The 57516-nt window shown below is 59.7% G+C and carries 52 protein-coding genes and 1 pseudogene (2 of these 53 running past the window's edge); 12 read left to right on the top strand and 41 right to left on the bottom strand.

Going from position 1 to position 57516, the window contains the following annotated elements:
- From ACQKP1_RS23435 to ACQKP1_RS23420, 4 genes are all read right to left on the bottom strand, one after another.
- Window positions 1-451, bottom strand: the 5' portion of a protein-coding gene (locus ACQKP1_RS23435) for a hypothetical protein (protein ID WP_427277248.1). Its footprint begins 542 nt before the window's first position; 451 of the gene's 993 nt are visible here — the first part of the coding sequence; it begins with the start codon at window positions 449-451; its stop codon lies beyond the left edge, outside the window.
- 252 nt (window positions 452-703) lie between these two features.
- Window positions 704-1201 (bottom strand): lysozyme inhibitor LprI family protein, encoded by a 498-nt coding sequence (locus tag ACQKP1_RS23430; protein WP_427277247.1) that lies wholly within the window; start codon window positions 1199-1201, stop codon window positions 704-706.
- A gap of 58 nt (window positions 1202-1259) precedes the next feature.
- Window positions 1260-2015, bottom strand: coding sequence for a hypothetical protein (locus tag ACQKP1_RS23425; protein WP_427277246.1), 756 nt, complete (start codon window positions 2013-2015; stop codon window positions 1260-1262).
- Window positions 2012-2563, bottom strand: coding sequence for an RNA polymerase sigma factor (locus tag ACQKP1_RS23420; protein ID WP_427277260.1), 552 nt, complete (start codon window positions 2561-2563; stop codon window positions 2012-2014). Before ACQKP1_RS23420 ends, ACQKP1_RS23425 begins: the two co-directional genes overlap by 4 nt.
- Before the next feature lie 928 nt (window positions 2564-3491).
- Here ACQKP1_RS23420 and ACQKP1_RS23415 point away from each other — a divergent pair.
- The 3 genes from ACQKP1_RS23415 (at window position 3492) to ACQKP1_RS23405 (ending at window position 6202) form a co-directional block, all read left to right on the top strand.
- The gene (locus ACQKP1_RS23415) at window positions 3492-4187 is read left to right on the top strand and encodes a hypothetical protein (RefSeq protein ID WP_427277245.1); all 696 of its coding nucleotides are present in this window, start codon (window positions 3492-3494) and stop codon (window positions 4185-4187) included.
- Between the two features lie 236 nt (window positions 4188-4423).
- Complete coding sequence (locus ACQKP1_RS23410) at window positions 4424-5569, top strand: hypothetical protein (RefSeq protein ID WP_427277244.1); 1146 nt, start codon at window positions 4424-4426, stop codon at window positions 5567-5569.
- Window positions 5570-5617: 48 nt separating this feature from the next.
- On the top strand, window positions 5618-6202 hold the full coding sequence (locus ACQKP1_RS23405; protein ID WP_427277243.1) for a hypothetical protein: 585 nt from the start codon (window positions 5618-5620) through the stop codon (window positions 6200-6202).
- 359 nt (window positions 6203-6561) lie between these two features.
- Here the strand turns inward: ACQKP1_RS23405 and ACQKP1_RS23400 are convergent, their stop codons facing one another.
- The gene (locus tag ACQKP1_RS23400; protein ID WP_427277242.1) at window positions 6562-7080 is read right to left on the bottom strand and encodes a hypothetical protein; all 519 of its coding nucleotides are present in this window, start codon (window positions 7078-7080) and stop codon (window positions 6562-6564) included.
- Window positions 7081-7208: 128 nt separating this feature from the next.
- Here ACQKP1_RS23400 and ACQKP1_RS23395 point away from each other — a divergent pair, with 128 nt between their 5' ends.
- From ACQKP1_RS23395 to ACQKP1_RS23385, 3 genes are all read left to right on the top strand, one after another.
- A complete protein-coding gene (locus ACQKP1_RS23395) occupies window positions 7209-7577 on the top strand; it encodes a hypothetical protein (RefSeq protein ID WP_427277241.1) in 369 nt (122 codons plus the stop codon).
- A 32-nt stretch (window positions 7578-7609) separates the two neighbouring features.
- Window positions 7610-9190, top strand: coding sequence for a hypothetical protein (locus tag ACQKP1_RS23390; protein ID WP_427277240.1), 1581 nt, complete (start codon window positions 7610-7612; stop codon window positions 9188-9190).
- Between the two features lie 189 nt (window positions 9191-9379).
- Window positions 9380-10138: an ankyrin repeat domain-containing protein gene (locus ACQKP1_RS23385; protein ID WP_427277239.1), complete on the top strand. Its 759-nt coding sequence runs from the start codon at window positions 9380-9382 to the stop codon at window positions 10136-10138.
- Window positions 10139-10611: 473 nt separating this feature from the next.
- On the opposite strand, the gene ACQKP1_RS23380 is transcribed toward ACQKP1_RS23385, so the two are convergent.
- Window positions 10612-11535: a hypothetical protein gene (locus ACQKP1_RS23380; protein WP_427277238.1), complete on the bottom strand. Its 924-nt coding sequence runs from the start codon at window positions 11533-11535 to the stop codon at window positions 10612-10614.
- Window positions 11536-12366: 831 nt separating this feature from the next.
- On the opposite strand from ACQKP1_RS23380, the gene ACQKP1_RS23375 reads away from it, so the two are divergent.
- On the top strand, window positions 12367-13995 hold the full coding sequence (locus ACQKP1_RS23375; protein ID WP_427277237.1) for a c-type cytochrome: 1629 nt from the start codon (window positions 12367-12369) through the stop codon (window positions 13993-13995).
- Here ACQKP1_RS23375 and ACQKP1_RS23370 read toward each other — a convergent pair.
- The 5 genes from ACQKP1_RS23370 to ACQKP1_RS23350 form a co-directional block, all read right to left on the bottom strand.
- Window positions 13992-14969, bottom strand: coding sequence for a hypothetical protein (locus tag ACQKP1_RS23370; protein ID WP_427277236.1), 978 nt, complete (start codon window positions 14967-14969; stop codon window positions 13992-13994). The genes ACQKP1_RS23375 and ACQKP1_RS23370 overlap by 4 nt on opposite strands.
- Window positions 14966-16057, bottom strand: a complete 1092-nt coding sequence (locus tag ACQKP1_RS23365; RefSeq protein WP_427277235.1) for an N-acetyltransferase family protein — start codon at window positions 16055-16057, stop codon at window positions 14966-14968. The genes ACQKP1_RS23370 and ACQKP1_RS23365 overlap by 4 nt, the downstream gene beginning before the upstream one ends.
- Window positions 16054-17100 (bottom strand): hypothetical protein, encoded by a 1047-nt coding sequence (locus tag ACQKP1_RS23360; RefSeq protein ID WP_427277234.1) that lies wholly within the window; start codon window positions 17098-17100, stop codon window positions 16054-16056. The genes ACQKP1_RS23365 and ACQKP1_RS23360 overlap by 4 nt, the downstream gene beginning before the upstream one ends.
- A gap of 89 nt (window positions 17101-17189) precedes the next feature.
- Window positions 17190-18074, bottom strand: a complete 885-nt coding sequence (locus ACQKP1_RS23355) for a HesA/MoeB/ThiF family protein (RefSeq protein WP_427277233.1) — start codon at window positions 18072-18074, stop codon at window positions 17190-17192.
- A 7-nt stretch (window positions 18075-18081) separates the two neighbouring features.
- A complete protein-coding gene (locus tag ACQKP1_RS23350) occupies window positions 18082-19038 on the bottom strand; it encodes a hypothetical protein (protein ID WP_427277232.1) in 957 nt (318 codons plus the stop codon).
- A gap of 516 nt (window positions 19039-19554) precedes the next feature.
- On the opposite strand from ACQKP1_RS23350, the pseudogene otnI reads away from it, so the two are divergent.
- Window positions 19555-20321 (top strand): annotated as a pseudogene (gene otnI, locus ACQKP1_RS23345) (2-oxo-tetronate isomerase).
- A gap of 461 nt (window positions 20322-20782) precedes the next feature.
- On the opposite strand, the gene ACQKP1_RS23340 reads toward otnI, so the two are convergent.
- Both ACQKP1_RS23340 and ACQKP1_RS23335 read right to left on the bottom strand, forming a co-directional pair.
- Window positions 20783-21058, bottom strand: coding sequence for a hypothetical protein (locus ACQKP1_RS23340; RefSeq protein ID WP_427277231.1), 276 nt, complete (start codon window positions 21056-21058; stop codon window positions 20783-20785).
- Window positions 21059-21586: 528 nt separating this feature from the next.
- A complete protein-coding gene (locus ACQKP1_RS23335) occupies window positions 21587-22990 on the bottom strand; it encodes an ATP-binding protein (protein WP_427277259.1) in 1404 nt (467 codons plus the stop codon).
- 343 nt (window positions 22991-23333) lie between these two features.
- On the opposite strand from ACQKP1_RS23335, the gene ACQKP1_RS23330 reads away from it, so the two are divergent.
- Window positions 23334-23516 carry a hypothetical protein gene (locus ACQKP1_RS23330; RefSeq protein WP_427277230.1) on the top strand — a complete coding sequence of 61 codons (183 nt, stop codon included), beginning with the start codon at window positions 23334-23336 and terminating at the stop codon, window positions 23514-23516.
- Between the two features lie 193 nt (window positions 23517-23709).
- Here ACQKP1_RS23330 and ACQKP1_RS23325 read toward each other — a convergent pair whose 3' ends face one another.
- From ACQKP1_RS23325 to ACQKP1_RS23300, 6 genes are all read right to left on the bottom strand, one after another.
- Window positions 23710-25404: an ABC transporter ATP-binding protein gene (locus ACQKP1_RS23325; protein ID WP_427277229.1), complete on the bottom strand. Its 1695-nt coding sequence runs from the start codon at window positions 25402-25404 to the stop codon at window positions 23710-23712.
- Window positions 25401-26315 carry an ABC transporter permease gene (locus tag ACQKP1_RS23320; protein ID WP_427277228.1) on the bottom strand — a complete coding sequence of 305 codons (915 nt, stop codon included), beginning with the start codon at window positions 26313-26315 and terminating at the stop codon, window positions 25401-25403. Before ACQKP1_RS23320 ends, ACQKP1_RS23325 begins: the two co-directional genes overlap by 4 nt.
- Window positions 26315-27322 (bottom strand): ABC transporter permease, encoded by a 1008-nt coding sequence (locus ACQKP1_RS23315; RefSeq protein ID WP_427277227.1) that lies wholly within the window; start codon window positions 27320-27322, stop codon window positions 26315-26317. Before ACQKP1_RS23315 ends, ACQKP1_RS23320 begins: the two co-directional genes overlap by 1 nt.
- Window positions 27323-27400: 78 nt before the next feature.
- Window positions 27401-28990 carry an ABC transporter substrate-binding protein gene (locus ACQKP1_RS23310; protein ID WP_427277226.1) on the bottom strand — a complete coding sequence of 530 codons (1590 nt, stop codon included), beginning with the start codon at window positions 28988-28990 and terminating at the stop codon, window positions 27401-27403.
- Window positions 28991-29025: 35 nt separating this feature from the next.
- A complete protein-coding gene (locus ACQKP1_RS23305; protein WP_427277225.1) occupies window positions 29026-29679 on the bottom strand; it encodes an AroM family protein in 654 nt (217 codons plus the stop codon).
- A 212-nt stretch (window positions 29680-29891) separates the two neighbouring features.
- A complete protein-coding gene (locus tag ACQKP1_RS23300; protein WP_427277224.1) occupies window positions 29892-30782 on the bottom strand; it encodes an AroM family protein in 891 nt (296 codons plus the stop codon).
- A gap of 212 nt (window positions 30783-30994) precedes the next feature.
- On the opposite strand from ACQKP1_RS23300, the gene ACQKP1_RS23295 reads away from it, so the two are divergent.
- Both ACQKP1_RS23295 and ACQKP1_RS23290 read left to right on the top strand, forming a co-directional pair.
- Window positions 30995-32074, top strand: a complete 1080-nt coding sequence (locus tag ACQKP1_RS23295) for a DUF917 domain-containing protein (RefSeq protein WP_427277223.1) — start codon at window positions 30995-30997, stop codon at window positions 32072-32074.
- A complete protein-coding gene (locus tag ACQKP1_RS23290; protein WP_427277222.1) occupies window positions 32071-33633 on the top strand; it encodes a hydantoinase/oxoprolinase N-terminal domain-containing protein in 1563 nt (520 codons plus the stop codon). Before ACQKP1_RS23295 ends, ACQKP1_RS23290 begins: the two co-directional genes overlap by 4 nt.
- 47 nt (window positions 33634-33680) lie before the next feature.
- Here the strand turns inward: ACQKP1_RS23290 and ACQKP1_RS23285 are convergent, their stop codons facing one another.
- The 6 genes from ACQKP1_RS23285 to ACQKP1_RS23260 form a co-directional block, all read right to left on the bottom strand.
- Window positions 33681-34037, bottom strand: coding sequence for a hypothetical protein (locus tag ACQKP1_RS23285; RefSeq protein WP_427277221.1), 357 nt, complete (start codon window positions 34035-34037; stop codon window positions 33681-33683).
- A gap of 23 nt (window positions 34038-34060) precedes the next feature.
- Window positions 34061-35269, bottom strand: coding sequence for a mandelate racemase/muconate lactonizing enzyme family protein (locus ACQKP1_RS23280; RefSeq protein WP_427277220.1), 1209 nt, complete (start codon window positions 35267-35269; stop codon window positions 34061-34063).
- A gap of 11 nt (window positions 35270-35280) precedes the next feature.
- On the bottom strand, window positions 35281-35988 hold the full coding sequence (locus ACQKP1_RS23275; RefSeq protein WP_427277219.1) for a FadR/GntR family transcriptional regulator: 708 nt from the start codon (window positions 35986-35988) through the stop codon (window positions 35281-35283).
- Window positions 35989-36475: 487 nt separating this feature from the next.
- Entirely contained in the window at window positions 36476-36889 is a 414-nt protein-coding gene (locus ACQKP1_RS23270; protein ID WP_427277218.1) for a curlin, read from the bottom strand.
- A gap of 152 nt (window positions 36890-37041) precedes the next feature.
- On the bottom strand, window positions 37042-37359 hold the full coding sequence (csgH, locus tag ACQKP1_RS23265) for a curli-like amyloid fiber formation chaperone CsgH (protein WP_427277217.1): 318 nt from the start codon (window positions 37357-37359) through the stop codon (window positions 37042-37044).
- Between the two features lie 145 nt (window positions 37360-37504).
- Window positions 37505-37945, bottom strand: a complete 441-nt coding sequence (locus ACQKP1_RS23260) for a curlin (protein ID WP_427277216.1) — start codon at window positions 37943-37945, stop codon at window positions 37505-37507.
- A 317-nt stretch (window positions 37946-38262) separates the two neighbouring features.
- On the opposite strand from ACQKP1_RS23260, the gene ACQKP1_RS23255 reads away from it, so the two are divergent.
- A complete protein-coding gene (locus ACQKP1_RS23255; protein WP_427277215.1) occupies window positions 38263-38523 on the top strand; it encodes a hypothetical protein in 261 nt (86 codons plus the stop codon).
- Window positions 38524-38760: 237 nt separating this feature from the next.
- Here the strand turns inward: ACQKP1_RS23255 and ACQKP1_RS23250 are convergent, their stop codons facing one another.
- From ACQKP1_RS23250 to ACQKP1_RS23175, 16 genes are all read right to left on the bottom strand, one after another.
- Window positions 38761-40053: a glycerate kinase type-2 family protein gene (locus ACQKP1_RS23250; RefSeq protein ID WP_427277214.1), complete on the bottom strand. Its 1293-nt coding sequence runs from the start codon at window positions 40051-40053 to the stop codon at window positions 38761-38763.
- The gene (locus tag ACQKP1_RS23245; RefSeq protein ID WP_427277213.1) at window positions 40050-41066 is read right to left on the bottom strand and encodes a LacI family DNA-binding transcriptional regulator; all 1017 of its coding nucleotides are present in this window, start codon (window positions 41064-41066) and stop codon (window positions 40050-40052) included. Before ACQKP1_RS23245 ends, ACQKP1_RS23250 begins: the two co-directional genes overlap by 4 nt.
- A 5-nt stretch (window positions 41067-41071) precedes the next feature.
- A complete protein-coding gene (locus ACQKP1_RS23240) occupies window positions 41072-42235 on the bottom strand; it encodes a dihydrodipicolinate synthase family protein (RefSeq protein ID WP_427277212.1) in 1164 nt (387 codons plus the stop codon).
- Window positions 42232-42561, bottom strand: a complete 330-nt coding sequence (locus ACQKP1_RS23235) for a Dabb family protein (protein ID WP_427277211.1) — start codon at window positions 42559-42561, stop codon at window positions 42232-42234. The genes ACQKP1_RS23240 and ACQKP1_RS23235 overlap by 4 nt, the downstream gene beginning before the upstream one ends.
- Window positions 42558-44150, bottom strand: a complete 1593-nt coding sequence (locus ACQKP1_RS23230) for a GMC family oxidoreductase (protein ID WP_427277210.1) — start codon at window positions 44148-44150, stop codon at window positions 42558-42560. The genes ACQKP1_RS23235 and ACQKP1_RS23230 overlap by 4 nt, the downstream gene beginning before the upstream one ends.
- Window positions 44151-44159: 9 nt before the next feature.
- Window positions 44160-44918, bottom strand: a complete 759-nt coding sequence (locus ACQKP1_RS23225) for a 3-ketoacyl-ACP reductase (protein WP_427277209.1) — start codon at window positions 44916-44918, stop codon at window positions 44160-44162.
- Window positions 44915-46414: an FAD-dependent oxidoreductase gene (locus tag ACQKP1_RS23220; RefSeq protein WP_427277208.1), complete on the bottom strand. Its 1500-nt coding sequence runs from the start codon at window positions 46412-46414 to the stop codon at window positions 44915-44917. The genes ACQKP1_RS23225 and ACQKP1_RS23220 overlap by 4 nt, the downstream gene beginning before the upstream one ends.
- Window positions 46411-47523, bottom strand: coding sequence for an ABC transporter ATP-binding protein (locus tag ACQKP1_RS23215; RefSeq protein ID WP_427277207.1), 1113 nt, complete (start codon window positions 47521-47523; stop codon window positions 46411-46413). The genes ACQKP1_RS23220 and ACQKP1_RS23215 overlap by 4 nt, the downstream gene beginning before the upstream one ends.
- Before the next feature lie 4 nt (window positions 47524-47527).
- Window positions 47528-48406 (bottom strand): carbohydrate ABC transporter permease, encoded by an 879-nt coding sequence (locus ACQKP1_RS23210; protein WP_427277206.1) that lies wholly within the window; start codon window positions 48404-48406, stop codon window positions 47528-47530.
- A complete protein-coding gene (locus tag ACQKP1_RS23205) occupies window positions 48406-49299 on the bottom strand; it encodes a carbohydrate ABC transporter permease (protein WP_427277205.1) in 894 nt (297 codons plus the stop codon). The genes ACQKP1_RS23210 and ACQKP1_RS23205 overlap by 1 nt, the downstream gene beginning before the upstream one ends.
- A gap of 103 nt (window positions 49300-49402) precedes the next feature.
- Window positions 49403-50656: an ABC transporter substrate-binding protein gene (locus tag ACQKP1_RS23200; RefSeq protein ID WP_427277204.1), complete on the bottom strand. Its 1254-nt coding sequence runs from the start codon at window positions 50654-50656 to the stop codon at window positions 49403-49405.
- A gap of 38 nt (window positions 50657-50694) precedes the next feature.
- Window positions 50695-52215, bottom strand: a complete 1521-nt coding sequence (locus tag ACQKP1_RS23195) for an aldehyde dehydrogenase family protein (RefSeq protein WP_427277258.1) — start codon at window positions 52213-52215, stop codon at window positions 50695-50697.
- 10 nt (window positions 52216-52225) lie between these two features.
- Window positions 52226-52993 (bottom strand): enoyl-CoA hydratase/isomerase family protein, encoded by a 768-nt coding sequence (locus ACQKP1_RS23190; RefSeq protein WP_427277203.1) that lies wholly within the window; start codon window positions 52991-52993, stop codon window positions 52226-52228.
- Window positions 52990-54561 (bottom strand): acyl CoA:acetate/3-ketoacid CoA transferase, encoded by a 1572-nt coding sequence (locus ACQKP1_RS23185; RefSeq protein WP_427277202.1) that lies wholly within the window; start codon window positions 54559-54561, stop codon window positions 52990-52992. Before ACQKP1_RS23185 ends, ACQKP1_RS23190 begins: the two co-directional genes overlap by 4 nt.
- Entirely contained in the window at window positions 54558-55565 is a 1008-nt protein-coding gene (locus ACQKP1_RS23180) for a Gfo/Idh/MocA family protein (RefSeq protein WP_427277201.1), read from the bottom strand. Before ACQKP1_RS23180 ends, ACQKP1_RS23185 begins: the two co-directional genes overlap by 4 nt.
- 340 nt (window positions 55566-55905) lie before the next feature.
- On the bottom strand, window positions 55906-57516 hold the 3' portion of the coding sequence (locus ACQKP1_RS23175) for an FGGY-family carbohydrate kinase (RefSeq protein WP_427277200.1). 12 nt of this gene lie beyond the right edge of the window; the window shows 1611 of its 1623 coding nt (coding positions 13-1623); its start codon lies beyond the right edge, outside the window; the stop codon is at window positions 55906-55908.

The raw sequence follows: 57516 nt of genomic DNA, 5'->3' as shown, positions 1-57516 counted from the left end.
GCAAGGCGAGCTGTGAGGGTTCTTCGGCGCCGCGTCGCTCAGAGGACGAGAGAAGATCGCAGACATAAATGGTGTTGCAGGTCACTGCGATCGTGTTGCCGTCGGGAGAAAGCTGCATCTGATCGATCCGGCCGAACGCGTTAAAGGACACCCGCTCCACCTCGCGGCCTTTAGCCCAGTCAATCCGCACGACTTGCGTCGTGATCTGATAATTCCTGGATCCCTGCATATCCTCATATCTGTTGCCGAGCACGACGAGATGACCGTCGCGATCACGCGCCAACGTGCTGCCGAGCGTCGAAACACCGGAGACTTTAAGACTGGCCGTACAGCCGCTCGACCCGAAGACCGTGTCCAGGAATCTGCATTCCCGGCTACCCAAATAGGTCAAGGCTGCAAGTCCTGCCAAGGCTACCAGACTGGTCAAGAGGACCATCATTCGCCGTTTCATTGTCTGCTCCGTGCTCGTCGCCGGGATGTGTTTCCACCATGGGACGGCTGTCAAGGCTCGGACCTTGGGACAGATTGGGGCAGCGATGATTGAAGCTTGAGAAACGCGCAGTCGAAACTGTCCCGCTGATAAGCGCTCGGGACCCTGATATTCGGGAAGAGGAACATCAGTCGCAGCCTTTGAGCCATCGCTGCCACTGGCGTCTAGAGTTGCCGAGCGCACGTATGTAGGGTCCGCATTACCACACCTGCCCTATTGGTCTTTCGCATCGTTTGCGCGCAGCCACGTCAACCGTTCTTGCGAGAGACGAAGCCAGCAGTCGGCGAGGGCAACCGAGGTAAAGCTGCCGTCACCGGCCAGAGCTGCCTCATACTCACAGGTGGATTTGCGAAACCGTGTCCAATCCGCTTGTGCCGCGTCCAGTGCCGTCTGCTTCTCCTCATCAAGGTCAGAAATGACCTGCTTTACGGCAAGCTCAATCTCCGCTTCCACTTCATCGTTGGCGGTCAGGGTGCAGGCCAGCATGTCAGCCGTCACACCCCCGCTGCTTTCCATACAAGCCTCATATTCGGAGCCGTCTGCGCTTCTGGCGTCTGGTGCATAGGCCATCAGCGACAAAGAAACCAGGAAGAGCATCGGGCCATGACGGGACGTCATGTGGGCAATGAAACCATGATCGTGCATGTGGTCCTCGCATTTTTCCAGACTCATTGGAAAGACGACTGCAATCACGTCGTTCTTGGTCACCATTTGAAGCATTCGGCGACGATCGCAGATCACAAGAAGGATTGCTCACCAGGGGATCGCTTCAACGGCCGAATTCGCCCAGCCGTCGCTCCACATCCGTCCTGTCCTGCGCATCAGAGACAAGTTTGGAGCGATCAGGATCCCGTGCATACTTTCCATCCACCGGATGATAAATGCGCCAGAACCGAGCTTCACCTACGCCGAAATGGATGGCGACCAAGTCTGTCTCAAACATGGCGAAAGCCTGAAGTATCTCGAACTGCTCGCCTGGCATCAAACCCTGAACGTCGATCGCTTGTTCGCCTGAGAGGTCCGGCAGGAAGATTTCGAGACCAGTGGCGTCGAGACGGGTACCAACAACTACCCCGTCTCCCTCAAAGCGGGTGACAGTCTGAGGCCCGGCGTCGATTGGCGTCTGCCCACCACTCGGCAAGGATTGCGCTCCCAGTCGTCTGCTTGTTCCGGCAGGCGCTTGATCGGCTGGAATGTCAGGGCCTCGCGACAATTCGGTGGATCGAGGCTCTGGACGAGGAGGAGCGTCGGCTACATCAGGACTTGTCTCCGTCCCAAGTCTGGGCATCATCGTATAGGTGGAGATCATCAACAGGCCGGCAACCATGGCAAAGCTTGCGGGCAGCAACCAAATCGCCGATCGCCTGATCCAGACCGAAGGTGAACTCGTTTTGCGCCGCTGATAAGGGCGACGGTTGGCAAACTTTTCCCGGCTTTGGGATATTGTGGCTTGCATCACGACGGGATCCGGTTCCGGATCGACGAAATACTGCAGGAGTTCGAAGGGATCGCGATCCTGGCTCATAGCCGGCCCTTCAGCGACTTGCGCGCATTGTGAATATGCCAGGAAACGGTCACTTCCTTGCACCCCATGATCTCAGCGGCTTCTGCTTGCGAAAGTTGCTCCCCAAAGACCAGGAGGACGGCATCGCGCTGCTTTTCAGGCAATTGGCGCACAACGCGCCAGATATCGTTGACACGCAACTGGTCTTCCTGATCCGGGGCGAGGTCTTCGCTGACCATGGACGATACGGCCTCAATCTGCTCGATCTGCCTCCTGTTCTTGCGCTGGAGGTCGCGCACGGCGTTGAGCGTTACACGATAGAGCCAGCTGGTGAATTTTGAGCGTCCATCGAAGCTTGCAATCGCGTCGGCCAATCGCATGCAGACGGACTGCGTTACGTCTTCAGCATCGCTCTTGTGACCCAACCAACGAAATGCCGTCTTGTAGATGAAGCGATAATGCTCCGAAATCAGCCGTTCAAAAGCTCTGGTGTCACCCGCCTTGACCTGCGCAATCAAATTGTCGGTGGCATCGGCCGGTTCGGAAACGTCTAGGTCAACAAATCGCACTTTGTTAAATACTCCCGACTTACCCCCAACAATAACGCCAAAGTTGCAAAACAGTTCCAGCTGCAATAAATTTCTCATGCGAGCAGTCGGCAAGCGCCATGCTTTACGAAGCGGAAAACAGGGCGTGACAGCATCATCATGTTGCGCGCGTTCATGAGTTTCCCCGCGGCCCCGCCCAGCCGTGTGGGATGAAGTTCTGACCGACCTGATCTGTGATCTGCGAGGAATTACATGCCCGCCATGCGAGAAGGCGTGCGGAAGTGCCGAGGGGGTGCCAGGAGGTAGGAGCCGACTGGAAACGCCTCGTTTCATCGGCGCGAAAAGGTCGTACAAGCCGCAAACATCCTTGTATAGGAGTGGCTGATCCCCGGTTGCGAACCAGCCGGGATCGCAATTGTTGTTCAATGCAGATTGGACGCGTTTGGGTAAGCACATCTTGGTGCCTTCACGGAAATATCCCGCGGATATTCGATCTGGGACCATGACGGCAATGGACAATGCCTTGAGACCAACACCCATGCCCAGATCGCAGGGCCTGATAGTACAGACACCAAGTCCGCGGATCGGTGGCGCCGCGAGGCAACACCAAAATCGATCATCTTCCTGCAAGGCCTGACTGTCCGCTCGCGCGCGCGTCCGGAAGGACCGTGCTTAAGGATCTTCTCATCTCGATCCATCGCTTCGCCGGCCAACTCGGTCGGGGCGGCCGCACATTAAGATTGACGAAAGGTCTCTTTCGCTTGCTTGGGGCGGCCTCTACCTGCTCCAATGAATGAAAACTCTCCGGTTTGACGCATTTTTTTCCGACTGCACCCAATCTCGGGCGCCAATTGGTCGTCTCATCACCGAACAACCTCTCGGAAACCTGCGGGCGTAAAGCGCGCTGCCCCCTGACCAAGTCTCATTTCAAGCCAAATGAAAGTGTTCGATGTCTCGTTTTTCCAAACCCCTCATTGCCCTTGTCCTCGCGATCCTTCCCTTCTTCGTCCTGGTGGGGACAACAAGTACGGTTACCGTTAACGGTGAAGTCGTTTCGGATAACAGATTCAACTTCGGAGGGCTGATCATGGCCTTGATCGGGCTTTCCATCGTCTTCGGGGTCTTGCGCCCCTCAGCCCCGAAAGATGCCGCGGCCAAGGGAATGGCCGCCGTGGCAGGTCTGCTGTGCCTCGTGCAGGTTGCCAATTCCATCGATCTCATCCGAATAGAGCCGTTGGATTGGCTCATGCCGGATCGTCATCTGCCCGAACTTCAATATTCGGAACTCGCAGAAAACGACTACATCTACCTTTCGAACAAAAGTCCGGACTTTTATCGCCGAACCTTGACATGGGAGAAGGGCAAAATAGTCAGTCGGGCAAAGCAACATCGCCTCTATGCCGATCTTTGCCATGGCGGACGCTATCGAGCCGACCTCGCGCGCGCCGAGCGCTTGCCGGAGTACCTCAATCCAACTGAACGGGCAGAAATCGAACGTGCGACGTCGATAGCGACTGAGAATGCACCGCCTGAGTGTTCAATCGCCACGTCAAACCGGCTGATGGGAAAGACCGTGGATGAACTCAACCGTCAGATGGATCTCTTCGATAGGCTGGAGGCCGAATATCTTGATCAGGTCGGATAAGGATACTTCAAGCCTGTACCGTCACGCAGAGACCCGCCATTTGGCCCGGCGTTCATCAGCCCGGCCGATGGCGGTTGGCCCCCGAGAAATAGCAAACGGGAGCAAGGCCGGGGGACTTTTGTCAAACCTTGCTGCAGCCGCACACTCGGATCAAATCGAGAAAGAGTGCGCGCGGACCAAACTTGACCGCCTCGCGACCGTCATACCTCTGACTGATTTGTTTAAAAGGATGTCCAATGCGCTCCATTTATCTCGCTACGGCACTTCTGCTTACTGCCAGCCCAGCTGCCCTCGCCGCAGGCACTGGCACTGGCACTGGCACGCTGGGTGATGCCTTGAGCAAGTTTCCGCAATCCGTGCTCACGAGCACAGAGCCAATGCAGGCTTACTTCGTTGATATGACACTTGTTCAGAAACTGGGTGGCGAAGCTGTGGAGGAGCAAGGCTTTGCGCGGACGCGTGTGGACTTTGCTATGATTGAGGCGCTCAAACCACTGATGATGGGCGGGGTGGAAACCTGGAAGCAGAATTCCGGCATCGATCTTGCTCAGGTCCGCTATTTCGCAGGCATGGGCGTGCCGCCCCAGATGGTCAGCGTTTGGGGACTGGACAGCGAGGCGACCGCAACAAGTCTGCTCAGCAGTTTGTCAGAGGGCGAATTCGAGCCTGCCGGCGCCGATGGCGTGATCGGAAACGGCGAACCGATGAAGGTCAATATCCAGGCACGCGAGATCGGCAATCCCTGGCGCGATGAAATGGGGCGGGCAACATTCGTAAGCCAGTCAGGCGATGCGCTTGTGCAATCGAGCACTCCCGACGCTGTAGCCGGTTTCCTTGAGAGTGATGAAACAGTCCGTGACCATCCGGTCGTGGCCGCCTTGCTTGGCTCTCTCGATGCGGTCAGCGACACCGGAGGCGTAGTTCAAGCCATACTGATTTCGCCGACTTTTGGCCTGCAGAATGCCGATCCGAGCTCTATCACGCTTTCGGGTAGCGTCGATATGGACGAATTACGCAGCCAAATGGCAGCGGCTCTCGAACAGGCTGGCAGAGGCGTGCCACCCTATTTCGGCGGGATCATTGCTGACCTGCAGAAGGATCAGCCCGAGTTGGCCATGGCTCTCGCCTATCCCGATTGCAGCATGGCAGAAACCGCCGCCCAGATTGTTGAACAACGCTGGACGGATACTATGGCCGAGAGTGGCCCAGCCACGGTCAAAACCTCAACCTTTGAAGGTGCTGGTGGCCTGTGCGCTGCAGCCATAACTGTCGCTGCGGAAAGTGATCCAACGCATGCCACCAATCCGCATGCCAAAGCCGTCTTCGCCAAGATCATGCGCCGCCAGTTCGACGTACTTCAGATCGGAACGGCACAAGAATAACCCTTTCCCCCAAGCGTTGTCGCGCATACCAAACCATGAGGCTCACCCATGACCCGCCTGTATCTCCTTGCTGTTGCGAGTACCATCGCTGCCATGGCGACCACGCCCGTTTGGTCCCAATCCGACATGCTTGGTGTTCCAGGTCCCGTGTCCTTCATGGGCCAGGACTATAACCTCGTCTGGACATCGAAGGCCTCCGAAGACTATGTCAAACAGGCCTACATACCGGCAGAGCAAAAGGTGGAAACCTTTACTGACATGATTCTCGTCGAGGCGATGACCGGCAACTTGACCCCGATGCAGGCGGCGGCTGCGCAGATCAAGTCGATCGAAGGGCGCAAGCCAGATGACCCTGTCGTCAACTACGAAGTCATAGAAAACAAGGCTCGCGGAGAGGTCATGCTGGACTTCGTTGTCAGCGACCTCAAGGCCGACCCGATCGTCGTCGAGTGGAACGCTTATCGCTATGTACCGCTGCCCAAGGGCGACGGCGTTGCTTTGATTGCCGTCAGTCGCCGAGGCTATGGCGAGGAAGGTGCCCGTGCATTTCTCGGAGGGCTTGGCACGATGCGCAGCCAGATCCTCAAGGAATTCGCGACCTATTCAACTCCGCTTGTCAGCATCGCGCCGTGAACGGAATACCGCGGTTGGGATTATCTTCCCAGGCAAAGACACCGGCTCATCACCTGGCCTTATAGAATGTTCTCCAAAACGCGCCACGGAGTGCCGGACCCTTGCAAGACCTCATTGTAGACTTCAGTGACGACCAGTAAAGCGGGGTTGCTCCGGGGGCATCCGATAACGCTGCACACGGTCGATGGCGTCGTCAAAGATCCGAAGCACAGACACACATCCGCTCGCAGGGACTGATATCAAGACTCTGAGATGCCGACGCATCGCGCCTCGAAATCGCGCATCCTATGCTTTGCGTGCCCCTTGGTGCCCGAGTTCGACATTGATTTCGCTGACACTGCCCCTAACCTTGATGGCAATCAACGATCAGCCCTCTTGGTCAGGTAGCGCTCCAGCAGGTTTGAGAGTGGTGCATGCAGCAGGTCCCCATTCAGCCGTGGCGGTGGCGTGTAGCTGAAGTTGAAGTCGTAGTGCCCGCTGCGCTCGATTGTCAGATCCAGCACCGTCCAAGGGTCCACTGCCCCCGGCGCCATGGCATCACGCAGGACGAGCAACCTTTGCTTGGTCGATTGGCTGAGGCGAAAACCGAGGTTCTCCAACTCGCCACCTGGCTTTTTGGCCAAAACTCTAGCCTGCGTGCTGGAACGCCCTCCTTCTTCCGGTGAGACTTCGTGGTTGACAGCGATATAAACCCACTCCCGATCGTCCCAGTCGCCATCCTGAAGATCGACGATATCACCTGCCACCGATTTCACGGCGTTTTTCTGGAGTTCGACGATGTCACCTGCCACCGACCTCACGGCGTTTTTCTTCGGTTCTACGCTGTCTGCGCTGGGATTCCGGTCCCCGCCCAGAAGTCTCTTGAAGCGTTCAAACATGGGCTGTTCTCCTTCCTAACCTGCAGATGAGACGCGGGGCTTACGTCAAAGCTTGGTAGCAGGGGTGCGAATAGGACCAAGGTCTTTAGGTTTGAATCCGTCACATGGAGGTTAGAAGGAGCCTCGACATGACGATCCTCGGACTTCCGACTGCTTTTGTCTTCGTCCTAGTCACAGTCAATCTCGCAGTGGCTGAGGGCGTGAAAGAGAAGAGCACCCGCCTTGGCATAGGGGGCACCGGTGTGTTCTGCTATCAGCTGCCATGCCCATGGCGCGGGGTGATAGATCTTACCGATCCGTTGGCGGATCGACTGCGGCCTCTTTGGAGTGGTGAACGCATCCCTGACCTCGTTGCGACCCCAGCAGACAAAGAGCGGATCCTCACCGCCTGGGAAGCTTTGGAGTGTCTGAAGATCGAAGGGGCGATCATAACAGCAGCAACCAGGACCGAACCACCTGTTCTGCGCGTGGACCGAATCCTGGGTGCTTGCACATGAGGGCCTCGGTCATTGCAACGATCCTCCTGACATTGCTGTCCGGCGCGGCATTTGCCGACGACGTCGAGGATCTGCAGGTTCATATCGGCAAAGCGGTCGGCGCTTTCGAAGCAGCAGCGCATTATCAGGCGCAATGCGATGTTCGTGATCCCGAGGGTGCATCCGCACGTCGCGACCTCTTGGCCGACTGGCGATACAGAAACGATTTCACCGACTATCTGCGGCTTCTGTCCGGTTTGAAGAGCCGAATTGAAGAGCTTGCCCCTCAGATAGAGGCGCACGGCACACAGCTTGCTGAAACGATCTCAGCTGATCTCGATAAACTGCCTGAGCAATGCGGAAACTTTTCAACGCTCCTGGAAAAGGACCAGTTCGACGTCAAATCCAGTGTCCGACAACTATTGTCTCTGACCCGGCGATTGCAGATCGAGGTGCCGGCCGTCCCCGAGACTGCGCCTGCGGCAAAAAATCTGGACAACATACATATTCTGCGTATAGCCGCTCTCTCCGCGCGCCTCGAAACGCGAATGACAGAGATCGGCAGCAAGGCCGGGGCAAAAGAATTGCGCGGCTTGCGAGCCGCTCGCGAAACCCATGCAGAAACTTGGCTCAAGGGTGACGGGCTACAAGTGCTTTTCGGCCGGGTAATCAAGAAGGACGAAATGCGCGAATGGCGCGGCGGATTGCAGTCGACCTTCAAGGCCGTGTGCAGATCTTTCGTCGAGGACCGGCACGAAGACCGTATGGCCACATCGCTTGGTCAGGAAATGGTCTTGGTCGGGATGCCGGTCAGCGTGACAGATGGCCCGGAAGACCGGATCGTGCGACTGAACCGTTGCAGCCTGTTCACCGTGTCGGAGGTCGGCCGCCCGTTTGTCGAAGGCAATGATACGGCCGGCCTTATGCTGCGCCCACTGGAATTCGACGAGGCCTATGCCGGGCCAAATGCGGGCATCAAGGTACGTGAGATCGACCGTGTGCTGTACGATTCAAGCTTCGACAACCGCCTTGATGGGTTTGGAAACGGCTATATCGACCGGCGTGAGGACATCTACGTTCTGCTTAAAGACGGTCGCGCCTACCGGCATCAATGGAGCTTCCCCATGACGGATCTCAATGTGGAGTTGTCAATACAGCGCGAACCTGAGCGCTGGTTCACCTGGAGTGAGCGTGACGCTCAAGTCGTTCTCACGCCCACGGACCCGGAGCGCAGAGGACAAACCGTGACGATCGAGAATCCGCAGCGCCTCATGGCCTTTGACCCTCGACCGATCGACGCCGCCTACTATTATCTTCAGGTCGGCATGGGCGGAGTTCGCCAAGATCGGCGCTTCGCCTTCTCGGCCGAGGGTACTGTTACCTATAGCCGCAGCGGCTTTGTCGCTGGCAATGTGGGTACCAGCTACATCATCAGCAGTGGGCAGAGAGACGCCGACACGCAGGCACAGTATCGTATCGAGGATTTCGCATTGATCCTTGAAAACGGAGACCAGATCGAACGGCGGTTCCTTGCCGTGCCGGAGACTGCCGACCAGACACATCCGGATACCCTCATCATCGGCGGCACGGCTTATTGGCTCGATGCAGAGCTGGACAATGGCGGATCGCCCTAGCGATGCAGAGCAAAAGAGATGCAACGTACAACGAACTGTATCCCAGTTCATCGCATTGGCCTTTTCCCTCGTTCCCGCGAGCGCAATCCGAGAGCTTGGTAGCTCCCTCCTCGATTGGCGTCTGGTCACAGAAAGCTCGTGCCGATGGACTAGTCTCGATCACCCTCCGGCTCACAGGAGTTAAATGAAATGCTGAAGTGGATCGCAGGGGTTGGTGTTATGTTTGTCGCAGCCATGGTTCTGGGCTCCCTGTTTGTCGGCGGCAGTGACGCTGACCCGCGAGAATTCTTCACCGACGCGCCCACCCTGGCCCTTGCCAACGCCATGCTGGAGGGGGACACCAAACAGATGTCCCGGGAAGTCGCAGCTGGCGCAGATCCAAACTCCCGCGGCAAGGATGGCATGACCTTGATCGAATGGGAAATGAAGCGCGGCGGAAAACTCGTGTTTCGTGATCTCCTGCGTTTGGGGGCAGACCCCAACGCGCCGGGTTGGCACGGCGGAAACGCCATGCATACAGCCGCTCAGGACCAAAGCACCTACTATCTGGAGCGTCTGATTGAAGCTGGAGGAAAGGTTGACCTTGCAGAGAGCCGAATGAAACGCAGTCCACTCTTTGCGGCCTTGATGGCGCGTAGAGATAACAATGTCCGCCTTCTCCTCGATCATGGCGCTTCGCTCGAGTTCAAAGACCGGGAAGGCGTGACACCGCTGCAGCTTGCGGCCAGGATCAACGACTTTTATCATGTGTGGGATTTTCTGCAGCGCGGCGCAGACCCTCTGGCGACCGACACGAGCGGCAGCACGTTTCAATCCTACATTTTCTCGACTGCCCCGGACGTGCTTAATGCCGCGGCTCTTTCCGATCGCAATCGCATCATCGGTTTCTTGCAGTCACGCGGAATTCCCCTCCATCCGGCGGCGAGGCGGTATGCAAAGTCAGAGTAAGCGACCTATATCAGTCGCCGGCCTCAAGATCTCCCCGCCCGCGGGGTCCAAGCCGCGCCCCAGACTACACTTCGGAGAGCCCCGAGGCTAGGGACCAGGGATCAAGCTAAACCTGCGCAGAACGGAGAAATCGCAGGGATTACCGATACGGCCTTCGCAGATGCGGCAATCCTTGGCCCTGTCATCAGACCGGAGGTTTGAAGCGCAAGAGGACGCCATATCCCTGAACTCGATCGTAGGGTCAATGATCAAGACCTCATTCGGATGCCGCACGGCGCCGGTTACCTCGTCGTGCAGGATGCGCCAGCGCGTACGCTCGGTCATGTCGATCCGGTCTCTATCGCCATACGTGCAGTTACAAATCACATAAGTCCAGTCCTGGGATGCTTCTCGATCCGACGGGCGCAATTTGGAGCGACCGAGCCGAAGTCGAAGGGCTGTTCTGCAAAGCAAGCGCAGGGCCGTGAGTGAAGCTAACGTGGCGGACCGTCCAGGTCCCCCCTCAGGGCGTCAATCAGACGATGTGGCACGGTCAGTTCCCACCATAGGGCGTCCGCCTCGTTTGCCAGGTCTGTCATCGGCTTGATGAGGCTTGCCGAGGCGAAAACCAGACGTGGGATGGGCAGGCGCAAAGTGAACCAGCCGTGCTCGAAACGTGCTTCCAAATATATGCGCGGATAGTGCACCGCCAAGTCCAGCATTGTTCGGCGAAACGCAGGGGTCAGCAGTGTCTCAACAGAATCGCATCGATCTGACATCGTATCAAAAACGGCATCGAATGCCGGATCGATCTCCAGTCGCTGCTCCGTCTCGCCGCTCACCCGCCGCAGCAGATCGTCTATCTTGCGTGCAAAGCCAGACCGCGACCGCAATCTCAAGCTGCCGACAAACGATACTGGTACCGTGATTTCAACCTCCATGAGGTGGATGACCTCGCGCGGTGCGTTGTTGCGCCTCCTCTGCCAGATCGTGGCCTCGCTCAGCCTATAGGCTACATCGCGGTAACGCCCATGACTTTGCCAGGCCGTGTAGCGGGCACCGTGAAGGCTAAACAGCTCCGCAAGCCGTCTCTCGAGGTCAACTGCGCCCCATCCGCTTGCAAAAGAGTTTTGCCCCCATGCCTCACCAATGACAGGGGCTATGGCGGCAATGGCAAGATCGCGCCACAAATGCTGCGACAGCCGCCACAACGCCATGGCTGCGATTGCCGCTGCAACCGACCATAGAGGGACATTCTCGATTGGTGCGCGCGCCACCAAGGTGAGAAAGGCGGCAGATATCAAGTTGAGGGTGGAGGACAAAGCCTGCAGGCGACGGGGTTCCGCCGCGCGAAGCATGGCGTCGATCGCGCTGCGGTCGAGCCCGTTTTGCAGGGTTGAATGCGTCGGATCGGTCATCGTACCTGCTCTCTCATGGATCGTTTCCGAAATTTGGTCAGACAGCTGTGGACGCCGTTGCTATTGGACTGCGAGGGATCGTACAAAATGCGAAAATCATCCTGTGCCAATTCAACTGGCCGGAAACTGTGCTCTTGGCTCGGCCTGGCCTGGCTTGGCCTGGCAAGGTGGGAAGGCCTGGCAAGGTGGGGAAGGCCAGCCGAGTTGCAGAAAACAGCCCGAGAGGGACAAGCATTTCATCATTGGGTTCCTCTCACCAGTATGAAATCAGACGGCCGGTCACCAGACAATCTTGGGTGGAAGACGATAATCTTTGAGGAAACCAAGGACCCTGGCGGCTGAGAGTTTGCATTGCGAAAAAGGCAATCACGGTGCTTACACCGTTGGCGTCGCAGGCGGCGAGGGAGACTTCGGCGGATGTCGTCACGGCGAGCCTCGTTTCCCGCACGACCGCTTCTATGCCTGGGTCGGCTGGCGGGGCGTTGCGCGTGCCAATAATCCGTCGAAGGTGATAGAATGCGCAGGCCGGGAGGCGTGCAGCGGATTGAAGGGCGGCCCCGAGATCGTCATCTGGAGAATGGCGAACTACACGTCGCCGCACTCGACTCGGTTTCCGGTCAGACCCTCTCGCTTGATTTTAGATCTTTCTCAGGACCTGGCAGCCACATTGTCGGTTTTTTCATACAAGATGCTTCCATAACGCACCCGGCCTTGTGCCGTTCGGGCCTTGGAAACAGCGGTAAGCCCGTTGCATAGTGGGCTCAGATGTCGCGGGGCTGCCAACCATTGCGGCTGGGATAAGAGGCAAGATTTGCCGGGACACGATCCACTATGAGCTCTAGACCGGTCAAATTCTTCTTGCTTGCCGGGCTCGCTACTGTCCTTGGCGCGGCCGGCTATTTGTTTTTCGCCGCAGCGCCGGAGGCCGAGTCACTCGCCATGCCGCAAACGGCGACGACTGACCCGCTTGCCACAAAAGGCGTGGCCGCCTTTGCGGGCGCAGGGTTCGGCGGGATCTCGCTGACCTCGCTTGAAACCAATGCCGTGCCCTTCAAGCTCATCGCGGCAGCCCTGGTGATGGAGGAACGTGCGCGCGATCCCATGGCCAAGACCGATCTTTCCACGCTCAAGCAGGTGATGCAGCGCTTCGGCTTTCTTTATCCCCTCAGTATCGAGGGCGTGCCGACTGAAATACGCCTGCCCCTCACAAAGGAGCCGCCTGCAGGAAAGCCGCTCGGAATGACCCACGGCTTTATTGCCCCCGTTGGCGGAGCGCGGGTCGAGGTCACCAATCTGGGCTGTGCGGCATGCCATGCAGGCGTTGCTTACCTGCCGGACGGGAGCCCCGATCCAGACCGCGCCGTGCTTGGCATGCCCAATACGTCGCTCGATCTCGAAAGCTACACTCAGGCAATCTTCACCGCACTTCGCCGGCATCTGAGCGATCCCGCTCTGCTTTCAACCGTCGATATTCTGTTTCCACAAATGAGCTGGCAGGAGCGCGCCTCGCTCCGCTGGATCGTGATGCCTCTTGCGCGAAGCCGGATGGAAGCGCTTTCGGGCACATCACGCGCTCTGCCGTTCACAAACGGTCTACCCGGAGCGACCAACGGTGTCGCAGCCCTCAAGCTGCAGACAGGCACGCCGCTCCTGGCTGAAGGGGCGGGCGATCGTGGGATCGTCTCGATCCCTGATCTTGCCTTGCGAGACCGCCGCAACCGCCTGTTGGCCGACGGCGTCTATGCCACACCGTCAGGCAAGGCCGATCGCCAAGAACTTGCAGCAATTACCAGCTTTTTCACCGTACCGAGCATGGGGGTCAAGCCTGAGGATGCGCGGCGACACATTCCGGAAGCCGAGGCGATCTTTTCCTGGCTTGCCGACTATCGCCCGCAAACCTTCCCAGGCCCGGTCGACCAGGCGGCGGCCGAGCGTGGTGCCGCCCTTTATGCGCGCGACTGTGCTTCATGCCACGGCAGCTTCGAATGGAAAACAGGGACACCGAAGCTCCAATCCTACCCCGACTGGATCGGCGATGTGGGCACCGATCCGCTGCGCGCACAAGCTTTCGACAAAGACCTTGCCGATGCCATCCGCAAGTCGAGTTACGGGAAAACCATCACGGTAAAGACGGGACAAGGCTATGCGGCCCCTCCCCTTGCCGGCGTCTGGGCCTCGGCGCCCTATCTCCATAATGGCTCGGTCCCCAGTCTTGCCGCGCTGCTCGATCCGCGCTTGCGCCCGACACGCTTCATGGTCGGTGGACACGCGCTCGATTGGGAGAACATGGGGCTGCGATTGACTGCAGAGGGCGACTATCCCGCGGGCTACACACCCTTTTCGGAACCGCAATGGGTCGATACAACACAGCCGGGCCTGGGAAATGGCGGCCACATCTTTGGCAGCGAGCTTGACGAAGAAGAGCGGGAGGCGCTGATCGCCTTCCTGAAACTGCTCTAGTCGCGCAATACCTCTCCAAGAGGCAGCCGTGCGCGGGGGAAAGATGCGCCAGAGCGGCGCCCGACGCGAAGCGCGCTTACCAGCCGGCGGTCCGAGCCGATCCCGTGGCCGGCACTGATGGCCCGAGCCGTGTCGGGGTGGTCAGCAAGGGCTGCAAGGACATTGCCACCCAGACCCGCCGCCTCGACCTCCAGCCACAGCCTGTGAAAGGCCCGTCCGCTGTCAAACGGGTCTTCGCCTGCGGCGCGGTGAAACAGGATGACGGCCGTGGCATTTTCAAAGCCCTTAGCCTCGGCCAGCAAGGCGGGCGCAAAGCCGATCCGATCGAGTGGTCGAAAGAGCGGGCCCAGGACAGCACCAGCAGCGATCGCCTCGAGCCTTGAAAGCTGCATCGCCGCCGCATTGAGCCCGTCGCGCCCCCAGTCTGGATGACGCGGGCTCAGACGCATCCAGTGGTAGAGCTCCTGGCGAAAGGCTTGATCACGCATGATCGCGTAGCTCGCCTGGTCATAAAGGGCAGCTATGGCAGCGATAGCGTTGGGGTCAGAGACAACCACCCGATCGTCCCAATCAAGGATTTGTGCCGCGACGCGGTCCTTCGGGGATGGCGCAAGAAAGTCGCCCCGAAAGGAGGCCCGCCTCTCCAGCCATTCCAGCAGCGGATCAGGCTCTCTCCCCGGCGAGAAGGTCAGCCGCGCGATCGCCTTCAAGCCACCCGCCTCCGCACCGCCGAGCCGCTCGATCCGCGTTGAAAGGCCGGCGCCCGAGGCTGCAATAGCTGCACCCTCTGCGGCCGCACCAAGGCTGATTGCCGCATCATTGCCTCGGGGATCGCCGACCGTCAGCCCCCGCGTGGTGTCCTCAAGCAAAACCAGTGCCTCACCGTCTATCCGCCACCGCGCGGGCTGGACGTTATGGACGCTGGGCGCGGCGATTGCCGCTTGGACCAGGGAGCGGAGCCCATCACCGTTCATGCGATATCCTTGCGAAACAGATGCAGCCTTTGCAAACGCCGGCCCCTCATCTTTTCGACCTGTCTCAGGCTGCCCGGGTTGTCGTCGGCGATCCAGGTCACGCCGACGGTTTGATAGCCAGCCAAGCGCGCCCTTTGAAGTGTCTCGGCAAGCATCGCAGTCATGATCCCTTGTCCCTGGGCTGCCCTTGCGACCGAATAGAAGATGATCACCGCCCGCCGGCGCCGGATCCGATATCGCAGATAGTGCCAGAGCGTTGCGAAGCCGATCCGGGAGCGAGTGGCTTTCAGGAAGCCATTGAGGTCGGGTATCGCAATGACCACGCCGACCGGCTGGCTGTCCCTTTTCAACACCGAAGACAGGCGCGGATCAAGGATCGTGCTGAGTTCGCCCGCCTGGAACTGAAACTCCGCCTGCGTCAGTGGCACGAACATCGGATTGTCATTGAACCCGTCATTGAGAAGCAGCCGCGCTTCCTCCATGCGCTCCGGAAAGCTCGACTTCTGGATTGGAGCAAAGCTGTAGCGACCACGATCAAGGGTGGTTGCCGCGGGCACGGCGCGAGCAAGATCGATCTCGAACGTCGTCATGGGGAAAAACGGGACAAATCCGTTTGCCGTGAGCAGTCCTGGCACCCACGGCGGACCGACCATCATGTCGGTATAGGCGGTCTCGTCGAAGCCGCCGGTCACCACCCCACATTGTTGCATGGCGGTGAGGTTGAAGTTGCCGACCAGTTCCGCCATGCCCTGTTCGCGGGCAAAGTTTTCGGCGGCATCCAGCAACATGCGGCCTGCCTCGCGATCATTGGCACAGTCGAAAAAGCCGAATTGGGCTCGTCTCCACCCGAAACGCTCATTCGATTGGCGATGCAGGTGGGCGATGATCCGTCCGACAGGCTTATCGGCTCGGTGGACCGTCCAGAAGCGGAAGGGATTGCCCGCCTGCCACAAGGGGTTCTTCAAGGGATCAAGCATCTGAAGAATGTCCCCCCGCATCGGCGAGACATAACCGATTTCCGGCGGATAGGCATGAAACGGCGCGTCAAAGAAGGCTTCGGCATCGCCTTCGCGTAAACTGAGGTTCATGGGGCACGCTCCAGCAGGCGAGCAACAATGGTAAGCTCACGCGTCAGCCGGTCTTCGTCCAGTGCGCCGCCGGAGATCGCAAGAAAGCGCGGGGTGGGCGTTTGAGGGAGGCGCAAGAGGTGGCTTGCGCCATAGCGGGCGAGCAGTTCGCGTGCAGCACCGCTCAAGGTGTCGTTTTCCGGATCGCGCGTGGTGGTCCAGACGGGCCGAGCGGCAAGTCCGATGAGGAGATCCTCGGGCAGGTCGGAAAGGGCGTCTGCCGTGACCATCACAGCATTGGCAAGCAGGGGGTGGGAGCTAAGTGTTGCGGCCTGGTCGGGTGCTGCGCGAGCGATGGCGCTCAAAAGCCCCTCGCCGCGTGATGGGCTGCCTGCGAAACGTTCAGCCAGCAAAACGAGTGCTGCTGAAGCACCGGCCGTTGCAGCAAGCTGCGAGACGACCGTCTCGGGGCCGCCGGCAAGATGCATGGCGAGCCCAACCAACGCGCCCGCACCTGCCAGCTTCAGAACGTCGCTGAGCAGTCTCAGCGGACGGCTCGTCACACCGGCAAGGAGAGAGCAGGCAAGAACAAAGACCAGTGCTGCAAACGGTCCTCCGCGGAACGGCAGATTGGGGAAGGCCCAGGCGAAATCGGTCGCAAGCAATGGCAGAGCAAGCGCAAAGGCAAGCGCTAGCATGTCGACCGCGCGCCGCTCCGAAAGTGACACTGAGCCGCGCTGCTGATAGAGGTGCACGAGGATCGCCATGACGACCACTGCCTGAAACAGTGCAAGTGCGATCACTGCGGGGCCGGTCCATACCCGCCCGAAGACCACCGCCAAGATGGAAAATATTACTGCACCTCCGAGCGCCAGCAGCTTGACCATGCGTGGCGCATGGCGGCGCACCAGTTCTTCGGCAAGCCGCAAGGTGACCAAGGGCAGCCACGCCGCCACCACCATCTTCGCGATCACCAGCATCGGCGTCGGCTGCCAGAGCCCGGCCAGACGCAGCGCAAGCAGGAGCACGATGAGGTTGAGCAGGCGCGCCAGATGCGTCGCCACTCCACCTTTTCGTGCAGCCGCCGCCACCCCTGCGCGCGCCATCAGGGCAGCGACAAGGCCAATCACTGTCAAAAACCCGCCAATCGCCGTCATGCGAGAAGCTTTGCCATGAGGCCGCGCACCAGGATCCGCTTTGCATAGGCCAGGGGCGCTGCCAAGGGACGCTCGACCCGTTGGGCGTGGGGGTTGAAGAAATAGCCTCGGCAATCCGTGCCGCCGCGCCTTGCCAGGATCTGCCGGAGTGCCTCCTCCGCCATCAGCGTGCCAGCCATGGTCACCATGGTCGCAAAGCTGAAGCGCGAGCGTCTACCCGCGGCGACCTCCGCCGCGATGTCGAGATCGACATATTTGTGGCTCGACGAATGCACGAGCACATACTCGATTTCCAACATCAGACATGCCAAGGCCATCTCGGGGGTGATTGCCTGCCAAGCCACGCCAAGCGTGGGATAGCCAAGACGTTCCTCGAGCCGCGGATCGTTGGGCCGTACCACGGTCACGGAGGGCAGCGGCGAGGCATAGGCATCAATCAGAGTCAGGCCGTGTGCTCGGCACTGACGGTAATATTCGGTGCCCGCTGCGATATCGTCGGTGCCGTTGATCGCGACATCGGCGCGGGGGAGTATGTCCGGCAGCCGATCGGTCCATTCGCGGCCCAGGACCTCGATCTCAAGATCAGGATTGATCTCTAGCGCCAGTCGCGCTGCCGCTTCAGCCTTTTGCGCTCCGATGGTATCGGCGCGGGCAAAGAGCTGCCGGTTGAGGTTGGAGACCTCGAAGACGTCGAGATCGGCAATGATGAAGCGCCCCACGCCGGCCCGCACCAGTGCCATGAAGGCAGCTCCTCCCATTCCGCCGACGCCGGGGATAAAGACACAAGCCTCGCGCAGCCGCGCCTGCTCGGCCTCGTCGACGAAACCGCGATTGCGGGTGGTCATCTCGGCATAGGTAAAGGGGGTCGATGCAGGGGTCATTTCAGGATCATTTCAGGGTCGTTTTTTCAAGGGGTCGCAGGCGTTCATAGGGCCGTGTGGGGTCAATCCACTGGATGAGCGGCGCAAGCACTGCACCGACAAGGACCGTCGCCGCCTGTACGGCCAATTGCGGCAGGGCGCTGCGCGGAACGCTGCGGGCAAGGAAGCGCTGGCCTGCGGCAAAATCGATTCTGCCGATCTGCAGCACATCATCGCCGCGGCCATAGTCGAGCTCGCGTTCGCAAAAGGTGTTGTAGACGTCGCGGCGGTGCTTGGCGGCAATGGCGAAGGTCTTCTTCAGACTGTCGGAGCCACCGGTATATGCATCAGTGATGACCTGCCGGTCGGCATCATAGCCCGCGTCCATACCGACGCCGAACGCCTGGCGGTGGCGCTGCATGATCTGATGGGCCAGATGCCGATGGGAGAAGGATTGCGGCGTCGAGCCCTGCGCTGGAAAGACGTCGCTGAAGGTTTCCGAAACCATTCCGACAACAGCCGGCACCTGCGTGACACTGCTCACCCAGAGCGGGCGCAAACCCTGCCGCAGGAAGAGTGCAAAGCATGTAAGACCGTAGAGGATCCATGACAGTCCGCTGCTGCGTTCCTCAGGGTCGACCATGACCAGGCCGAGATGCAGCACGGCTTCAGCTCTCCCGCCGCGGATCACGTCGAGCTGCGGCATGGCATTGAAGGCGACAGGCCGATCATCGGATATGCGCGTGATGAGCGTGATGACGCTGCGATCAAAGGCTGCGCCATCGTCTGCGAAGAGCCCGTAGTCAGGCACCTGCCCGGCGAGGCAACTGCGAGCCACCGTTTCGCAGTCCTGCTTGAGCTTGCCGAGGGAAGCCGGAGATAAACTCACGCCCGGCCGTTCGATGATCAAGACTTTGTATTCGGACGAAGGCTGAAACGAAATCGACAGAGTTTTACCGGCAAGCGCGCCAAGAAGCCGAAGCAAATTCCCCTCCACTGGCCTCAAGCCGATCCAAGCACACTAGCGTTGACCAATGGACTGTCGCCGCCTCTTTGTTCTTCACCACTGACGCGCATTCCCGAAATCAGCCAGTGTGCCCCTGCCCCATGACAAGATCCGCGACACTCTCCGCGACCAAATCCACAACACGATAAACGCCTTCCACTTGAACGCGCTGCCTCGGCATCGAACATGGCGTGCTATGGGGTCAGATTCCGCCCGTCCAAACGCATCGACGTCGAGACCTTCATGGACGTCAACTTAGGTGAAACCTGCTCCTGCAACAACCAGAAATCCGACCAGCCCCATGCGCCCCGCCAAGGCTGGTCGGTCCGTTGCGTAAGCGATGCCAGTCTTTGCGACCACAATTGAGAGACCCTTGCTGGCACAACCTTCATGGCAGACCATCGCCCCGACCACGTGGCCAAGCTGTATGGTGCAGCGCGATGCCGCTGGAACGAACCAGAGGAACAGGACACGGCATGAGCGAGGAAAACTTATGTGCCCAAGTTTGCGGCCAATCTGTCAATGTTGTTCACCGAGTTGCCTTTCCTCGATCGCTTTGCGGCGGCTGCCGATTGCGGCTTTGCGGCGGTTGAATATCTCTTTCCCTACGATCACCCAGCCGAGGCTGTTGCAGAAGCTTTGCAGACTGCCGGCTTGCCCAGGCGCTTTTGAACATGTCGCCTGGCGATTGGAACGCGGGCGAGAGAGGCTTGGCAGGATTGCCGGGTCGCGAGGCAGACTTTGAGAAAGCCTGGACACAGCAATTTCATACGCCAAGACTATCGGCACACCACGCTTGCACATGATGGCGGGCCTGGCCTGTGCAGCAGATGCGAACGCGATCGCGACCTATCGCGATAATCTCAAACGCGCCATCGACCGGACAGGTGAGGCCGAGATCGGTCTCGTGATCGAGCCGATCAATCCTCGTGACATGCCGGGCTATTTCCTGAGCGACTTCAACCAGGCGCTCGACTTCATTACCGCAATGGATACTCCACATCTCAAACTGCAATTCGATGTCTATCACCGGCAGATCCTGCACGGCGACGTGATCAAGGGGGTTGAGAGCCGCAGCCCCCTTGATCGGCCACATCCAGATCGCTTCTGTACCTGACCGACACGAGCCCCTGACCGGCGAACGCGATGATCGCAGGATCTTCGCCGAGATCGATGCGATCGGTTACAAAGGCTATGTCGGTTGTGAGTATCGCCCAGCGCATGGCACTCGGGACGGATTGAGCTGGATGGAGCGGGTCTAGAATGTGAAGCACTCCTGGCAGATGCCAGATCACACCGGGCCACGAACCGATTCAAAGCGAATGGGCATCATCGACAACCGCCACCTGAACGGCAGATGTCGGTCTGACTGCGTTCATGGTCTTGGCATCAAGCCGAGGTATAGGCTGTTCAAGGCGGAGCCGGCATTTGCCCGTAACAGCCAGCACTGGCACACACGACTGCATCAACGATCCCACCAGTTTTGCGGCGTCATTGGCAAAGAGACACGCAGGGCCAACGGCGGAAGGGGCTGTCGGGTGATACAGGAACGAAGTGCGGCCATGCCGACCCAAAGGCCTGCATCACGTCAACCAGACTGAAAACCAGACCAGCTGACCTCCTGGAAAACTATAAGCTTGCCGCTGCCGAGTGCGTCGAGCAGCTTGCTCTCGCGCCATCTTCAGCCCGTAAGCGGCTGTGCCCAGCTTTTTTGGTGGCGGCATCAAGGTCTATCGCAAGACCTTAAGCTTGTCGGAGCCGTCTGTTGGTTCTGGCGCGCCTCATCCTTTTGACGCAGGAGATGGCGAATTTCGGCGAGTATTTCTTTCCGGCGAATTGCCTTGTCTGTGAGGCAGCGGACAATCTCTTCTTCCGTCGCGCCAGAGGTGAAGTGGCACGACGCCTCGTTCTCGGCAATATCGCGAAGAATGTTCATGAGCACGAGGTTCTTTTCGTGCATCTGCATAACCATTTCCTTCACATTCAAACGCTCAGACATGATCGCCACTCCTCATGAATACGAACTTTGGGCTCTAACGGCTCACAGGCCAAATGGTCCCAGACAGTGACCCAAATTCGTGATTTCCCTCAGCTACGCGCAAGCTTCGGGCTTGTTCCATGGACGTGCGGTCGAGATCGCCCCAATGAAGAGGCCTGCGAAAGCGACCCGGATGAAACTCACTATCGAGAGATCGAGACTGCACCAAACAGATCTCGGTCCGGACGACAGCTCGGCGTCGCAAGCTGGCATAGTCCTCCCGACGAAATGGAAAGCCTCGTCGCCGTCAGGCATCCTCGGCAGGTAAGGACCACACCAAGACATCGAATGACACGTGGGCGGCCTCACCGCGGATCACACGGTCGCGATCTGCGTTGGAACAGCACTGTTCCCATGCCTCAGTTGGGCATGGAAGGAAATGATCGGCATGAGGGCGCAATGCCGAGCCGAACCAGCTCAGGCATCAACGACTACAGAAACGGCGTCAGGCGGCGCACAGGCACAGGTGATACACCGAGGTCATTACCTCTACCGACGCGGGTTTACCAGCGTTTCTGGCGTTATTAGATGCAGATGCTGATCCTCTTTCGCCAAACGCTCGACATCGCTTGAGAAACCACTTCTGCTGAAAAACAGGAAGTGCTTACCCGTCGTTCCTGCCCCGTAAGTCGTTTTCTCCGATCGCTCACGCAACAACCGAACGTGGCCAAGGTCGATCACACGCGATCGCCATTTGCACTCTCCGTAGAAATACGCGCCATCCAACAATCGCCCCGCGAGATCGATATCGAAATCGGCATGACCCCAAATCTGGCCGACCTCCTGCGTTGGGACAGCAAGGACTTCCTGCAAATGAAGCCTTGCAAATTGAAGAGCGATCGGTTCGAACGCAGTCCCCATGTATTCGGAGAACCGAGGCTCCACGATGCGGTCGTAAACCTCATCGCCAAACCCGCTGCTGATCGCGCTCAGGTTCGGTCGCACGAAACGATGCCAGAACGACATCAGGCTGTCTGCAACGCGGTAGCGGCGGTTTCGACCCCTTTCATCGGCATCCAGTGATTTCGAATTGCCAACCAAATCGAGGGCGAGCAGTTTTGCCAGATACGGTCCGATGGTGTCTGCTTTGACACCCAGTCGGTTTGCGATCTCGGACTTGATGTTGGAACCGTCAGATATGGCCGCAACGACGCTTGAGTAAAAGGATGGCTCTCTGAGTTCGGTCTGAAGCAACGTGTTCGGTTCGTCGATCAGCGTGCCTGTCTCTGTGAGCAACAGTTTGATAACATTGGTGCGAAGCGATTCCTCAGCGTCGCAAAGCTGAAGATAGTAGGGGATGCCGCCGAAGATCGCGTAGGTCATGATAATGTCGTCGGCCGTGTATTTTGGGAAAAACTTGGCGACATCGACCAGGGGCAAAGCCTTCATGTCGAGCGACAAGGTTTTGCGTCCATAAAGTGGGTTCCGTTCCGCCAACAGGTCTTCCATTTGAGAAATGGCAGAGCCGCAAAGGATCAGTTTCATAGCCCCCACGGCAAGAGCGCCGGTATCCCAGAATTTTTGCAGAATTGATGGCAGTGCCGGCTCGTCATCAAGCAGATAGGGAAATTCGTCGATCGTGACGATCAAACCTGGATGTTCACCAGCTCGCTCAGCAACATAGTGCAGCACCCCCTCCCAGCTCGACAGAGCCTCGAGCTGAGGATTGGATCCGATTGCCTTGCCGACATCGGATTTAAACTGCTCCAGATTCAAGAGTGATGAGACGCGCGTCGCTTGAAAGTAGATTTCCGGGCGGTTTTTGGCCGCCTCTCGGAGAAACCGCGATTTGCCGATCCGCCGCCTGCCATAGACGATGATAAGGGAAGGTCGTTGCGAATCCAATTCGGTCCGCACTAGGTTGAGCTCACGTTCGCGCCCGCGAAACTGCATCTGCTTGCCTTTTGGTAGGTGGAAGATAACAATCCCAATTGCGGTAATCACGATTACGGTAATGAGGATTACAGTAATCGTAATTACCGTATTTATGATTACGGTAATTACGATTACCTTATTGACTCTCTCTTTGTCAAGCTCGGCGCTCATCCACCTCTGGCATCAACAAGTCACGGAAACCGCTCCCCGGACCAGCTCGTGCAACTTGGCAGGCGCCTTCTCCGCGTCACCGTCCCTCATCCGGCCTTCGACACTCTGCTCCATCTCCTGACCGTTGCAGAAAAGCCAGTTGACACCCATATGGGAATTCCCGAACATAGAGTGAACACATGAGGTGATCATGAGCGATGCAGCCAAGAATGACGTCGTGGCCAGGGCCCTTGCCGAAGTGGCAAAGATGCGCGCATGGCGGGAAAAGGCAGAAGCGGAAAGACGGAAGACCTTCGGGGCGATGGGCACACGCCAGTCAGTCTATGTTCTTGCCCGTCAGAATTCGTCCATGAAGGAAGTAAAGCCTCATTGAACCGATCACAGCTTTCACATCTTGCTCGCGATCGTTCACACCAAGGCAACATCTGAACAGCGCAGTACAATTCATCGGCCATCCCCTTTGACCCCCGGTGAGAATAACGAGCCAATTGCGCCAAGAGACGACACCTGAGCAAACTGGCTACTGATCCAGTGGATGGTCTATGTTGTTTGGGCTACCTTCACATTTAAAACGACTGTTCTCGAGAGGCGAAATGCCCCTGCGATGTACTGCGCATCTTAGCTGCATGCGACGTGGTGCGACCACTTTCGATCAATGCCTTAGTGTAATCTTCCTGCGCGTGAAGAAAGACTTGTTCGGTATCGCCCTGCTCGACGATTTTGCCGCGCTTCATCACCATTGTCCTGTCGCATAGCTGGCGAATGACCGCGAGATCGTGCGAAATGAAAATGTAGGTAAGGTTGAGTTCCTTGCGAACCTCCTGCAGGAAGTCCAACACCTGTGCCTGGACGGAGATATCAAGTGCCGATGTCGGCTCATCGAGGATGAGCAAGCGCGGATTGAGGGCAATGGCACGGGCAATGCAAACCCGCTGTTTCTGACCGCCGGAAAGCTCGTGAGGGTAGCGATACCTGAAATTCCGCGGGAGTTGAACGATGTCGAGCAAAGCCTCTGTGCGGATGTCAATTTCACGCCGGCTCATGTTCGTCTGGATGCGCAAGGGCTCGCCCACGGCGTCCCCGATCGTGTGCCGGCCATTGAGCGCTGAATGCGGGTTCTGGAAGACGAACTGCATGTTGCGCCGGATCTGACGCAGCGGTTCGCCCGCAAGCTTGGAAATGTCTTGCCCCTCGAAGATAATGTTTCCGGCCGTCGGTTCGATCAACCGAAGCAGCATGCGCGCAAGCGTAGACTTGCCGGAGCCACTTTCACCGACAACGCCGAAAATCTCTCCGGCATTCACGGCAAGGCTGACACCATTGACGGCGGTGAATTCGTCGCCACGCTGGGTCTTGTAGACTTTCTGTAGATCGATGGCTTCGAGAACAACCTTCGGCATCGCTGCCGGGACCGGTTCTGCCCCTTCTGCGGCCACCACACGCTCGGGTCTGGCCTCGATATCGGGCACTGATGCCAGCAGCTGGCGTGTATAGTCATGCTGCGGATTGCTAAGGACTTCTACTGTTTCGCCCTGCTCGACGATTGCACCTTTGTACATAACCGCGCATTTCGAAGCGATGGTTGCGATCGCGCCAATATCATGACTGATCATAATGACGGTGAGGTTGAGTTTCTGCACCAGCGACTTGATGAGATCGAGGACCTGGGCCTGTACGGTGACGTCGAGCGCGGTCGTCGGCTCGTCAGCGATCAGAAGATCGGGCTTCCCGGCGAGCGCCATGGCGATCAACACGCGCTGGCGCATGCCGCCCGAAAGTTGATGCGGATATTGGTTGAAAAGGGCGGACGGATTGGGCAGGCCCACCTGGTCAAGCAATTCCTCGACGCAGACGCGGCGGGCTGCCTTTGGCGAAACACTCTCGCCAGCCGCCCGCTCATGCGCTGCAATGACGTCCGAGATCTGGCGCCCGACGGAAAAGAGCGGGTTCAGATAGGTCATTGGGTCCTGGAAGATCATCGAGATCCGGATGCCTCGGATCTTTGCCCAGCCCCTGTCGTCGAGCCGGGTGATATCCTGGCCGTCGAAGCTGATGGCGCCTGCCTTCACTGCGGAATTTTTCGGACCGATGCCCATGACGGAGCGGACGAGCACGGTCTTACCCGAGCCGCTTTCACCAACGATGCCGAGTGTATCGCCGCGTCGGACCTTGATATTGATGTCGTTCAGCACATGGATCGGGCCATCGAAGGTCGCGATGTCAAGGCTATAACCGCTGATGTCAAGGAGGGTATCGTTCATCGGGTCCGGCTCCGGGGATCGAGGATGTCACGCAGGCCGTCGCCCAGCAGGTTGAAGCCGAGAACCGTGAGGAAGATGGCGGCACCAGGAAAGAAGGAGTACCACCACCAGTCGGGCATGTAAGAACGTGCCACCGAGACCATGGCACCCCATTCGGGCGCCGGCGGCGGCGCGCCCAGACCGATGAAGCCGAGGCCTGCTGCTGCCAGGATCGCCATGCCCATGTCCATGCTCATCTTGACGATGATTGGTGACATGCAGTTCGGCAAGATATGGTGCCAGAGGATCCAGGGCGTCCCTGCGCCGATTGAACGAGCGGATTCGACGAAAAGTTCTTCCCTTACGGCAAGCGTCTTTGCTTCGACGAGGCGGACATAGCCAGGCCACCACACGATCGCCAGAGCGACCATGCAGTTGGTAAGGCCCGGACCAAGCGAGGCAACAATCGCCAGAGCCAGCGCAAGGCCCGGGACGGCGAGAAAAAGTTCAGTGAAACGCATGATCGAGGCACGGACCCATCCGCCTTTGTAGCCGGCGATCATGCCAAGCGGGACGCCGATCAGCGCACCGAGCCCCGTGATGACGATCCCGATCCAAAGAGAGGTGCGCGCACCGACGATGACGCGGGAAAAGATGTCCGCGCCCATTTCGTCGGTACCGAACCAGTGCTCGGCACTTGGCGGCAGCAGGCGTGACCCCATGTGCACAGCACCCTGGGTGTCTTCAGGATAAGGCACGATCCAGGGACCGATCGCGGCCAGGACCAGGAAGATCACCACCAGTGCGAGCCCGAGCATGGAGGAGAAGCTTCCGCGGAACATGTGCGCATAAAGCCTGACCTGGCGGACCTGGCTGGCATGGCGCTCGGCAAAAGTCGGCGGCGTGGTGGCCGCCTGTTCGGTATGGGACATCAAGCTCTCCGCAGACGCGGATCGATCCAGGCATAGGCGAGATCGACCAGGGTATTGGCAATGATGAAAAGGAAGCCGATCAGGAGCGTGACCCCGATGACGGGCTTGAAGTCGGATGCGAGCGCGGAGGATACCGCGTAGAGGCCGATGCCCGGCCAGTCGAAGACCGTCTCGACGAGCACGGTCGATCCCAGCATCCAGCCGAAGCGCAGACCGATCATGGCGAGGGTCGGCAGCAGCGCGTTCTTCAGCGCATAGATCGCAACGATGCGGCGCGAGGAGATCCCATGCGCGCGTGCGGCGACAATGTAGTCAGACTGCAGGACTTCGATCATTTCGGCGCGGTTGACGCGCAGGATTGATGCAAGGCACGGGAAGCTCAGCACGAAGGCCGGCAGGATGATATGCGAAAGTGCCGTGTTGAAGGTCTTGAAATTGCCCGCAAGTAGCGAATCGACCAACAGCGAGCCAGTTATCATCTCTGGCGGCCGGGTGATCAGCGGCAGGCGCCCAGATACCGGCAACCAGCCGAGATCGACCGAGAAATAGAGCTGCATCAGGATGCCGAACCAGAATGCGGGAAGCGCAACGCCTGAGATCGAAAGGATGCGGGTGACATGGTCGATCGGCCCGTCTTTGTAGACAGCAGAGAGCATGCCGAGCGGCACGCCGACGATGATGCCGAGCACCATGGCGACGAGAACCAGCTCGATCGTTGCCGGGGCATAACGCATCAGCTCGTCGAGTACGGGGCGGGTCGAGACGATCGAGGTGCCAAGATCGCCGGTGACCAGATCCTTCATGTAGATGCCGAACTGCTCGACAAGCGGCCGATCCAGGCCATATTCGCTGCGGATCGTATCGACCATGTCTTCGGTCGCGTTGGGGCCGGCAACAAGGCGGGCTGGATCGCCCGGTGCGATATTGGTAATGACGAAGGTCAGGACTGCGATGCCAAGCATCGTCCCAGCCACTGTCAGGAGCTTTCGCAGGGTAAAGAACAGCATCTTGGTTCCGGAGCTTTAAGGATGGAGACAGGCATGCCGCCTCCATCCTCGTTGTTCATAGTGGCGCCTGTGAAAAGATCAGTCTTCCTTGATCCACAGTGGATAGAGGTCGACCTCGCCGGTAAAGCGGACGGGGCTGAAGGTGAAGCCCTGCAGATAGTCCTGACGTGCCCAGCGGCGGTTCTGCAGCATGCCGAAGACCTCGGGCTGGTCTGCAACAATCTGCTTCTGGATCTTGGCATAGAGGTCGGCGCGGGTATCCCAATCGGTTGCGGCGCGGGCCTCGTCGATCATCTTCGATACCTCGGCATTGTCGTAATGGGCAATGCCGTAATACTGGCCCCAGCTGTTCTTGTGATACTGATAAGCGACGGCATCCGGATCGGTCGAAATCGGCGTCGCATAGATCGACGTCATGTTCGGAGCTGTCTCGACATCAGCGCCGGCGGCAACCATGTTCGGCCATTGCTCCGGCTTGATATTGACGTTGATGTTCAGCGCCTTGAGGTTATCCAGCAAGACGAGGCCGATGCGACGGGCTTCTTCAAGACCAGCGACGTGGACATAGTCGAGCGTGATGCCGCCTTCGGCATAGGCTGACTTGGCAAGGAATTCCTTGGCCTTGGCCAAATCCTGGCGGGGCATGCCTTCAACTTCGATGTGCCCTTCCATGGCATCTGGCAGCGGACTGGTCTCGAGCGAGGCCGCCCCATTGTAAATGCCGATCAGTGCATCGTAATCCATGGCATAGGCTATCGCCTTGCGCAGATTGATGTCGGCGGTCGGACCCTTTTGGGTGTTAAACTTGATGCCGAAGGTCGTCATGCCCTTGTGATCTTCAATGACGATGTTGGGGACCTTGGCAATCTGCACGTAGTCGTCCGAGGTAAGACCCTCGACGATATCCGCCTCGCCGCGCTGCAGTGCCGCTTTCTGGGCCGCTGGCTCACGGATCATGCGATAGATCACGCCGGCGGGACGGTTCTCGCCCTGCGGCCAGCCCTTCCAGTAATCTTCGACCGAGGTAACTTCATAGAGAACGTTCGGCTCCCAGCGGCCCAGCTTGAACGGACCTGAACCGGCTGCGTTGTCGGTGAGCCATTTCTGACCGTAGTCGCCATCGATCTCGTTGGCCTTGACCTGCTCCGGATTGACGACGAACCACCACGGCAGGAAGGAGAGGAATGGCGCATAGGGCGCCCTCAGGTCGAACTTGACGGTATAGTCATCGACGGCCGTGATGCCTTCTGGAGCCAGGAAATCCTTGAGCATCCAGGCAACGCCCTTGTTGAGCTTGAGACCGCGCTCGAAGGAGTAGCGCACAGCTTCGGCGGTTACCGGGTCACCATTGTGAAACTTCGCGTCTTTCACCAGATGGAATGTCCACGTCTTGCCGTCCTCGCTGGTTTCCCAGCTTTCTGCGAGCCACGGCTTCACCTCGGCCGGATCGCCTTCGTATTTCACAAGCGCGTCGTAGACTGCCTGCTGGATCATACGCGTCGACCAGTCGTAACGAATATGCGGGTCAAGAACCGGAATTGCCTGACGACCGCCAAAGACGATGACGTTGCCTTCATCCGTGCGCTCGAACGCATAAGCGGGGGCAACCAGCGCCGACGAGGCGACGAGCCCTGCAACCATGATATTTCTGAAAATGCTACCGAACATGAAGTTCCCTCTCTTTTTATGAAGCAGCGTTGTGATTAGATCATCTGACGGACGACGCCGGCCACCAGCCGACGCGAGAGCAGAACAGGAGCCGTGACATTGGCACGCACGGTGCTTAGCATTTCGGCCGAATAGCCCATGCAGTGCATCACGATCAGGTCGCAGTCCTTCAGTTTTGCCGCGCTTGCAGCCATGTCCTGCCCCGAATAGGGCGAGGCTGCGACCAGGCTCGGGCTGCCGGAAATGGCATGGCGTTCATGGAAATCTCTGACCTGGCGCTCGAGTGGCAGGATTACGCCGAGGCGACTAGCGGAGGCGGCAAGCGCCTCGACGGTGGAATCGACAATGCGCTGCGCTTCGATGACAAGTGTCTTCTCCAGCGGGTCGATCTGCGTCCCGGTGCACAACAGCACGATGAGATTGAAGCCCTGTCCGTCGATCGATTTTAAAAGGACATTGAGCTTTTCTTCAGTGCGCGACTTAGAAGAAACGATTTCGTCGCCGCTGGCGAGGCGAGTGGCGAAGGAATGTTCGCCGTCCATGGCAATCATTCCCTCAAGTTCTAAAGGACTCATCCCATCAAGAACGCCGAATTCCTGATAGTCGATCTGCCCGTCTGGCATGCCAAACAAGATGTCGGCCATCATCTCTGGGACGAGATCGATGCGCGGCGTCTGTCCAATGGTCACGAAAGCGATCCTGAAAGGCGATGTCATGACTGTCTGTCGTTCCCTGTTAGCGAATTCATTAACAGGGAGCCTACCGTTCACGACCGCGCATCCTCTATAGGGTAATGCCCCTAGAAGGCCCGGAAACAGTCACAAAAATTTCGCCTGAAAATTGAGCAGAATTCGCCGAAAGCAGAATTTCTTGCCGAAAACCGCACCAAGAACGTCCGATATCAGGGATGTCCCGCCGCCACGACCATGCGGATGAGCGTGTTGGAAGAACTCACCTCCATTTTGCTCATGACGTTGGAGCGATGAATCTCCACGGTCTTCGGGCTGATGCCGAGCTGGCGTGCGATCGCCTTGTTGGAAAGTCCCTCTGCCACCAGCGACAGAACCTGGCGTTCGCGCGGGGTCAGGCGCTGGAGTTTTTCGGAAAATTCCGGCGCGACGCCGGGCGCTGTGACCGGGTGCGTGCCCAGCAGCAGCAGCCGTATGGCGCTGGCAATGATGCGGCGCGCGAGGATGACCGGCTTGCCGCTGGCCTTGGCCACCATCTGTCGGTCGAGTTCAGTGAATGCCACCGAGTTCAGCACGATGATCTCGCAATCGGAAAGGTCGATCAATGCGTTGGCGATCAAGCCCTTGTCTCCGTCAGCGGCATGGCTCGCTGAGATGTGATAGGATGAAAGCGCGGGAATATTGAGTTCCTCAACCTGCTGTGCCAGGGGTTGGATGAGGCCCACGCGGGACCCATGGGCTGCAAGCGAGATGACAGTCGATTCCATCGCTCTTTGGGCATTGACGGTCGGGCATGTGCTTTCGAAGTCACGAAAGAGGCCGGTCGAAAGGATGACTACCAGATCGAACTGGTTCGGCTGGAAGCCCGCGGCGATCCTCGCCATGCGCTCGGCAATTCGCGGCTTGGAGACGACGATGTCGCTGCCATCCGCCATGCGCGTGATAATGCTGAGTTCCCCGGGGCGAACTCTGAGGTCGGCGATTTCCGCAGCGGACAGACCGTCCAGAGCGCCGACTTCCATGGCCTCGATCGGCATGTCAAGGCTTTCGAGCATCTCGTCAATGATATCGGCGCGCGGCGACTGGCCAACGCTCAGGAACATGACCTTGTGACGTGGTTCCGCTGTGCTGGCGGTGTTCGAAGCCGCGGTCGGGAATGACGTCTTCGCAGTCAGGGTATTTTTCCTTTCGATACTCGTCCGCTACCCTTTTCTAGCAACGCCCAAAAACAAGGCAAGCTCAATATAGGGGCAGTCCCCTATATGCAGGGCTCTCGGCTCGTGGCTAGGTTCTAGCACATTCTTCGGAGGTAGACATGATCCGTGATTTCGATGAGAGCGAAATTGATCCTCTTGCGGTTGGCGCCTGGATTCTCGGGACCGGCGGTGGCGGGAGCCCGTATCTCGCACAACTCAATCTGAAAAAGCTCTACAAGGACGGCAAGCGCGTTAAGCTGATCGATCCAATGGCGCTGGATGACGGCGATGCCGTCGCGGTCGTATCAAAAATGGGCGCACCACTGGTCGGCCAGGAACGCCTTGTCGACCCGGCTCACCTTGCCCGCGCCATGGAGCTGATGGAAGGCTATACCGGCCGCAAATTCCGCGCCGTCATGAGCGTCGAGATCGGTGGCGGCAACGCCCTTTCACCCTTCCTGGCCGCGGCGATGCTCGACATCCCGGTCGTGGACGCCGATGCAATGGGGCGCGCCTATCCCGAAGCCCAGATGACCAGTTTCGCCATTGGCGACCTGCCAATGTATCCCCTTACCCTCGTCGACTGCCGCGACAATGAGGCGATCGTTGCCAAGGCTGCATCGTGGAAATGGATGGAGCGCATTTCCCGCAAGATCTGTACTGAGGTCGGCTCGACTTCGGCCACCTGCAAGGCACCGCGCACCGGCAAAGAAGTGAAAGAATGGGGGGTTCTGAACACCGTGACCAAGGCGGTCAGCCTCGGACGGGCCGTGCTTGACGCGCGCTTAGCCCACACCGATCCCATCGACGCGGTCCTCAGCCACGAAGGTGGCAAGATCCTTTTCAAGGGCAAGATAGCTGACGTTGACCGCACCACGACCGGCGGCTTCCTGCGCGGCTCGGCGTTCGTTGAGGGCCTCGACGATGACCGGGGTTCAAAGGTGGAACTCGCCTTCCAGAACGAATGGGCCGTTGCCTTCCGCGATGGCGCACCCATTGCGATGACACCCGATCTGATCTGCCTGCTCGACACTGTTTCGGGAGAGGCAATTGGAACGGAGACTGTGCGCTACGGTCAGCGCGTGACGGTGCTTGCCCTGCCTGCCCCAGACGTGCTCACGACCCCGAAGGGGCTCGAACATGTCGGCCCCCGCGCCTTTGGATATGATCTGGATTTCAAGTCGGTGTTTGCAGCATGAAACGCATAGGAATTGACGTCGGCGGCACGAATACGGATGCCGTCCTTATCGATGGCCAGCAGGTCATCTCGAGCATCAAGGTTCCGACCACCTCGGATGTCATGCATGGGGTGGTAAATGCGATCAGCCATGTGGTCTCCAGCCAGCCTGCCGGCGCAGCCCCGATCGATGCGGTGATGATCGGCACAACGCATTTCACCAATGCAGTGGTGGAGCGGTCGCGCCTGCAGCGCGTTGCAGCGATCCGGATCGCGATGCCGGCCGGTGCCTCGCTGCCGCCCATGGTCGACTGGCCGGACGACCTGCGTGCCGAAGTCAATCCGCTATCTTTCATGGTCCGTGGCGGACATGAATATGATGGACGCGAGCTTGTGCCTCTGGCACGCGGTGAGATCCGCGATGCGGCCATGAAGATCCGTGATGCGGGCATCGACGCGATCGGCATCACCGCGCTTTTCTCGCCGCTCACCTCCGAATGTGAACTGGAGGCTGCCGAAATCGTCCGTTCGATCATCCCACAGGCGCGGATCACGCTTTCCCATACTCTGGGCCGCATCGGCCTTCTTGAAAGGGAAAACGTGACGTTGCTCAATGCAGCGCTGCAAGGCCTTGGCCACCGAACGATCGACGGCTTCAAAATGGCGCTGCGTCAGGCCGGGATCGACGCGCCCTTCTACCTGACCCAGAACGACGGAACCGTTGTCCTTGCCGATATCGCTGCCGCAAACCCGGTATACAGCTTTGCATCGGGGCCAACCAACTCTATGCGCGGCGCCGCTTTCCTCACCGGCCTGAAGGAAGCCATGGTCATCGATGTCGGCGGTACAACGTCCGACATCGGTTGCCTCGTCGGCGGCTTTCCCCGTGAAGCCAACAATATCGTCGAGGTGGGCGGCGTGCGCACGCTCTTCAGGATGCCAGATCTGTTGCCGATGGCGCTCGGTGGTGGCACGATCATCGATCCGCTGACCCGCAAAATCGGGCCTCGATCGGTAGGCTACCGCATCACCGAGGAAGCCATGGTCTTCGGCGGCAAGACCCTCACTGCGACCGACGTCGCCGTGGCCGGCGGGCTCGTCGACATTGGCGACCGTGACCGCGTGAAGCACCTCGACAGGGAATTGATCGCAGATCTCTTGAAACGGATCGAAGCCATGGTGGAAGACGGCGTCGACCGAATGAAGACCTCTGCTGAAGGCGTGAAGCTGATAGCCGTGGGCGGGGGCTCCTTCCTGATCCCCGAAAGGTTGAAGGGCGCAAGCGAGGTCCTGCGCGTAGAACACGCAGGGGTGGCAAACGCCTTAGGCGCGGCCATGGCACAAGTTTCCGGCGAAGTGGATCAGGTCTTTTCAGGTATGTCGCGCGATAGCGCCATCGCCGAAGCCAACCGCATCGCCCGCCTGCGAGCGGAAGAGGCCGGGGCCAACCCCGCGACGATCGTCACGCTTGACACCGAAGACATCCCGATCGCCTATCTGCCGGGCGATGCACGTCGTGTTCGCGTGCGCGTTGTCGGCGACATCGCGTTCTCGAAAGGAATCAGACCGCAAGGCTCCTAGCCTGCACTTTGGAGGTTCTGAGGAGAGGTTAGCCATTGCCAAAATCATCAAGGCTGTTTGGTTTCCCAAATGGCGTCGATCATTACGCTAACCTGCTCAATCGTTTCCGAAATCTCCGTAGACGAATAGTCGAGCGTCTCTGTGCCTTGTCTGCTCGCGCGGGCAGACATATCTGCCAGACCGCCTAGTCGTGCACCAAGCCAGGGAAGATATTGCTTTAGGTCAGGCTTGATCGAGGAGATCTCGACCACGATGAATGCTGCCAATGTCTGCATGGCAATCAGCTGGTTGCCATGCGTCCCGCCGCTGTTAACAGGTCGTCGAGGATATTTGGTTGCAGACAGCGTCGTGCCGCAGAGGCAATGCCCGAGGTTGAAGACGTAAACGCAGATGTTTTCAGGCATCACCCGATGCGAGAAGGGCTTGTCTAAACGCTCGTGGCGTCTGACGTTCGACGCGACACGGTAAACACCCGATGCAGATCCGGATTGAGTTCCATCCCCAGCCCTGGACCGGGCGGAACCGTAATCATCCCGTTCTTGACCTCCGGCAGTGCGGTGACCAGATCGCGGTACCAGGTCTTGTAGAATGCCCTGACACTTTCCTGGACAAGCGCATTGGGGGCGTTGAGCGACAAATGCGTCGATGCACACAGCACCACCGGGCCCGTGCAGTCATGAGGTGCCACAGGCAAATGCCAGGCTTCGGCCATAGCGGCGATTTTCCTCGCCTCGGAAATCCCGCCGCACCAGCTGATGTCGAGCATCACGACGCCGGCGGAGCCCGTCTCGAGCAAATCCCGGAATGCAAAGCGTGAGCCGAGCGTCTCGGAAGCGCAGATGGGAGCGGGAGATACTGCGGCATAGCGTGTGAGGCTGGACAGACTATCCATCTTGATCGGGTCTTCGTGCCAGAAGGTCTGGTAGGGTGTCAGCGCCTTGGCAATCTGCATGGCCGGCAAGAGCTGCCACATGGAGTGGAACTCGACCATGATATCCATCTTGTCGCCAACGGCCGAGCGGATCTTCTCGAAGGGCTCGAGCGCGCGTTTCAGGTCCGGCATGGAGATGTATTGGCCACGGCTTTTTTCAGCTGCGATGTCGAAGGGCCAGATCTTCATGGCCGTGATGCCGTCTTCCAGGAGCGAATGGGCAAGCTCATCGGCTCGAAGCAGAAAGCCGTTCAGGTCATCGTAATCCCTCGCTGCCGATGTCGACAGATCGTAATTCGCCGTTGTCTGCCCCGTCGCCTTCTTTATGTATTCGGTGCCGGCGCAGGTATTGTAGGTGCGGATTTCACGTCGGCTGAAGCCGCCAAGCAATTGCGCGATCGGCTGCCCGGTTGCCTTGCCGAAGATGTCCCACAAGGCGATGTCAAAGGCGGAATTGCCGCGAACTTCTGCACCAGACGAGCGGAAACCGAGATAGCCGACCAGTTCTGCGGCCAGAAGATCGATCTGAAGCGGATCGCGGCCGATCACCCGAGGGGCGATGTATTCGTGGATATAGACCTCCACGGTTTCTGCCCCGAAGAAAGTTTCTCCAAGCCCCGTGATACCCTCGTCCGTATGGACCAGAATCCAGAGGAGATTCTGTCGCTCCGCGATGCGCACGGTTTCCAGCTTCGTAATTTTCATGAAATTTTTCCTCAAGCAATGCCGGCGGCAAGGAGCGCCTTGGCGCTTTCATCGAAGTGTTTTGCCATCAGCTGGCTTGCCTTCTGTGGGTCGCTTTCCTGGATGGCTTTGGCGATCGCCACGTGAAGTGCGTTCATGGCATGCCGTTCCTCATCCGAGGAGCGACTGCGCCATCCGATCGGCCAGGTTTGTCGCGAGACAGTCTGAAACGCGCCAAGGATCAGCGAAAAAATCGGGTTCTTCGATGCCTTGGCAATGGCGAGGTGAAAGGCGAGATCATGCTCCATCACCTTCTCAGGGGAATCAAACTGCGCCTCCATCGCTTTTGCATGATCAATGAGAATGCGCGCCTCTTCGTCTGAGCGTCTCAGCGCTGCAAGACTGGCCGTGCGCATCTCGATGGTCCGCCTCACATCATAGATCTGATGGACGTTGATCTGCTCGGTCCCCACACCATGTTCGATCATCAGTGACATGGCGCCATGGTCAAGCTCCGCCACCCGGGCCCGCTTTCCCACATGCAGGTCGAGCAGTCTCATGGCCGCAAGAGACCGAAAGGCCTCGCGAATGACCGTGCGCGAGACACGGAGTTCCTTTGACAGCGCCAGTTCGCTTGGCAGTCTGTCTCCCGGGCCGAGCTCGTTGTCCCGTATATAGGAGGTGAGTGCACCGATGACGCCATCGACCCGACCATCGCTGCCCGCTTCCACACTGACCATAGACAAACTCTCCGAAACAACAAAACCTGTCCGACAGCTTTTGTCCTTTTGGCTTAGATTTTGACCTCTCGCTTGTCAATCTCCATCACGACGTACCCGCTTTCGCGAGCGCCGCATCTTGCCCCGCGGATTTCCATGCCTTCACGCCGTCCAAGCGGCGAGAGGCGCCCGTCACTTAAAAAGGGCTTACACCCCAAAGAGCAGTCGGCAGATTCTCGTCCGCCTTACTTGCAATCGTCTTTTTTCGTCATCTGCCGTCCCCGCGTCTGCGCCAAAGGCGAATGCTTCTTGGTCGCAGCCATCCCGGCGATAAGATTGAAGAATGCGAACTCCTCGCGACCGCGACCACACCGTCAGGCTGGAATAACGGCTAAACTGGCTTCCGCTGACATCCGGCGAAGGCCCGCTCGGCCGAGGCCTGATCCTTGAATATCCAGCGCCCTGAACAGCAAAGGTTCATGTCCGGCCACTGAAGCCTGATCCCAGCCTACCAGCCATAGGTGAAAGTGGCTCCCGCGCCATGGCTGCCCTGCTGCACGGCATCTGCCCTGGTGTTCCGTCCGTATTGAAAAACACCGTAGGCATTGCCATTGCCGTTTTGCTGTAAGGTGGCGGAATGTCCGGTGCCCTGTTGTCGGATAAGACCCTGATTGCGTTGTCCGCCCTGGATGATACCGGCGGCATTGTTACTCCCCCGCTGCTGGATACCGGCACCTTTCATGTCGCGATAGAGCGAATAAGCACGAAGACCGGCATTCAAGAGATTGGCTTCCGCCCCTGTGCGAGGGCCAAGCTGCACCGAGACGCTGCCGCCAGCCTGCGCCGGTACGGCGATCAAGACCTGGCCAAGGCCAAGAGTGAGAAGACTGATGCTGATGAACTTGAACGCGGTTTCGGTCATGGGAAATACTCTATAACCAGTTGAATGGGCTGATGATCGGTGTCTGCAGGTTCCACCATCCGGTTCTACGCATGGGGGGCGCGGCAGGGAGAGTTGCTGTCAATGCCGGTGCGATACTGGCATTCACGGACGTGTTGCTTGAGTGATGTCTCTCACGGAACACGGACCCGTTCCGTACAACGGTCACTTCTGCCGCCGATGGCCACTTCGAGAACAGCCTGATAGCGACTACCCCTGGAAGCCAAGGTCACAGAAGCGAGCGACGTATCCTGATCCGCAGAGACCTCGAACGCACCGCCCTGGGAAATGCTGGAGTTTCCGCTACCGCCGGTCTGCTCGATCCGCAGCGTGTAGGTTCCGGACAGGGATCTCTCGGCCCTGGCGACGGCCTCCAGACTGACGCGTCCAGCCTGCGGCGTGACCTTGATCTCACAAAGCCTCGAGGATGGGATGGGACCGGCATTTGCCATGCCGGCCAAGGCTCCAACCGGAAGCAGGCACAGTGCGAGACCGATCACAATGCAACGTGAATTTCGGGCGCTATTTCGCATGAGTATTCTCCCCGTAATGTGGTTGCCGTCGCAATCCCGCATGGGCAGCCAACAACACGCTTGCTCAGTCGCAGACCTGGACGAAGGCCGCGACGTTGCCGCTTCCTCCCTGGCTGACATTTGCTTCACAGCCGCGGCCGACCTGAACGCCGGCGGCGATATTACCATTGCCGTCCTGGGTCAGGATCGTCGTGTGATTGGAGCCGAATTGGCCGATGCCGGAGACGTTGCGGTTCCCCCGCTGCGTCGTCATGCCATAATTGTTACGCCCTTCCTGACCGACAGCAGACAGATTGTGGCGTCCAGACTGATGCCCAGTGACCCGATTGTAGCTGCCATTCTGGTAGGTTCTGATGCGGTTCTTATAGCCTTGCTGCGCGCCACCGGCGGAATTCGACCAGCCATATTGTTCGATGCGCACATCATTGGCCATGACGGGTGCTGCAGTGCCGCTGACGCCAATGAGTGCGCAAAGAAGGATTGCAGCGGAAGAAGTGCGGATCATGACGATGTCTCCTGAAGCGGTCTGGACCGCGTTTGAACATCTCACCTGTAGTGACCACAAACGGAACGGCAGCTGAAGAGCGTGTTCAGTTCAAGTTCATCGCAACCGGCTTTTCGCTGTGCATCTGCAACCGTTTTGGCCCTCGGGAAACAGAAGAGTGGCCGGAAGACCTCGGACATCGCGTGATCGTGGTGCCGAACAGGTGATAGGCTGCGTATCCCAGGTGAACGCGTGGCAGATTCACTTGGTTGAAGATGCCGATTTCACCCCCATATCGACGTCATAATGATAAAGAGAATGAGGAAGGGACCCAACCCATGCGCCAGTTTTTCGAAACGACTTTCGGTCCGGATGAGCTGAACACTGTGGGCAAGGTGCTCGAAGACTGGAGATTGCTCCACGGACTGCCGGCAGACTGCGAAGAGGTCGAAATCGCGGCATCAGCCATCCTGAACATGTATCGTGAGGGTAAGCGCAGCCGAGCCGAGCTTGAGGCAGCGATGGCCGCGCATGTCGGGCTTCGGGATCTCCTCGCCGTACTTCGCCCCCAGGATCAAACCGTGGCAAATAGGCTGTAAGTGCCTCGCACTCAGCGTTAAGTGCTGTGAGATTCTGAAAAAATCTCGGCAAGACCGGCCATAACCGGACTGCGGTCGGCCGGCGTAGGAGGCAGTTTCGATCAGCTGTCGCTTCCGGCCAATCGAAGCGGGCTACCATACTGTCCCTTGTGCGGCCTCGACTGATGTCGGGGCGACCGCCATGAGACAGATTCGAACCGGAAACCGACCTTTCTGATCCTCAAACCAGCTGGAAGTTCAGCGAGTTCGTGCGGGAGGCGTATGATCGAACTGAGGAAGAATGAGAATGGCTCGAAAGTCGTTGACATTGGTCAGGGTCGGTCCCGTGACGACCTGGGTGTCGACGGCTGCAAAAAAGGAATGGGCGTCGTTACGCCGGAGTGACAGATAAGGATCGATTTTGCGTTCGGCCGCGACTTTCAGCACATCAGGGTGGCACACGGCGCCCGCGACTTCAGCGGCACCGTCCACGCCATCGGTGTCGCAGGACAGTGCGTGAATACCTTTGGCACCGTCGAGCGCAAGCGCTAGCGCCAGGCAATACTCGGCATTCGGACCGCCTACACCATCGCCTCGGCGGGTGACCGTCAGTTCTCCGCCAGACAGGAGAATGATCGGCGGATCGCCTGCTTTTATCCTGGCATGTAGAGCCAGCGCCTCTTTTGCCTGTGCGGCAGCCACCTCTCGCGCCTCGCCTTCCAGCGCATCTCCGAGCAGGCGCACGTCGCAACCGGATTCGCTGGCGAGCGCTGCGGCCGCCTCCAGCGACTGGCGCGGTGCGGCATAAATGATGTTTTTGGTGCGGGCCAAGCGGGGATCACTGGGCTGCACCACGCCTGAGCCGTGGGAGAGCGCATCGCGGACAGACTGGGGCACTGCGACCTTCCACTGGGCGATAACGGCAAGAGCGTCATCTGGCGTCGAAGGATCACCGACGGTCGGCCCGGAACCTATGAAGGCCGGATCATCACCCGGCACATCCGAGATGATCAGTGCCAGTAGCTCCGCCGGCCAGGCGGCGGCTGCCAGCTGGCCCCCCTTCACCCGGCTCAGATGCTTGCGGACCGTGTTCATCCGGTCGATCGGCGCGCCGGATGAGAGAAGGGCCTGATTGACGGCCTGCTTCTCGGCAAGCGAAACGCCGGCTACAGGCTTCACCAGCAAAGCGGAAGCCCCGCCCGAAATCAGAGCCAGGACGAAATCGCCTTCGCCTGCAGTCTCGACCAGCGAGAGCATACGAGCGGTGGCTTGAAGACCGGCCTCGTCTGGCACCGGGTGCGCGGCCTCGACGATCTCGATGCCGCGACACGGCCGGGCATAGCCATAGCGGGTAATCACGATGCCCTCGCAGGGACCCCATACCGCTTCGACGGCTTCAGCCATGCGCGCGCTTGCCTTGCCGGCGCCGATGACAATCACGCGACCTTTCGGCCTCTCGGGAAGGAAATTTTTAAGTGACCGCATGGGATCTGCGACTTCGACGGCCCGATCGAACAGGCGTCGAAGAAAAAGGTCGGGTTGATCGATCATCGGATACCGCCCACTGCGCTGGTGTCCCGGACCACAAGCTCGACTGCCGTGAGCGTCTCCGGCTCGGGACGCTTTCCCTCTTCCAGCCAGGCCAGAATCGTGGCGGCGATGCTGCGACCAAACTCGGCAATACCACAATGAACGGTGGAGAGCGCTGGATAAACCTGGCTGCATTCCTCGATATCATCGAAACCGACCATGCGGAAATCCTGCCCGACATTGCGCTTCAGCTTCGCAAAGCCTGAGAGCATTCCAAGCGCCACGAGATCGTTGAAGCATATCGCGGCATCGATGTCCGGATGGTTGCGCGTCAGTTCCTCGGCGGCCTCGCGACCAAAGCTGCGGCTTGCCCTGCCCGACAGGACAAATGGCTCCATGCCGGCTTCGCCGAGCGCCTGGAAATAACCAGTCATGCGCTCGCGCGTTACGGCGCGGTCGGCGAGCCCACCGACAAAGGCGATACGGCGGGGCGCAAAGGAGAGGAGATGCTGCGCGGCCAGACGGCTTCCAACACGATAGTCCGGGGCTGCAAAGGGAAACTGTTCGACACGGGAATCGACCTTGCGAAGCACCTGCATGGTCGGGATCCCACCACGTGCAATGGCATCAAAGGATCCGCCTTCATCTCCGTAGGCCGGGGACAGGACGAGGGCAGAGACGCCGTGCTCGATCATCGCTCCGACGACCTGCGCCTGGACGGCCGGGTCCTCGTCGGTATTGGCAACAACCGTTGCATAGCCGCGCTCAGACAGTGCCATCTGCAGGGACGTCGCAAATTCCGTGAAGAAGGGGTTGCGAAGATCGTTGATGACAAGACCGATCAGGCCGACATTCGACGAACGCAGGTTGGCGGCTGCCCGATTATAGACATAGCCGACCTTGTCCATGGCCTCTCGGACCAGACGGCGGGTCTCCTCCTTGACCAGCGGACTGTTCTGCAGGACGAGGCTGACGGTCGATTTTGAAATCCCCGCCACACGTGCCACGTCGATGATCGTCGGCCGACGCTCCATGCCTCTCAGTTTACCCCGTGTAGCTGCAACAAGAGCCGCATCCTTCTCACGGCGAGCTCCGGATCGGCAAGCAGATTTGCCTGATCGGCCAGCCGGAAGACCTCTGCATAGTGGGTGATGTCACGGCTCGACTGGAAACCTGCCGGCATGATGAAGTGCCGCTGGTGACCGTTTAGCCAGGCGAGGAAGGCGATACCGGCCTTGTAGAAGCGCGTCGGCGCGCGGAAGATTTCGCGGCTGAGCGGCACCGTTGGGGCAAGCAGGCGGTGATAGGTGTCGAGGTCACCGGCCGCCAACGCATCGAGTGCTTGCGAGGCGGCCGGTGCAATCGCGGCGAAGATGCCGAGCAGCGCATGGGAGTAGTGCTTGCCGTCGCCGGCGATCAGGTCGGCATAGTTGAAATCGTCACCGGTGTAGAGACGCACACCTTTTGGCAGGCGGGCACGAAACGCCTCTTCATGCGCCTGATCGAGGAGCGAGATCTTGATGCCATCCACCTTACCGGGGTTCTCACCGATCAGGTCGAGCACGAAGTCACTTGCGACGGCAACGTCTTCGCTGCCCCAGTATCCTTTGAGCGCCGGGTCGAACATGTCGCCCAGCCAATGCAGGATGACCGGCTCGGCCGCGCCGTCGATCAGCCGACGGTAGACGGAACGGTAGACATCTGGCCCCGCCCCCATGGTGGTGAAGGCGCGCGAGGCCATCAGGATTAACTGCCCACCGGCGGCCTCGATCGCTTCAGCTTGCGTCTGGTAGGCGGCTGCGATCTTGTCTGCGGTGGTCAGGTCAGCGAGCGCCACATGGTCGGTGCCGGCACCACAGGCGACGCGCGGCTTCATCGGATGCACCTTGGCGGCCACCATTGTGCGCTGGATCAGCTCAAGAGCGGTCGGCCAGTCGAGGCCCATGCCACGCTGGGCCGTATCCATGGCTTCGGCAAGACCCAGCCCCTGATCCCATAGCGCGGTGCGGAAGGCGAGCGTTCCCTCCCAGTCGACCGAGGGTCGCGTGTCCCAGGGATTGCGTTCGCTGAGCGGGTCGGAGACGACATGGGCGGCGGCAAAGGCGGTGCGGGTCAGCTTTCGCATCGGGGCGCGCGGGGTGAGCGGGGTTCCGGTACGGCGATAGTCTTCAATGCGGCCATCGGCAGTGGGCAAGGCAATCATGTTGGAGATCCCTGAGTTTGGACGGGCAGGTCGAAGACGAGGATGCCATCGAGACCGCCCTCGGCATGGGCGACCAGGCGGGCGCCGAAGCGCTTGTGATCCGGATGGACCTGGTAGGCTTCAAGCGCTGCCCAATCGGCAAAATCGGCGACGAAGCCGTGGAGATAGCCGCGTTCGATGCGCTCCGGGCTTTCGCTGCGACCCGACGTGATCGAGAGCAAACCCGGCAACTTGCCTTCAATCTGATGCAGTTTGGCGAACAGGTCATCGAGGACTGCGGAAGAGACCATCGGCTGGAAACGGATGAGCACGATATGCCGGATCATAGCATTCCCCCGTGATCGGCCTTGATCATGTCGGCAGCCTTTTCGGCGATCATGATCGTCGGTGCATTGGTGTTGGAGGAAACGACCGTCGGCATGATCGAGGCGTCGATGACGCGCAGGCCGTCGATGCCATTGAAGCGCAGGCGCGGGTCGACGACGGCCTCAGGGTCCGAGCCCATTCGGCAGGTGCCTGCGGGATGGTGGTCGGTCTTCGAATGACGGCATGCATAGTTGAAATAGTCCTGGTCGCTTTGCACATCCGGACCCGGCAGGCGCTCGGCCTTGACGAAAGGCTTCAGCGCATCCTGGCGCATGATGTCTCGGGCGATCTTCAGACCCCGGATCGACATCTCGCGGTCGTAGGGATCCTCCCAGTAGTTGGGGTCAATCAACGGCGCTGCGAGCGGGTCCGCCGAGCCGAGCCGGACGGTGCCGCGCGACCGAGGCCTCAGATAGGCGGAATTCAGCGTCACGCCGCCGTTTGCCATCGTGGCCACACCGGCCTCGATGCCGGAACCGAGGCCGAGATGGAACTGGATATCCGGTGAACGGGCTTCCGGATCGGCATACCAGAAGCCACCTGTCTCAAAGAGGCTCGAGGCGACCGGGCCGGTCTTCGTCAGAAGGTATTGCATGCCGGCCAGCACCGAGAGATGCGGCTTGGCATAGCGGTCATAGGTATGTGGCCCCGTGCATTCGGCGATCACGAAGAGATCGAGATGGTCCTGCAGATTGGAGCCAACGCCCGGCTGGTCGAACACGACGGGCACGCCGACGGAGCTCAGATGATCCGCCGGCCCTATCCCTGACAGCATCAAGAGGCGCGGGCTGCCGATCGCACCGGATGAGAGCAGCACCTCCCGTTCGGCCCGCACCACGCCTTCGCCGGCAAGGTCGACGCCGACCGCGCGGCCGTTTTCGACCACGAGCCTCAGCACCTGCGCATCGGTGCGGATGGTGAGGTTTGGACGTTTGCGCGCGGGGTTGAGGTAGGCAATCGAGGCCGAGGAGCGGCGAACATTGCGCTGGGTGAGCTGGTAATACCCGACTCCGTCCTGCGTCTCGCCGGTCATGTCACCATTGAAGGGTATGCCGAGTTCGGCCGCCGCCTGGAAATAGGCCTCGCAGATCGGCAGGGGCGCTGCAGGCTTGCTGACCCCGAGCGGACCGCCCTTGCCGTGATAGCGGTCGTCGAAGCTGTCATTGTCCTCGGCCTTGCGGAAATAGGGCAGAACATCTTCATAGGACCAGCCTTCGCAGCCCCTCTGGCGCCAGTCATCGTAGTCGAGCGCATTGCCGCGGGTGTAAATCTGCGCATTGATGCTGGACCCGCCGCCGATGACCTTTGCCTGGGTGTAGCGGATCACCATGTTGTTCATATGCCGCTGCGGCACGGTGCTCCAGCCCCAGCTGCCGATCCCCTTGGTCATCTTCGCAAAGCCTGCCGGCAGATGATAGAAGGGGTGCCAGTCGCGGCCACCCGCTTCGAGCAGGAGCACGTTGAAATCCGGATTTTCCGACAGGCGCGCCGCGAGCACCGAGCCCGCCGAACCGCCACCGACAATGATAAAATCAAAAGCTTGTCGCATGAAACTCTCCTAGAGGCGGGCCAGAGACAGACCGCCGTCGACCGGGATGACGGCCCCATTGGCGAAGGCAAAACGTCCGTCTGCAAGCGGCACGACCACGCTGCCGATATCGGCCGGCTGGCCCCAGCGCTGCGCGGGAACAAGCCCGCCCTCGATCCGCGCCGTGTATTTGTCCTTTACGCCCGCCGTCATCTCGGTTTCGATGATGCCGGGTCTCAACTCGAAGACGCCGATCCCGTGCGGCGCAAGACGTAGAGCAAAAAGCTCCGTCATCATGCCGGCACCAGCCTTGGAGATGCAGTATTCCGCCCGCTCGATCGAGGCCATGCTGGCACTCACCGAAGTCACGAAGACGATCGAGCGATAGGTATCGGTGGGAGTTGCCAGCATACGGCGCGCGACCTCCTGAGCGAGGAAGAAGGCGCCGCGCAGGTTGACACCAAGGACGAAGTCGAAGCTGTCGGGCGTCAAAGCGAGCATGTCTCCACGCACCTTGGCAGGCACGCCGGCATTCGACACGAAGGTGGTAACAGGGCCAAGGCGTGCTTCGACCGTATCCAGTACCGATACGACCTTGTCGATATCCTGCAGGTCATGGCGAACATAGATCGCCGCTTTGCCCAATTCCTCAAGTGCTGCCTGGACTTGTGGCGCATTTTCCTCTGACCTTGACGCCAGTGCAAGCTTGTAGCCGGCGCGAGCCAGTTCTCGGGCAATGCCGAGGCCGATGCCCTGCTGGCCTCCGGTGATGAGTGCGACCTTGTTCACGGCTTGAACTCCGTTTCGATGATGTGCTGGCCGGACCGCAAAGCGAGTGCCGCGATGGTCAGGGCGGGGTTGACGGCGGCCGAAGTTGGCAGGATCGACGCGTCGACGATGAAGAGATTAGGGTGGTCGTGACTGCGCCCGTAACTGTCGACCACGCTCGTCATCGGGTCTGAGCCCATGCGCGCCGTGCCGCATTGATGAGAGGGCGTGCGCCGGTCAAAGGGCCGCGAGAGCACGACCGGGTAGCCGGCTTTTCGAAGCAGCGATTTCAGCCTGTCGACCAGGGCAAGATGCGCCTCCCAGTTCGACCGCTTCCAGTCGAGTACGATCCGACCGTTGCGGACCATCACGCGGCTTTCAGGGTTGGGCAGGTCCTCCGACATGGCATAGAGATCAATCGAACGGTCGGCGATCCAACGCGCAAGTGGTCGGGGCAGCGGCGAGCTTGCAGCCAGGATCGGGCCTGTGATCTTGCCGAGAAGCTGGATATTGCCGAGCGGTTCGCCGTTCGGCCCGCCCGTCAGGTAGAAGTCGTTGACCAGCAGGGTCTTCTGGTAGATCGAGCGATTGCGCCTGAGAGGGTGGAGCGCCAGCACCGCCGAACAATTGTGGTTCATGAAGTTACGGCCGACCTGATCGGATCGGTTTGCCAGACCCTGCGGATGGTTCTCATTCGCAGAGGACAGAAGAATGGCAGCGCTTCTGACAGCACCGGCGGCGAGGACCACGAGCGGTGCGCTCAGCGCTTTCATCTCGCCCCGTTCCAGGACTTCAACGCCAGCAATCTGATCGCCCTCGCCCGCCAGCAGACGTGTGACCTCGCATCCTGTCACGAGCGAGACGTTCGGATGGCGAAGCGCTGCGGACAGGCTCACTGTCTCGGCATCCTTCTTGCCACCACAAGTATCGGGAAAAGCGTCCCAGGTCGTGCGGCCATGGGCAAGCCATGTGTCGATATCGACGCCCAATGGCAGCGAAGCGGGATGAAGCCCGACGGACTTCAGACGACGGCGAAGATCAGCGATCACAGGCTCGTCCGGTACGGGTGTGTGGTCGTAGGTTCCGGAATGTGGCGGTTCGGTCGGATCCTCCCCCGACGTTCCACGGACCTCGAACATCTGCTCGGCCTGCTGATACCACGGCTCCAGACTGTCATAAGCGATCGGCCAGCCGGGCGTCGTTCCGCCCATGTGGCGCAGGGGGGAAAAATCCTCTCGCCGATAGCGCAGCAGCACCGCGCCATAGAATTTCGAGTTGCCGCCGACATTGTAATAGTTGCCGGGGTTGAAGGGCTGGCCACTGCCGTCAAACCATTCTTCCTTTGGCCTGAAATGCGCCTTGCCAAAAATTGCCTCGGCATCGCGATCCGCCGGGGACCTCTGCAGCCTTTCGCCCTTCTCGAGGATCAGGATGCGCCGGCCCGTCGGGGCAAGCTTTGCGGCAAGGGTTGCACCGCCCATGCCCGAACCGATGATGATGACGTCTGCGTCTCTCATGGCCGGATGCGCTCTTGCGTTTTCGGATCGAAGGCGACTGCCTTTTCCATGTTGACTGCGAATTCGAAATCGTCGCCGCCGGCAATATCGACGTCGGCGCGCATGCGCGCGATCACGTCCTTATCCCCGAGGCTCATCGTGACGAAGGTATCTGAGCCGGCGGGCTCGGTGACGATCACCCGGTTCTTGAGGCTGACGATGTTTTTCGACTTGCGGTCAGCGCCGTCAGGATCGGTGATGGCCTCCGGTCGAATGCCAAGCAGGATCTCACGCCCGTCCCAGGGGCCAAGGCTCGGCTGGCTGAAGGCGAGCAGGCTCTTCGATCCATCCCCCAGCACGACTTCGGCATGGGGCGTGCCATTTTGAACGACGACACGTGCGGGCACGACATTCATCGCCGGGCTTCCCATGAAGGTGGCGACAAACACATTGGCCGGCGTGTCATAGATCTCCTTCGGCGTGCCGAGCTGCTGGATATAACCCTTGTTCATGACGGCGATGCGGGTCGAAAGCGTCATCGCCTCGATCTGGTCATGGGTCACGTAGACGATGGTGCGCTTGAGCTTGGCATGCAGCTTCTTGATCTCAGTGCGCATGTCGACGCGCAGCTTGGCATCCAGGTTGGAAAGCGGCTCGTCGAAGAGGAAGACATCAGGATCGCGCACCAAAGCGCGGCCCATGGCGACACGCTGGCGCTGACCGCCGGACAGCTGACCGGGCTTGCGATCGGTCAAGTGATCGATCTGCAGGAGCTTGGCGACATCGAGCAATGCCTTGTCCCTCTCCTGCTTCGGCACACCATGCATCTCAAGGCCGAAGGTAATGTTCTGGCCGACGGTCATATTGGGATAGAGCGCATAGGACTGGAAGACCATGGCGATGTTGCGCTTTGACGGATGGACCCCGTTGATGACGCGGTCCTTGATTGCGATCTCGCCCGAGGAAATGCCTTCCAGACCCGCGATCATGCCGAGCAGGGTCGACTTGCCGCAGCCGGAGGGGCCGACGAGCACGAGGAATTCACCTTCTTCCACCGAGATGTCCACGCGATGCAGGACTTCGAGCTGTCCATAGGACTTGGTGACGTTCCGGATGTCGAGAAAGCCCATGATCTTATCCTTTGACTGAACCTGCCATCAGTCCGCGCACGAAATAGCGGCCGGCGACGATATAAACGAGAAGGGTGGGAAGGGCGGCGATGATCGCGCCTGCAAAGTGGACGTTGTATTCCTTCACGCCCGTGGAGGACTGAACGAGGTTGTTAAGGGCTGCCGTCATCGGCTGGCTGGTGCCGCCGAAGGAGACGCCGAATAGGAAGTCGTTCCAGATATTGGTGAACTGCCAGATGACGGAAACGACGGTGATCGGGCCCGAGACCGGCAAGAGAATCCGCCAGAAGATGCGGAAGAAGCCGGCACCGTCGATCTGGGCCGCCTTGACCAGTTCGGTCGGGAAGGTGGCGTAGTAGTTGCGGTAGTAGAGCGTGGTGAAGCCAATGCCATAGACCACATGGACCAGGACCAGCCCCGGAATGGAACCTGCGAGCCCGAGCTTGCCGAGCACCAGCGCCATCGGGATCAGCACGATCTGGAAGGGAATGAAGCAGGAAAACAGCATCAGCCCGAACACGATGGTGTCGCCGCGGAAGCGCCATTTGGTGAGCACATAGCCATTGAGGGCGCCGAGGATCGTCGATATCGCAACGGCGGGGACGACCATCAGGATCGAGTTCAGAAAATAGGGTTTGAGACCGGTGGGTGACACGCCGATCTGGGCGGTCGACCAAGCGGATCGCCAGGCATCCAGCGTCCAGGTTTCCGGCAGGGACATCATATTGCCGCCGGTGATTTCGGCGAGCGGTTTGAGCGAGTTTATCCCCATCACATAAAGCGGCAAAAGGTAGAAGAGCGCAAAGAGGAGAAGCACCAGATAGATGAAGGTGCGGGTGACGCGGCCGGTCCTGACGGCGGTGTCCTGGCTGACGGCAGACATCAGTTCTTCTCCTTCAGTTCGGCATAGAGATAGGGAACCATGATGGCCGCAATCGTCATCAGCATGATCACGGCAGAGGCCGAACCGACGCCCATCTGGTTGCGGGTGAAGGTGTAGGAATACATGAAGGTCGCCGGCATTTCGGTGGCGCGGCCCGGGCCACCGCCGGTCAGCGCGATCACGAGGTCATAGGACTTGATTGCGAGGTGGCTGAGGATGACGAAGGCAGAAAGAAAGGCTGGCCGCAGCATCGGGATGACGATCCGCCGATAGAGCTGGAAGCTCGAAGCGCCGTCGATCTGGGCGGCTTTCAGGATTTCGTTGTCGATGCCGCGCAGGCCGGCCAGGAACATGGCCATGACAAAGCCACTGGTCTGCCAGACCGCGGCGATGACGATTGTGTAGATCGCCATGTCATTGTCCTTGATCCATGTGAAGGAAAAGCTCTCCCAGCCCCAGAGCCGCATGATGCGCTCGAGACCGATGCCCGGATCAAGGAACCACTTCCAGGCGGTGCCGGTGACGATGAAGGACAGAGCCATCGGGTAGAGATAGATGGGGCGCAGCAACCCCTCGCCGCGGATCTTCTGGTCGAGGAAGATCGCCAGCGTCAGGCCAAGTGCCGTGCAGATGACGATGTAGAGGCTTGCAAAGATCGCGATGTTGCTGATCGCGATGTGCCAGTTTTCCTGCGCCCAGAGGCGGCTGTAGTTGGTGAAGCCGATGAAGTTGTAGACCGGCAGCATTCTGGAGCCGGTAAACGACAGGAAGATGGTGAACAGGATGAACCCGTAGACGAACAGCAGAATGACGGCGAAGGACGGTGCGAGCACGATCTTCGGCAGCCAGTCCTGTATGCGCGTGCGCAAGTCAGCCCCAGTCGAGCTTGTCATGAAGGATCTCCCTGTATGGTATGATAGACCGACGCCGCCTTTCACCTGGCAGACGGCGTCGGAGGGGCCGCGGGCGACGAGGAGCATCGCTCGCGACGGGAGGTTACTTGGCCGCGGCCACCGCTTCGCCAAGTGCTGTGGCTGCCTCGGCACCATCCTTGAAGCCGCCGTTGAAGGCCTTGGTGACGACGTCATAGACGGCGTTCTTCACGGCAGCCGGTGCTGCATGGCCATGGGCCATGGAACCGAAGAGGGAGCCTGCAGAACTTGCTTCAGCGAGGTCCTTCATGCCCTTCTTGCCGCAATCGTCGAAATCCGTGTCCGGCACGTCCGTGCGGGCCGGGACCGATCCCTTGACGACGTTGAAGGCCGACTGGAACTTCGGGCTTTCGATGGCCGAGGCCATGGCCATCTGAGCCTTGATCTTGTCATCGCCCGAGACGTTGAACATGGCGAACTGGTCGGAGTTGAAGGTCACAGACCCTTGCGTGCCGGGGAAGCGGATGCAGACGAAGTCTTCACCCGGCTTCTGGCCGGCCTTCAGGAATTCGCCCTTGGCCCAGTCGCCCATCATCTGCATGCCGGCCTTGCCTTCGATGACCATGGCAGACGCCAGGTTCCAGTCGCGGCCGGAGAAATTGTCGTCGGCATAGCTGCGCAACTTGATCAGACGATCGAAGGCATCGGCCATGTCAGGTCCGGTGAGCGTCGCTTCGTCAAGGTCGATGAAGGCCTTCTTGTAGAAGTCGTTGCCCTTGGAAAGAACGACGCCGTCGAAGACGGTCGCGTCCTGCCAGGGCTGACCACCATGGGCAAGCGGCGTGATGCCGTTTGCCTTCATCTTGTCGAGGACGGCGACGAGCTCGTCCCAGCTTTCCGGCGCCTTGCCACCGGCTGCATCAAGGGCTGCCTTGTTGATCCAGACCCAGTTGGTCGAATGGACATTGACGGGTGCTGCGATCCAGCGACCGTCGTATTTCGAGAACTTTTGCAGCGCTTCCGGCACCACTTCGTCCCAGCCTTCGGCATTGGCGACTTCGTCGAGATTGCCGAGCGCACCCTGCTCTGCCCAGTCGAGAATGTCGAAGCCGAGCATCTGCACGGCGGTTGGCGAATCGCCGGCCGTGACGCGGGCACGCAGTGCCGTCATCGCCGCTTCACCGCCGCCACCGGCGACCGGCATGTCCACCCAGCCGATACCCTTGGTGTTCAGATCCTCCTTCAGAACGTTCAGGGCTGCAGCTTCACCGCCCGAGGTCCACCAGTGGAGCACCTCGACATCAGTGGCATGAGAGATGCCGGCGGTGCCCGCCAGCATGGTACCGGTCATCAGCATGGTCTTGAAAAGGCTACGCATGTTATTCCTCCTGTTTGATGCGTTGCTTTCAATCGTTCCTAAAGGCAGTCGCGCACCCAGTTCGGCCTGGTCTTGCCGATGCGCATCACGACAGATTTGATCTCCAGGAATTCGTCGAGGCCGTAGCGGCCATTCTCGCGGCCCTGCCCGCTCTGCTTGAAGCCGCCGAAAGCGACTTCCGGGAAGCCATCCATCCAGGTGTTGGTCCAGACGGTGCCGGCCTCGGCGCGGCGGGCAAAGGCAAGGCAGGTGTGGACGTTTTCGCTCCACACGCCCGCCGACAGGCCATAGGACGCGTCGTTGACGAGTGCGACCGCCTCTTCCAAGGTCTTGAAGGTGAGAACCGCAAGCACCGGGCCAAAGACCTCCTCGCGGGCAATCGGCATGTCCGGGCTGACATTGGTAATCACGGTCGGGCGGAAGAAATCGCCGGGCAGGCCTGGATGACGGACAGCCTCGCCGCCAAGAGCAAGCTTTGCGCCGGATGCCACCGCATCGCGCACATAGGCGGCGATCTTCTCTTGATGGGCGCCGGAAATGATCGCGCCGACCTGGGTCTCGGGATTGAGCGGATCACCGAAGGCGACCTTGCGGGAGAGCGCCACGACCTTTTTAACCAGGGTCTCTGCGATGTCCTCGTGCACGATGATGCGGCTGCCGGAATTGCAGCATTCGCCGGCGTTGAAATAGACGCCAAAGGTGATCGCATCGGCAGCAGCATCGAGATCAGCATCGGGGAAGACGACCTGCGGGTTCTTGCCGCCGAGCTCGAGTGCCACTTTCTTCAGGGTCCTGGAGGCTGCGGCACTGATCGCCTTGCCAACGGCTGTCGAGCCGGTGAAGCTGACCATGTCGACGCCAGGGTGTTCCGCCATCAGGGCGCCGACCGGCTGGCCGAAGCCGAGGACGATGTTGACAACGCCGGCTGGCAATCCTGCTTCGATCAGTAGCTCTCCCAGGATTACGGTGGTTGACGGCGTCATTTCCGAGGGCTTGATGACACAAGTGCAGCCGGCGGCGAGCGCAAAGGGCAGCTTCTGGCTGAGAATCCAGAAGGGGAAGTTCCAGGGCGTGATGATCGAGACGACGCCGATCGGTTCTTTCAGCACGACGGCCAGCATGTCTTCGCCGAGCGAATTGTGACTGTCGCCATGCAGGGTGCGGGCAAGTGCTGCAGCGTAGCGCCAGAGGTCAGCTGCACCGGACACCTCGCCACGCGCCTGGGAAATCGGCTTTCCGCTTTCGAGCGTTTCGAGGAGCGCCATGCGCTCGACATTGGCCTCGATGAGACCGGCGACCTTCAAAAGCAGCGTCGAACGCTCCTTTCCTGTAGCGCGGCTCCATGCGCCAGCGTCGAAGGCCCGTCTTGCAGCGGCGATCGCGGCTTCCGTTTCCGCTGTGCCGCCACGCGCGGAGCGGCTGACGACGATGCCATGCGACGGAGAGATCCTGTCGAAGGTCGCCCCATCGGCGCTTCCCTGCCAGAGCCCGTCGATCAGGTGGCGGCCTTCGAAAGGCGCTTGTGGCAGCGGATGGGCGACGGCTGAGGTCGTGGTCATGTCGTTCATGTCATTCTCCCGAGAATGCGGGTTTGCGTTTCGCCCTGAAGGCGGCGACACCCTCGCGGCGATCGGCGCTAGCGGCAATCGCGGCACTGCCGAGCGCCTCGATCATGGCGTCCCGGTCTTCGCCTTGGCCCGCATGAATCATGAATTTGGCGACTTCCACGGCGCGTGGGGAAAGGCCGAGAACCGATCGAGCAATCTCTCGGGCGGTTTCCTCCGGGGTTGCCGAAACTTCGGCAACGAAGCCGAAAGCCATGGCACGTTCAGCGGAGATCCGGCGTCCGAAGAGCGCCATCTCCTTCAGGATCGGCTCTGGCAGCAACCGCGCCAGGCGCTGCGTGCCGGACCAGCCAGGCACGATGCCGACATGGGCTTCGGGAAGGGCGATCGTGGCGGATGGCGCCATGACCCTGATGTCGCAGGCAGCGGCGAGTTCCAGACCGCCACCAAAAGCGTGACCTGCGATAGCCGCGATCACTGGCTTCGACAGGCGTGCAAGGCGATCGAAAATGCGGTGTCCGTCCCGTACCCAAAGCCTCGCAAATTCGGCAGGCGTCAGATCGCCCCAGGCATTGATGTCGGCTCCGGCGCAAAAGGCGCGCTCGCCTTTGGCCGTGACGATGACGCAGCCGATGTCAGCCATGCGCTCCAGACGGTCGAGATGGCCGGAAAGCTGTTCCAGCATTTCGATCGTGAAGGCATTGAGTTTTGCCGGATTGTCCAGCCGGATCTCGGCGACCCCTTCTGCAATCTCCAGGTGAACGGCGCTCATGGTGTCCACCCCATCGGATCTTTCGAGAGGAGGGCCTTGGAAATCACGCGTGCATCGGATGCTACCTTCACCCTGCTCTGCGATGCCGCACGGATATCCTGCTCGGGATCAATGCCCGGCATGATCTCGGTCGCGACAAGCCCGCTTTCCGTCAGCTGCATGACGCAGCGCTCGGTGACATAGAGCACGTCCTGCCCCTGCTCCCGGGCCCTCTTTCCGGAGAAGGTCACATGCTCCACCTGGTCGACCATCTTGGTGAACTTGCCGGGTTTTCGAACATGGATGCCGTCGTCGGTCAGTTCGACATTGGCCCCGGCCTCGAACCAGCCCGAGAAGACGATCTTCTTCGCATGGGCGGTGATATCGACGAACCCACCACAACCGGCCGTCAGATAGGGCTTCTTTCCGAGCTTGGAGACATTGACGTTACCCTCTACGTCCACCTCGAGAAACGAGAGGAAGGACACATCGAAGCCGCCGCCCTGGAAGTAGATGAACTGCTGCGGCGAAGGCATGAAGGCGTCTGCGTTCGAAGCGCAGCCGAAGGCAAAGTCGGTGAGCGGCATGCCCCCCACGGCACCCTGCTCGATCGCCCAGGTGACAGCCTCGGGGTGCCCTTCTTCCAGCAGGATGCGGGGGACCTGTGCGCTGATGCCGAAACCGAGATTGGCGGTCATACCGGCTTGCAATTCGAGAGCTGCACGCCTGGCAATGACCTTCTCGACGCCGTGCTCTGCGAGCTTGAAGCTCGACCACGGCCGCATGATCTGGCCTGAAATTGCCGGATCATAGGGCGTTTCGCAGGTCTGCTTCTGCTCGGGATCAAGAGTGATGAGATCGATAAGATGACCGGGCACGCGCACGTCATGCGGGCGCAGACTGCCTGATGCCGTCATGCGGCTGACCTGGGCAATGACGAGGCCGCCATTGTTGCGGGTCGCGATCGCCTGTTCGAGCCCGCCAAGATAAGCGCCTTCGTGCTCATAGGTGAGATTGCCCCGCTCGTCGGCCGTGGTGGCGCGGAGAATGCAGACATCCGGATAGATGTTGGGAAAATGCAGCCAGGTTTCGCCAGCGAATTCGACGCGGCTGACGATGGGGTGGGCAGATGCGCGCTCATTCATCGCGCAGCCCTCGCGGACCGGATCGACGAAAGTGTCGAGGCCGATGCGGGTCAGAACGCCGGGACGGCGGGCGGCCGCCTCGCGATGCATGTCAAACATGATGCCGGAGGGCACATTATAAGCCTCCACCCTGTCTTCGACGACCATCTTCCAGATTTCGGGCATGGGAAGGCTCGACGGACCGGACGGATAGGAGCCGGCCAATACTCGGGCGATCAGGCCATCTTTGGCGATATGGTCGATGCCCTTCACGCCATACATGTCACCGGCGGCGATCGGATGCAGCATGGTGAGATTGCGCGGGTGGCCTTGCGTATCGAAGCGTTGGCCTAGCGCCGAAAGGACAAAATCAGGGCAACCGAGCGCCGATGAGGACGACACCGTGACGACCGCGCCATCTGGAATGCGTGCGACGGCTTCTGCAGGGTTGACGAGCTTGCTCAACGCACATCTCCGTAATTCACGTCGACCCGGACGCCGCGGGCTGCAGCCTCGCGCACGGCAAGCGCGGCCGCCAGCGACTTCACGCCATCGAGCCCGGTGGCTGCCGGCTCACCATCGCCGGCGACCGCGGCATGAAAGCGCCGAACGCCTTCGGCATAGAGATCATGGTGGTCAAAGCCGATCGCCTCGCGGCCGGACGCCGTGACCAGTTCGATGGAGCCGATCGGATTCTGGGTCATCACATCCCGGGCAAAGATCGACCCTTCCGTGCCGTGCACTTCAAGACCCGAACCGGCAAAGGGATGGGTGAAACTTTCATGGCTCATGACCATGGCACCCGACGGCATTGTCCAGACGGACATGGCGGAGTCTTCAACACCCTCCCCGAGGCCGGAGCTTGTCATCTGCGCCACGACCGAAACCGGATCTTCGCCGAGAAGAAACCGTGCGACGTCTGCATCATGGACGGTGATGTCGGGAATGACGCCGCCGCCGGCATCCGGTGCATTGATCCGCCATCCCTGAAGGTGCGGCGGCAGGAAGACGGCATGATGGAGGCGCAGAGAAAGCACGCGGCCGATGCGGCCCGAGGCAATCAATGCGCGCACGGCACGATGGCTTCCCGAGCAGCGCAAATGGTGGTTGGTGGCGAAAACGAGGCCCGCTTCTTCAGCCGCGCGAACCATGGCGCAGGCATCCTCGAGCGTCAGCGCCAGCGGCTTTTCACTCAGCACATGCTTGCCCGCCTTCACGGCAGCAAGCGCCTGCGGCAGATGCTTTTCATTTGTGGTCGAGATGTAGACCGCCTCGACCTTGGGATCGTCCAAAAGTCTGTCGAGATCTGCGCCTGATTGCGGGATCTTGTTTTCATCAGCAAAGGCCTGCGCGCGCTCCGCCGATCCGCTCAACACACTGACAATCTCGCCACCCTCGGCACGGATGGCTCCGACCATGTATTGGCGCGCAATTGTGCTGGCTCCGATCAGGGCCCATCGCATCGTCATTCCCTCCCACACGCTTTTATTTGGATCGTTCCAATTCTTATGGAACGATCCAAATTCGATGTCAACAGATTCTTGAGCGCGCGTTGAGGTGTCAATCCAGGGCTATGGGAAGTGCGTGTTCCAGCTGTCATCTGGAATGCAACAGGCTTCATTCTCGTCCGCGTCACCAAGGATATCGCGCATTGCTCCATTAGAGCCGAGACAGTTCACGAGGCGTCTGCCTTAAGGGAATGAAACTGCGTCGCATGGCCGAGGAGATACGGGGTCTCTCCTCGGTCTGGCTAAAGGACCGCGACTGTGGCCGGACTGAGCTTAAAAGCCGACCGTCACGCAAAAGACGCTAAAGCGCCCGCGCAACCTCCTGCAATCTGACGAAGGCTTCAAAACGCCGCGCGTGCAATTCGCCGATCTTGTCCCTGGCCGGTTCGTATACGGAGGCGATCGCTGACAATGCCTGCATTGCCCCTTTCACGTCGACAAATGCACCACCTGCCACGCTGCCCAATATGGCCGAGCCGAGCAGGACCGGCTCATCGGCGAGCGGGGCCACCACAGCCAAGCCGCAGGCGTCAGCCAGCAACTGGCGCACCAGTGGGCTTGATCCGGCGCCACCACTGATCACGATACGTTTGACGCCTGCCCCATGCCGGGCTTGCGTCTCGATGATCTGGCGAAGCCCATAGCCAATGCCGCACAGACCGGCGATGTAGAGCGCAACCAGACTGTCAAGATCGCGCTCCATACCAAGTCCTGCAATCACGGCTCGCGCATGGGGATCGGCAAAAGGTGCGCGATTGCCGAGAAACTCAGGCACGACATGCAGGCCACCCGCTGCCAAGACTGTCTCGGACAGCGTCTCGACCTGAGCCGTCGCGATCTCGGCCAGAAAGGCTGGAAGCGATTTACCTGAGGCTTGCGCCCTGTCACTTGCCTCTCTGGCTGCTGGATGAAAGACCAAGAGCTGGTCGATCGCAGCCCCTGCTGCACTCTGGCCACCTTCATTCAGCCAGAGGCCCGGCACCATGGCTGAATAATAAGGTCCCCAGACACCCGGCACGAAGACCGGCTCAGTCGTAGACGTCATGGTGCAGGAGGATGTCCCGAAGACATAGGCCAGATTGTCTTTCGGATTGTCGCCGATGCCGACCGTCCCTATGCCACCGGCATGGGCATCGATCATGCCCGCTGCAATAGCAGTCCCGGTTACCAGGCCCATGGCTGATGCCGCCTCTGCGGTGAGCCCTGCCCCAAGCCGGGTCCCAGGCTCGACCATCTGTGTCCCGATCCGGACAAAACCCTCGTCTGCCAGTTCGCCAAGTCCGATCTCACGGAAGTAGCTCTCGTCCCAGCGCGCCTCATGGGCGAGATAGGTCCATTTGCAGGTGACGGTACAGGTCGAGCGGGCAAGATCGCCTGTCGCTTTCCAGGTGAGAAAATCAGCGAGATCGAAAAACTGCCAGGCCTCTCCGAACTGTTGAGGGCGGTTTTCCTTCAGCCAGAGCAGCTTCGGGGTCTGCATCTCAGGCGAGATCCGACCGCCGACATAGCGCAGCACATCATGGCCAATCGCATTGATCCGCTCGGCCTGAGTGACCGCGCGGTGGTCCATCCAGACAATGATATCGCGGGAAGGATCCCCGCCATTAAGGCCAAGCGGTCGACCGCCCTTCCCCACCACAACCAACGAACAGGTCGCATCAAAGCCAAGCCCGATCACCTCGGCAGGATCGATCCCAGCCGTTTCCACCGTTTCGCGAATGACCGTGCAGACGGCGTCCCAGATCTCGGCGCTCGACTGCTCGACGACAGAGCCCGCCTCCCGAAACACGCTAATATCGCGTCGGGCGACAGACAGCATCCGGCCAAAAAGGTCAAACAGACCTGCACGCACGCTTGCTGTCCCGACATCAACACCGATGACGAAACGCTTCTGATCACCGTCTTGCCGATC

It is taken from the genome of Allorhizobium sp. NPDC080224, from assembly GCF_050281005.1.
Lineage (GTDB): Bacteria > Pseudomonadota > Alphaproteobacteria > Rhizobiales > Rhizobiaceae > Allorhizobium.
The sequence above is the reverse complement of the archived record's forward strand: the minus strand, read 5'-3'. Positions and strand labels throughout refer to the sequence as shown.

Coding starts and splice junctions, on each gene's coding strand:
- ACQKP1_RS23430 (WP_427277247.1), bottom strand. CDS start 1,201: ATGGTGACCAAGAACGACGTGATTGCAGTCGTCTTTCCAATGAGTCTG.
- ACQKP1_RS23425 (WP_427277246.1), bottom strand. CDS start 2,015: ATGAGCCAGGATCGCGATCCCTTCGAACTCCTGCAGTATTTCGTCGAT.
- ACQKP1_RS23415 (WP_427277245.1), top strand. CDS start 3,492: ATGTCTCGTTTTTCCAAACCCCTCATTGCCCTTGTCCTCGCGATCCTT.
- ACQKP1_RS23410 (WP_427277244.1), top strand. CDS start 4,424: ATGCGCTCCATTTATCTCGCTACGGCACTTCTGCTTACTGCCAGCCCA.
- ACQKP1_RS23405 (WP_427277243.1), top strand. CDS start 5,618: ATGACCCGCCTGTATCTCCTTGCTGTTGCGAGTACCATCGCTGCCATG.
- ACQKP1_RS23400 (WP_427277242.1), bottom strand. CDS start 7,080: ATGTTTGAACGCTTCAAGAGACTTCTGGGCGGGGACCGGAATCCCAGC.
- ACQKP1_RS23395 (WP_427277241.1), top strand. CDS start 7,209: ATGACGATCCTCGGACTTCCGACTGCTTTTGTCTTCGTCCTAGTCACA.
- ACQKP1_RS23385 (WP_427277239.1), top strand. CDS start 9,380: ATGCTGAAGTGGATCGCAGGGGTTGGTGTTATGTTTGTCGCAGCCATG.
- ACQKP1_RS23380 (WP_427277238.1), bottom strand. CDS start 11,535: ATGACCGATCCGACGCATTCAACCCTGCAAAACGGGCTCGACCGCAGC.
- ACQKP1_RS23375 (WP_427277237.1), top strand. CDS start 12,367: ATGAGCTCTAGACCGGTCAAATTCTTCTTGCTTGCCGGGCTCGCTACT.
- ACQKP1_RS23370 (WP_427277236.1), bottom strand. CDS start 14,969: ATGAACGGTGATGGGCTCCGCTCCCTGGTCCAAGCGGCAATCGCCGCG.
- ACQKP1_RS23365 (WP_427277235.1), bottom strand. CDS start 16,057: ATGAACCTCAGTTTACGCGAAGGCGATGCCGAAGCCTTCTTTGACGCG.
- ACQKP1_RS23355 (WP_427277233.1), bottom strand. CDS start 18,074: ATGACCCCTGCATCGACCCCCTTTACCTATGCCGAGATGACCACCCGC.
- ACQKP1_RS23340 (WP_427277231.1), bottom strand. CDS start 21,058: ATGTCTGAGCGTTTGAATGTGAAGGAAATGGTTATGCAGATGCACGAA.
- ACQKP1_RS23335 (WP_427277259.1), bottom strand. CDS start 22,990: ATGCAGTTTCGCGGGCGCGAACGTGAGCTCAACCTAGTGCGGACCGAA.
- ACQKP1_RS23330 (WP_427277230.1), top strand. CDS start 23,334: ATGAGCGATGCAGCCAAGAATGACGTCGTGGCCAGGGCCCTTGCCGAA.
- ACQKP1_RS23325 (WP_427277229.1), bottom strand. CDS start 25,404: ATGAACGATACCCTCCTTGACATCAGCGGTTATAGCCTTGACATCGCG.
- ACQKP1_RS23320 (WP_427277228.1), bottom strand. CDS start 26,315: ATGTCCCATACCGAACAGGCGGCCACCACGCCGCCGACTTTTGCCGAG.
- ACQKP1_RS23315 (WP_427277227.1), bottom strand. CDS start 27,322: ATGCTGTTCTTTACCCTGCGAAAGCTCCTGACAGTGGCTGGGACGATG.
- ACQKP1_RS23310 (WP_427277226.1), bottom strand. CDS start 28,990: ATGTTCGGTAGCATTTTCAGAAATATCATGGTTGCAGGGCTCGTCGCC.
- ACQKP1_RS23300 (WP_427277224.1), bottom strand. CDS start 30,782: ATGTTCCTGAGCGTTGGCCAGTCGCCGCGCGCCGATATCATTGACGAG.
- ACQKP1_RS23295 (WP_427277223.1), top strand. CDS start 30,995: ATGATCCGTGATTTCGATGAGAGCGAAATTGATCCTCTTGCGGTTGGC.
- ACQKP1_RS23290 (WP_427277222.1), top strand. CDS start 32,071: ATGAAACGCATAGGAATTGACGTCGGCGGCACGAATACGGATGCCGTC.
- ACQKP1_RS23285 (WP_427277221.1), bottom strand. CDS start 34,037: ATGCCTGAAAACATCTGCGTTTACGTCTTCAACCTCGGGCATTGCCTC.
- ACQKP1_RS23280 (WP_427277220.1), bottom strand. CDS start 35,269: ATGAAAATTACGAAGCTGGAAACCGTGCGCATCGCGGAGCGACAGAAT.
- ACQKP1_RS23275 (WP_427277219.1), bottom strand. CDS start 35,988: ATGGTCAGTGTGGAAGCGGGCAGCGATGGTCGGGTCGATGGCGTCATC.
- ACQKP1_RS23270 (WP_427277218.1), bottom strand. CDS start 36,889: ATGACCGAAACCGCGTTCAAGTTCATCAGCATCAGTCTTCTCACTCTT.
- csgH (WP_427277217.1), bottom strand. CDS start 37,359: ATGGCAAATGCCGGTCCCATCCCATCCTCGAGGCTTTGTGAGATCAAG.
- ACQKP1_RS23260 (WP_427277216.1), bottom strand. CDS start 37,945: ATGATCCGCACTTCTTCCGCTGCAATCCTTCTTTGCGCACTCATTGGC.
- ACQKP1_RS23255 (WP_427277215.1), top strand. CDS start 38,263: ATGCGCCAGTTTTTCGAAACGACTTTCGGTCCGGATGAGCTGAACACT.
- ACQKP1_RS23250 (WP_427277214.1), bottom strand. CDS start 40,053: ATGATCGATCAACCCGACCTTTTTCTTCGACGCCTGTTCGATCGGGCC.
- ACQKP1_RS23245 (WP_427277213.1), bottom strand. CDS start 41,066: ATGGAGCGTCGGCCGACGATCATCGACGTGGCACGTGTGGCGGGGATT.
- ACQKP1_RS23240 (WP_427277212.1), bottom strand. CDS start 42,235: ATGATTGCCTTGCCCACTGCCGATGGCCGCATTGAAGACTATCGCCGT.
- ACQKP1_RS23235 (WP_427277211.1), bottom strand. CDS start 42,561: ATGATCCGGCATATCGTGCTCATCCGTTTCCAGCCGATGGTCTCTTCC.
- ACQKP1_RS23230 (WP_427277210.1), bottom strand. CDS start 44,150: ATGCGACAAGCTTTTGATTTTATCATTGTCGGTGGCGGTTCGGCGGGC.
- ACQKP1_RS23220 (WP_427277208.1), bottom strand. CDS start 46,414: ATGAGAGACGCAGACGTCATCATCATCGGTTCGGGCATGGGCGGTGCA.
- ACQKP1_RS23215 (WP_427277207.1), bottom strand. CDS start 47,523: ATGGGCTTTCTCGACATCCGGAACGTCACCAAGTCCTATGGACAGCTC.
- ACQKP1_RS23210 (WP_427277206.1), bottom strand. CDS start 48,406: ATGTCTGCCGTCAGCCAGGACACCGCCGTCAGGACCGGCCGCGTCACC.
- ACQKP1_RS23205 (WP_427277205.1), bottom strand. CDS start 49,299: ATGACAAGCTCGACTGGGGCTGACTTGCGCACGCGCATACAGGACTGG.
- ACQKP1_RS23200 (WP_427277204.1), bottom strand. CDS start 50,656: ATGCGTAGCCTTTTCAAGACCATGCTGATGACCGGTACCATGCTGGCG.
- ACQKP1_RS23195 (WP_427277258.1), bottom strand. CDS start 52,215: ATGACCACGACCTCAGCCGTCGCCCATCCGCTGCCACAAGCGCCTTTC.
- ACQKP1_RS23190 (WP_427277203.1), bottom strand. CDS start 52,993: ATGAGCGCCGTTCACCTGGAGATTGCAGAAGGGGTCGCCGAGATCCGG.
- ACQKP1_RS23180 (WP_427277201.1), bottom strand. CDS start 55,565: ATGACGATGCGATGGGCCCTGATCGGAGCCAGCACAATTGCGCGCCAA.